Source organism: uncultured Maribacter sp. (assembly GCF_947500405.1).
Lineage (GTDB): Bacteria > Bacteroidota > Bacteroidia > Flavobacteriales > Flavobacteriaceae > Maribacter_B.
Genome location: NZ_CANMRY010000007.1, coordinates 115,343 through 173,013 on the forward strand (window position 1 = coordinate 115,343; position 57,671 = coordinate 173,013).

56 protein-coding genes and 1 tRNA gene are annotated in these 57,671 nt (G+C 31.5%); 35 read left to right on the forward strand and 22 right to left on the reverse strand.

The genetic code is table 11. The features are described from left to right. The first annotated feature begins 72 nt into the window (after window positions 1-72). From Q0945_RS11145 to Q0945_RS11165, 5 genes are all read left to right on the forward strand, one after another. A complete protein-coding gene (locus Q0945_RS11145; protein ID WP_299434523.1) occupies window positions 73-1,191 on the forward strand; it encodes a hypothetical protein in 1,119 nt (372 codons plus the stop codon). A gap of 369 nt (window positions 1,192-1,560) precedes the next feature. Then, window positions 1,561-2,388: a prephenate dehydratase gene (locus Q0945_RS11150; protein ID WP_299434525.1), complete on the forward strand. Its 828-nt coding sequence runs from the start codon at window positions 1,561-1,563 to the stop codon at window positions 2,386-2,388. Further along, on the forward strand, window positions 2,385-3,530 hold the full coding sequence (locus tag Q0945_RS11155) for an aminotransferase class I/II-fold pyridoxal phosphate-dependent enzyme (RefSeq protein WP_299434527.1): 1,146 nt from the start codon (window positions 2,385-2,387) through the stop codon (window positions 3,528-3,530). Before Q0945_RS11150 ends, Q0945_RS11155 begins: the two co-directional genes overlap by 4 nt. A 4-nt stretch (window positions 3,531-3,534) precedes the next feature. Next, window positions 3,535-4,401 carry a prephenate dehydrogenase gene (locus Q0945_RS11160; protein WP_299434529.1) on the forward strand — a complete coding sequence of 289 codons (867 nt, stop codon included), beginning with the start codon at window positions 3,535-3,537 and terminating at the stop codon, window positions 4,399-4,401. Window positions 4,402-4,406: 5 nt separating this feature from the next. Next, window positions 4,407-5,489 carry a bifunctional 3-deoxy-7-phosphoheptulonate synthase/chorismate mutase type II gene (locus Q0945_RS11165; protein ID WP_299434531.1) on the forward strand — a complete coding sequence of 361 codons (1,083 nt, stop codon included), beginning with the start codon at window positions 4,407-4,409 and terminating at the stop codon, window positions 5,487-5,489. Window positions 5,490-5,527: 38 nt separating this feature from the next. On the opposite strand, the gene Q0945_RS11170 is transcribed toward Q0945_RS11165, so the two are convergent. Further along, complete coding sequence (locus Q0945_RS11170; RefSeq protein WP_299434533.1) at window positions 5,528-5,968, reverse strand: hypothetical protein; 441 nt, start codon at window positions 5,966-5,968, stop codon at window positions 5,528-5,530. 229 nt (window positions 5,969-6,197) lie between these two features. On the opposite strand from Q0945_RS11170, the gene Q0945_RS11175 reads away from it, so the two are divergent. The 10 genes from Q0945_RS11175 to Q0945_RS11220 all read left to right on the forward strand — a co-directional run bounded on the left by Q0945_RS11175 (window position 6,198) and on the right by Q0945_RS11220 (window position 17,145). Beyond that, on the forward strand, window positions 6,198-6,542 hold the full coding sequence (locus tag Q0945_RS11175) for a hypothetical protein (RefSeq protein ID WP_299434535.1): 345 nt from the start codon (window positions 6,198-6,200) through the stop codon (window positions 6,540-6,542). 183 nt (window positions 6,543-6,725) lie between these two features. Then, window positions 6,726-7,679, forward strand: a complete 954-nt coding sequence (gene rsgA, locus Q0945_RS11180) for a ribosome small subunit-dependent GTPase A (protein ID WP_299434537.1) — start codon at window positions 6,726-6,728, stop codon at window positions 7,677-7,679. After that, complete coding sequence (dtd, locus tag Q0945_RS11185) at window positions 7,676-8,128, forward strand: D-aminoacyl-tRNA deacylase (protein ID WP_299434539.1); 453 nt, start codon at window positions 7,676-7,678, stop codon at window positions 8,126-8,128. Before rsgA ends, dtd begins: the two co-directional genes overlap by 4 nt. An 83-nt stretch (window positions 8,129-8,211) precedes the next feature. Beyond that, window positions 8,212-10,122, forward strand: a complete 1,911-nt coding sequence (locus tag Q0945_RS11190) for a DUF3857 domain-containing protein (protein ID WP_299434541.1) — start codon at window positions 8,212-8,214, stop codon at window positions 10,120-10,122. 23 nt (window positions 10,123-10,145) lie between these two features. After that, entirely contained in the window at window positions 10,146-12,173 is a 2,028-nt protein-coding gene (locus Q0945_RS11195; RefSeq protein ID WP_299434543.1) for a DUF3857 domain-containing protein, read from the forward strand. Between the two features lie 5 nt (window positions 12,174-12,178). Continuing rightward, entirely contained in the window at window positions 12,179-12,505 is a 327-nt protein-coding gene (locus Q0945_RS11200) for a nucleotide pyrophosphohydrolase (protein ID WP_299434545.1), read from the forward strand. 37 nt (window positions 12,506-12,542) lie between these two features. Further along, complete coding sequence (locus Q0945_RS11205) at window positions 12,543-13,772, forward strand: 3-phosphoshikimate 1-carboxyvinyltransferase (RefSeq protein WP_299434547.1); 1,230 nt, start codon at window positions 12,543-12,545, stop codon at window positions 13,770-13,772. Window positions 13,773-13,861: 89 nt separating this feature from the next. Beyond that, window positions 13,862-14,911 carry a tRNA preQ1(34) S-adenosylmethionine ribosyltransferase-isomerase QueA gene (queA, locus tag Q0945_RS11210; protein ID WP_298488757.1) on the forward strand — a complete coding sequence of 350 codons (1,050 nt, stop codon included), beginning with the start codon at window positions 13,862-13,864 and terminating at the stop codon, window positions 14,909-14,911. An 82-nt stretch (window positions 14,912-14,993) separates the two neighbouring features. Beyond that, the gene (gene rlmN, locus Q0945_RS11215) at window positions 14,994-16,031 is read left to right on the forward strand and encodes a 23S rRNA (adenine(2503)-C(2))-methyltransferase RlmN (RefSeq protein WP_299434549.1); all 1,038 of its coding nucleotides are present in this window, start codon (window positions 14,994-14,996) and stop codon (window positions 16,029-16,031) included. Window positions 16,032-16,167: 136 nt separating this feature from the next. Then, window positions 16,168-17,145 carry a polyprenyl synthetase family protein gene (locus Q0945_RS11220; RefSeq protein WP_299434551.1) on the forward strand — a complete coding sequence of 326 codons (978 nt, stop codon included), beginning with the start codon at window positions 16,168-16,170 and terminating at the stop codon, window positions 17,143-17,145. Window positions 17,146-17,265: 120 nt separating this feature from the next. Here Q0945_RS11220 and Q0945_RS11225 read toward each other — a convergent pair whose 3' ends face one another. Next, on the reverse strand, window positions 17,266-17,871 hold the full coding sequence (locus Q0945_RS11225) for an SIMPL domain-containing protein (protein ID WP_299434553.1): 606 nt from the start codon (window positions 17,869-17,871) through the stop codon (window positions 17,266-17,268). Window positions 17,872-17,891: 20 nt separating this feature from the next. Continuing rightward, window positions 17,892-18,317, reverse strand: a complete 426-nt coding sequence (locus tag Q0945_RS11230) for a hypothetical protein (protein WP_298488749.1) — start codon at window positions 18,315-18,317, stop codon at window positions 17,892-17,894. Window positions 18,318-18,499: 182 nt separating this feature from the next. On the opposite strand from Q0945_RS11230, the gene dnaG reads away from it, so the two are divergent. Continuing rightward, a complete protein-coding gene (gene dnaG, locus Q0945_RS11235) occupies window positions 18,500-20,479 on the forward strand; it encodes a DNA primase (RefSeq protein WP_299434556.1) in 1,980 nt (659 codons plus the stop codon). Between the two features lie 59 nt (window positions 20,480-20,538). Here dnaG and Q0945_RS11240 read toward each other — a convergent pair whose 3' ends face one another. Next, on the reverse strand, window positions 20,539-21,168 hold the full coding sequence (locus tag Q0945_RS11240) for a response regulator transcription factor (RefSeq protein ID WP_299434558.1): 630 nt from the start codon (window positions 21,166-21,168) through the stop codon (window positions 20,539-20,541). A 173-nt stretch (window positions 21,169-21,341) separates the two neighbouring features. Beyond that, window positions 21,342-22,130 carry an NAD(+) synthase gene (gene nadE / locus Q0945_RS11245; RefSeq protein WP_299434560.1) on the reverse strand — a complete coding sequence of 263 codons (789 nt, stop codon included), beginning with the start codon at window positions 22,128-22,130 and terminating at the stop codon, window positions 21,342-21,344. 93 nt (window positions 22,131-22,223) lie between these two features. On the opposite strand from nadE, the gene gldB reads away from it, so the two are divergent. From gldB to Q0945_RS11260, 3 genes are all read left to right on the forward strand, one after another. Further along, on the forward strand, window positions 22,224-23,180 hold the full coding sequence (gldB, locus tag Q0945_RS11250; RefSeq protein ID WP_299434562.1) for a gliding motility lipoprotein GldB: 957 nt from the start codon (window positions 22,224-22,226) through the stop codon (window positions 23,178-23,180). Continuing rightward, the gene (gldC, locus tag Q0945_RS11255; RefSeq protein WP_299434564.1) at window positions 23,180-23,515 is read left to right on the forward strand and encodes a gliding motility protein GldC; all 336 of its coding nucleotides are present in this window, start codon (window positions 23,180-23,182) and stop codon (window positions 23,513-23,515) included. The genes gldB and gldC overlap by 1 nt, the downstream gene beginning before the upstream one ends. Before the next feature lie 108 nt (window positions 23,516-23,623). Next, entirely contained in the window at window positions 23,624-23,980 is a 357-nt protein-coding gene (locus Q0945_RS11260) for a GTPase (RefSeq protein WP_299434566.1), read from the forward strand. Here Q0945_RS11260 and yihA read toward each other — a convergent pair. Beyond that, window positions 23,973-24,596, reverse strand: a complete 624-nt coding sequence (gene yihA / locus Q0945_RS11265) for a ribosome biogenesis GTP-binding protein YihA/YsxC (RefSeq protein ID WP_299434568.1) — start codon at window positions 24,594-24,596, stop codon at window positions 23,973-23,975. The two genes, Q0945_RS11260 and yihA, sit on opposite strands and share 8 nt — an antisense overlap. An 11-nt stretch (window positions 24,597-24,607) precedes the next feature. Then, window positions 24,608-25,372, reverse strand: a complete 765-nt coding sequence (locus Q0945_RS11270) for an alpha/beta hydrolase (RefSeq protein ID WP_299434570.1) — start codon at window positions 25,370-25,372, stop codon at window positions 24,608-24,610. A 261-nt stretch (window positions 25,373-25,633) separates the two neighbouring features. Between Q0945_RS11270 and Q0945_RS11275 the strand changes: the two genes are divergently transcribed. From Q0945_RS11275 to corA, 16 genes are all read left to right on the forward strand, one after another. Further along, the gene (locus Q0945_RS11275) at window positions 25,634-26,107 is read left to right on the forward strand and encodes a division/cell wall cluster transcriptional repressor MraZ (RefSeq protein WP_299434572.1); all 474 of its coding nucleotides are present in this window, start codon (window positions 25,634-25,636) and stop codon (window positions 26,105-26,107) included. Beyond that, entirely contained in the window at window positions 26,094-26,990 is an 897-nt protein-coding gene (rsmH, locus tag Q0945_RS11280) for a 16S rRNA (cytosine(1402)-N(4))-methyltransferase RsmH (RefSeq protein WP_299434574.1), read from the forward strand. The genes Q0945_RS11275 and rsmH overlap by 14 nt, the downstream gene beginning before the upstream one ends. Continuing rightward, window positions 26,987-27,322, forward strand: a complete 336-nt coding sequence (locus tag Q0945_RS11285; RefSeq protein ID WP_299434576.1) for an FtsL-like putative cell division protein — start codon at window positions 26,987-26,989, stop codon at window positions 27,320-27,322. The genes rsmH and Q0945_RS11285 overlap by 4 nt, the downstream gene beginning before the upstream one ends. Then, complete coding sequence (locus Q0945_RS11290; RefSeq protein ID WP_299434578.1) at window positions 27,322-29,331, forward strand: penicillin-binding protein; 2,010 nt, start codon at window positions 27,322-27,324, stop codon at window positions 29,329-29,331. The genes Q0945_RS11285 and Q0945_RS11290 overlap by 1 nt, the downstream gene beginning before the upstream one ends. Continuing rightward, on the forward strand, window positions 29,328-30,791 hold the full coding sequence (locus Q0945_RS11295; RefSeq protein WP_299434580.1) for a UDP-N-acetylmuramoyl-L-alanyl-D-glutamate--2,6-diaminopimelate ligase: 1,464 nt from the start codon (window positions 29,328-29,330) through the stop codon (window positions 30,789-30,791). Before Q0945_RS11290 ends, Q0945_RS11295 begins: the two co-directional genes overlap by 4 nt. A 15-nt stretch (window positions 30,792-30,806) precedes the next feature. Beyond that, window positions 30,807-32,027 (forward strand): phospho-N-acetylmuramoyl-pentapeptide-transferase, encoded by a 1,221-nt coding sequence (gene mraY / locus Q0945_RS11300; protein WP_299434582.1) that lies wholly within the window; start codon window positions 30,807-30,809, stop codon window positions 32,025-32,027. Between the two features lie 2 nt (window positions 32,028-32,029). Further along, entirely contained in the window at window positions 32,030-33,364 is a 1,335-nt protein-coding gene (gene murD / locus Q0945_RS11305; RefSeq protein ID WP_299434584.1) for a UDP-N-acetylmuramoyl-L-alanine--D-glutamate ligase, read from the forward strand. A gap of 2 nt (window positions 33,365-33,366) precedes the next feature. Further along, window positions 33,367-34,569, forward strand: a complete 1,203-nt coding sequence (locus Q0945_RS11310) for an FtsW/RodA/SpoVE family cell cycle protein (protein ID WP_299434586.1) — start codon at window positions 33,367-33,369, stop codon at window positions 34,567-34,569. Beyond that, entirely contained in the window at window positions 34,556-35,647 is a 1,092-nt protein-coding gene (gene murG, locus Q0945_RS11315; RefSeq protein ID WP_299434588.1) for an undecaprenyldiphospho-muramoylpentapeptide beta-N-acetylglucosaminyltransferase, read from the forward strand. Before Q0945_RS11310 ends, murG begins: the two co-directional genes overlap by 14 nt. Window position 35,648: 1 nt before the next feature. Continuing rightward, window positions 35,649-37,001 carry a UDP-N-acetylmuramate--L-alanine ligase gene (murC, locus tag Q0945_RS11320; protein WP_299434590.1) on the forward strand — a complete coding sequence of 451 codons (1,353 nt, stop codon included), beginning with the start codon at window positions 35,649-35,651 and terminating at the stop codon, window positions 36,999-37,001. After that, a complete protein-coding gene (locus Q0945_RS11325; protein ID WP_299434592.1) occupies window positions 36,991-37,710 on the forward strand; it encodes a cell division protein FtsQ/DivIB in 720 nt (239 codons plus the stop codon). The genes murC and Q0945_RS11325 overlap by 11 nt, the downstream gene beginning before the upstream one ends. A 5-nt stretch (window positions 37,711-37,715) precedes the next feature. Next, on the forward strand, window positions 37,716-39,068 hold the full coding sequence (gene ftsA / locus Q0945_RS11330) for a cell division protein FtsA (RefSeq protein ID WP_299434593.1): 1,353 nt from the start codon (window positions 37,716-37,718) through the stop codon (window positions 39,066-39,068). A gap of 44 nt (window positions 39,069-39,112) precedes the next feature. Next, window positions 39,113-41,011 carry a cell division protein FtsZ gene (ftsZ, locus tag Q0945_RS11335; RefSeq protein ID WP_299434595.1) on the forward strand — a complete coding sequence of 633 codons (1,899 nt, stop codon included), beginning with the start codon at window positions 39,113-39,115 and terminating at the stop codon, window positions 41,009-41,011. Between the two features lie 89 nt (window positions 41,012-41,100). Then, entirely contained in the window at window positions 41,101-41,550 is a 450-nt protein-coding gene (locus Q0945_RS11340; RefSeq protein WP_299434597.1) for a GatB/YqeY domain-containing protein, read from the forward strand. A 10-nt stretch (window positions 41,551-41,560) separates the two neighbouring features. Next, window positions 41,561-41,634 (forward strand) — tRNA-Arg (locus tag Q0945_RS11345). A gap of 130 nt (window positions 41,635-41,764) precedes the next feature. Next, window positions 41,765-42,820, forward strand: coding sequence for a magnesium/cobalt transporter CorA (corA, locus tag Q0945_RS11350; RefSeq protein ID WP_299434599.1), 1,056 nt, complete (start codon window positions 41,765-41,767; stop codon window positions 42,818-42,820). A gap of 7 nt (window positions 42,821-42,827) precedes the next feature. Here the strand turns inward: corA and Q0945_RS11355 are convergent, their stop codons facing one another. The 15 genes from Q0945_RS11355 to fbaA all read right to left on the reverse strand — a co-directional run bounded on the left by Q0945_RS11355 (window position 42,828) and on the right by fbaA (window position 57,586). Next, complete coding sequence (locus Q0945_RS11355) at window positions 42,828-43,433, reverse strand: hypothetical protein (protein WP_299434601.1); 606 nt, start codon at window positions 43,431-43,433, stop codon at window positions 42,828-42,830. A gap of 58 nt (window positions 43,434-43,491) precedes the next feature. Further along, a complete protein-coding gene (locus Q0945_RS11360; RefSeq protein ID WP_299434603.1) occupies window positions 43,492-43,866 on the reverse strand; it encodes a hypothetical protein in 375 nt (124 codons plus the stop codon). Window positions 43,867-43,982: 116 nt separating this feature from the next. After that, window positions 43,983-44,627: a response regulator transcription factor gene (locus Q0945_RS11365; RefSeq protein WP_299434605.1), complete on the reverse strand. Its 645-nt coding sequence runs from the start codon at window positions 44,625-44,627 to the stop codon at window positions 43,983-43,985. Beyond that, on the reverse strand, window positions 44,617-46,584 hold the full coding sequence (locus tag Q0945_RS11370) for an ATP-binding protein (protein ID WP_299434607.1): 1,968 nt from the start codon (window positions 46,582-46,584) through the stop codon (window positions 44,617-44,619). The genes Q0945_RS11365 and Q0945_RS11370 overlap by 11 nt, the downstream gene beginning before the upstream one ends. A gap of 141 nt (window positions 46,585-46,725) precedes the next feature. Next, on the reverse strand, window positions 46,726-47,685 hold the full coding sequence (locus Q0945_RS11375) for a YpdA family putative bacillithiol disulfide reductase (protein WP_299434609.1): 960 nt from the start codon (window positions 47,683-47,685) through the stop codon (window positions 46,726-46,728). After that, a complete protein-coding gene (rpe, locus tag Q0945_RS11380; RefSeq protein ID WP_299434611.1) occupies window positions 47,685-48,344 on the reverse strand; it encodes a ribulose-phosphate 3-epimerase in 660 nt (219 codons plus the stop codon). Before rpe ends, Q0945_RS11375 begins: the two co-directional genes overlap by 1 nt. A 76-nt stretch (window positions 48,345-48,420) precedes the next feature. Further along, window positions 48,421-48,873, reverse strand: a complete 453-nt coding sequence (locus Q0945_RS11385) for a tRNA (cytidine(34)-2'-O)-methyltransferase (protein WP_299434613.1) — start codon at window positions 48,871-48,873, stop codon at window positions 48,421-48,423. Between the two features lie 2 nt (window positions 48,874-48,875). After that, window positions 48,876-49,094 (reverse strand): VF530 family protein, encoded by a 219-nt coding sequence (locus Q0945_RS11390; RefSeq protein ID WP_299434615.1) that lies wholly within the window; start codon window positions 49,092-49,094, stop codon window positions 48,876-48,878. A 35-nt stretch (window positions 49,095-49,129) separates the two neighbouring features. After that, window positions 49,130-49,666 (reverse strand): hypothetical protein, encoded by a 537-nt coding sequence (locus Q0945_RS11395; RefSeq protein ID WP_299434617.1) that lies wholly within the window; start codon window positions 49,664-49,666, stop codon window positions 49,130-49,132. Between the two features lie 249 nt (window positions 49,667-49,915). Continuing rightward, the gene (locus Q0945_RS11400; protein WP_026811703.1) at window positions 49,916-50,779 is read right to left on the reverse strand and encodes a sigma-70 family RNA polymerase sigma factor; all 864 of its coding nucleotides are present in this window, start codon (window positions 50,777-50,779) and stop codon (window positions 49,916-49,918) included. 312 nt (window positions 50,780-51,091) lie between these two features. Further along, entirely contained in the window at window positions 51,092-52,462 is a 1,371-nt protein-coding gene (locus tag Q0945_RS11405; protein WP_299434619.1) for a glycosyltransferase family 2 protein, read from the reverse strand. Window positions 52,463-52,738: 276 nt separating this feature from the next. Next, on the reverse strand, window positions 52,739-54,985 hold the full coding sequence (locus Q0945_RS11410) for a polyribonucleotide nucleotidyltransferase (RefSeq protein ID WP_299434699.1): 2,247 nt from the start codon (window positions 54,983-54,985) through the stop codon (window positions 52,739-52,741). Between the two features lie 209 nt (window positions 54,986-55,194). Next, entirely contained in the window at window positions 55,195-55,464 is a 270-nt protein-coding gene (gene rpsO / locus Q0945_RS11415) for a 30S ribosomal protein S15 (RefSeq protein WP_298488683.1), read from the reverse strand. A gap of 154 nt (window positions 55,465-55,618) precedes the next feature. After that, a complete protein-coding gene (gene accD / locus Q0945_RS11420; protein WP_299434634.1) occupies window positions 55,619-56,482 on the reverse strand; it encodes an acetyl-CoA carboxylase, carboxyltransferase subunit beta in 864 nt (287 codons plus the stop codon). Between the two features lie 36 nt (window positions 56,483-56,518). Then, window positions 56,519-57,586 (reverse strand): class II fructose-bisphosphate aldolase, encoded by a 1,068-nt coding sequence (gene fbaA, locus Q0945_RS11425; RefSeq protein ID WP_299434636.1) that lies wholly within the window; start codon window positions 57,584-57,586, stop codon window positions 56,519-56,521. Window positions 57,587-57,671 lie beyond the last annotated feature (85 nt).

Consider the following 57,671-nt stretch of genomic DNA (forward strand, 5'->3'; position numbering starts at 1 on the left):
AAGTTATTGCAATAAAGTAAGAAGGTTCTTCGTTTTCGCTAAGGAATCAACCATAAAACAAAAATTAAAAGTATGAAAAAAGTAAACGTATTCTTAATGGGCTGTTTAGCAATTGCTGCATTATCATGTTCTAAAGATGATGAAAACAAATTGGATAGTAACCCAGATCCAGACGGAGTTAATAAGAAAGAAGAAGTTTTATTAGATGTAAATGCGGTAAGCAGTGGCGTAATCATAGAAGGAGCTACAAAGAAACAAGGAAGTCCAGTTCCTAGCGGAGATATAGAATTTAGTTTAGACTATGAAAAGCAAACTGCTTTTCAAACAAACGGTTTTGATATACAATTTAAAGCTCCACAAGGTTTCGCAGGTGCTTATGTACAATTGAAAGACGAAAACGGAATGGCGGATTCTTATTTTGATATTCCTGTAGGAGCTACTTCTGGAGTATATGATAAAGCAGCAAAAACCACTAAAAGAGGTTTTTTTGCAAATAAAAAATCGGCTAAAAGTAATATTGCAGGAAAAGGTGAAGACACATCTATAGATGTAAATTTTGAAACAGAAGTTACTGCAGGTACTTTTTGTTATGTAATTTGTGTATATGATGGTCAGGGAAATATTAGTGAGCCAGAAGAAGTTTGTGTAACTGTAGAGTCTTGGGGTGGTAATACTAATCTAGTAGCAGATTGGGGTTTTACAAAAGAAATAGATAATGGAGAAACAATAAATAAAGGAGAAGAGTATTGTGATGAAGATGGGTATACAACTACTTTAGATTGCGCAAGTGGAGAAACTAAAGAGATTACAATAGAATATTGTTATACTACAAATAGTTTGCTAATGACTTTTAATAGTGATGGTACCTACGAGTATACTTATAATGATACGGATAGAGATTTTGATTGGGATGCTTCAAAGGAATCTTGTGAAGCAGTTTATGAAGATGAAGAAGAAATATATGTATCTAAAGGAAACTGGGCTTATAATGAAGAGGAAAGTAAATTAACCATAGTAGAGTTTGAGTATACAGAAACGTATAATGGAGAAACAGAATCAGGAGTTGAAGAAGATGGTTATTTAGCTTTTGATGGAGAGATAACACTTACTGCGGATAAATTAGTTATTATAGAAAAAGATACTTACGAAGGAGAAGAAGAAGTATACGAGTATCATTTTAATAAAAAATAAGATAAAAACGTATCTATACTATAAAAACTCTCCAAACGGAGAGTTTTTTTGTTTCAATTATTCGTAACAATAATTGATAAATATAAAATTATTGTTATTATATGTTGTATATATTTAAAAATAAATAAAAATAAAGATTAAAGCTTTTGTTTTTGAATATAATGATTACATTAGCCCCAGTTTTATAAGAAAATGACAAATAAATATTTCTTTAACAGTTTTACATTCTATTTCTTTTTTAAAAGAAGTACGGGACTGTTCTAGCATATTTTAAAACATATATAGAGTAAAGTTCCGATACATATCGGAACTTTTTTTTTGAAGAAAAGTGAATAATAAACTACATAGAAGCGTAGTAATTTAGAGTAAATGAAATTAAATATAGCCATACAAGGAATAAAAGGGTCTAACCACCACCAGGTAGCAAAAGACTATTTTGGAGATAGTGTAGATTTGGTAGAATGTTTATCATTTGATTTTCTTGTAGATCAGTTATTACAAGGTAAAGCAGATAAAGGGGTTATGGCTATAGAAAATTCTATTGCAGGATCTATTATTCCTAATTATGCATTAGTATATCATAATAATTTGCATATAATAGGAGAGCATTATCTTAATATTCACCATAATCTTATGGTGTTAAAGGGGCAAAAAATTGAGGATATAGAAGAAGTTAGATCGCACCCTATGGCACTATTGCAATGTAAGGAGTTTTTTAGAGCGTATCCGCACATTAAAATGGTAGAAGATGTAGATACAGCAGAAACCGCAAAACAAATACAAGAAAAGAAGTTAAAGAATATTGCGGCTATAGCTCCTAATGTTGCAGCAGAGTTATATAATTTAGATATAATAGCACCAGAAATACAAACTATAAAAAATAATTCTACCAGATTTATTATAGTAAAAACAACCAATAAAGAATTACCTAAAGAAGAAATTAACAAAGCGTCTATACGTTTTGTAACAGACCATAAAAGAGGAAGCTTAGCAGCTGTTTTAAATGTAATGAGCGATTGTAGTTTAAACTTAACTAAAATACAATCCCTTCCAATTATAGAAACACCATGGAAGTATGCTTTTTTTGTAGATATTACTTTTGATAATTATAGTAATTTTGACAAAGCAAAATCGCTCTTAGAGATTATGGCAGAAGATTTTAAAGTATTAGGAGAATATAAAAATGCAAGAGCATGATTACTACTGCGGAAAGATTAAAAACAGTTGAAGAATACTACTTTTCTAAAAAATTAAGAGAAGTACGCGGATTAATATCTGAGGGTAAACCTATTATTAATATGGGTATAGGTAGTCCAGATTTGGCACCTTCAGAAGCAGTTATAAAAGCAGTAGCTAGTTCTTTAAATGATAACGGTGCACACCAATACCAAAGTTACCAGGGGTTACCAGAATTAAGAGAGGCTATAGTGGCTTTTTATAAAAATAAATTTGAAGTAACGGTCAATCCAACTAATGAGGTGCTACCATTAATGGGTTCTAAGGAAGGTATCATGCATATTAGTATGGCTTTTTTAAATCCAGGAGATCAAGCTTTAATTCCAAATCCAGGATACCCAACCTATACATCTGTTACTAAATTAGTAGGGGCTATACCTAAGCAGTATAATCTTACGGCAGAAAATAATTGGTTTCCAGATTTAGAAGAATTAAGAAAACAAGATTTATCTAAAGTAAAAATTATGTGGGTTAGTTATCCACATATGCCAACAGGAGCAACAGCATCAAAAGAAAAATTACAAGAGCTAGTAAATTTTGCAAAGGATAATTCTATTTTATTGGTTAATGATAATCCATATAGTTTTGTTTTAAGCAAAAACCCAACAAGTATATTAGCTTTAGAGAATGCTAAAGATGTAGTTTTAGAATTAAATTCTTTAAGTAAAACCTTTAACATGGCAGGTTGGCGAGTAGGTATGGTTTTGGGGAGTGCCTCTCATATAAATGCTATTTTAAAAGTAAAAAGTAATATGGATTCTGGTATGTTTTATGGCATACAAAAAGGAGCAATTGCGGCATTACAAAGTGGGCAAGAGTGGTTTAATGCTTTAGATGAGGTATATACTTCAAGAAGAGACTTAATGTTTCAATTAGCAGATAAACTAAACTGTAAATATGATAAAAATGCAGTAGGTATGTTTGTTTGGGCAAAATTACCAGAAGGAGCTAAAACCTCTGAAGAATTTGTGGATGAGGTATTATATGATAAAAACATATTTATAGCTCCAGGAACCATTTTTGGGAGCAATGGGGAAGGGTATATACGTTTTTCATTATGTGTAAAAGAAGAAAAAATAAAAGAAGCAATAGCAAGATTTTAATAAAATGAATGTATTTGTAATTGGTGTAGGATTAATAGGAGGTTCCATGGTAAAAGACATTAAGCGCTTAATACCTAATGTTACTATTTATGGGATTGATGCAAAACAGGAGCATATAGATGAGGCACTGTCTTTAGGAATAATAGAAGAGCAAGCAGACTATAGTCAATTACCAATTGCAGATGTAGTAATTGTAAGTATTCCCGTAGATGCAATGATTTTAGAATTGCCTAAAATATTAGATTTGGTTAATGACGATTGCGTAGTTTTTGATGCAGGTTCAACTAAATTACAAATATGTAAAGTATTAGAGGAGCACCCAAAAAGGAGAAACTTTTTAGCTTGCCACCCTATTTCTGGAACAGAATTTTCTGGACCATCTGCTGCAATTAATAGCTTGTATGAAGGTAAAACTAATATAATATGCGAAGTAGAAAAAACAGCATTTAAATTGCAAGAAAAAGCATTAACAATTTTTCAGGCTTTAGGAATGCGTATTAGGTACATGAATCCAGAAGCGCATGATAAGCATATAGCGTACGTATCACATTTGTCACACATAAGTTCTTTTATGTTAGGAAAGACGGTTATTGAGAAAGAAAAAAATGAACGTGATATTTTTGACATGGCGGGGAGTGGATTTGAAAGCACAGTACGTTTAGCAAAAAGCTCACCAGCTATGTGGACACCTATCTTTAAGCAAAATAAAGATAATGTAGTAGAAACTTTAGAAGGGTATATAAGCAACCTTACAGCCTTTAAGAAAATGCTGCTTGCAGACGATTATGAAGGCATTTATAATGAAATGAATAGTACTAATAAAATTAAAGAAATATTAAACGGAATACCACAAACAAAGAATAAAGTATAAGTAAAATGAAGAATTCAAAAGAAATGAGAACATGGTTGGATGACATGCAGCTAGATCATCCACTAGTAATAGCAGGGCCATGTAGTGCTGAAACAGAAGAGCAAGTGTTAAAAATTGCTCATGAATTAAAAGATACCGATGTAAGTTATTACAGAGCAGGTATCTGGAAGCCAAGAACTCGTCCAGGGAATTTTGAAGGCGTAGGTATTTTAGGGCTTAAATGGCTACAAAAAGTAAAAGCAGAAACAGGTATGAAAACCTGTACGGAAGTTGCAAATAGAGCTCACGTAGAACTAGCTTTAGAACATGATATAGATTTATTATGGATTGGTGCTCGTACTTCTGTAAGTCCATTTATTATGCAAGAAATTGCAGATGCATTAGCAGGTACAGATAAAATAGTTCTAGTAAAAAACCCAATTAACCCAGATTTATCTTTATGGTTAGGTGGTATAGAGCGTTTACATACAGCTGGTATTAAAAACTTAGGAGCAATACATAGAGGTTTTTCTACGTATGAGAAAACTAAATATAGAAACATTCCAGAGTGGCAATTAGCTATTGAGTTTAAAAACAAATTTCCAGATTTACCATTAATAAACGATCCATCACATATTACAGGTAATAGAGAAATGATTTTTGATGTTTCGCAGACTGCATTGGACCTTAATTTTGATGGTTTAATGATTGAAACTCATTTTGATCCAGATAATGCTTGGAGTGATGCTGCGCAGCAAGTAACACCTGCAAAATTGGTTCAGATAATGAAAGATTTAAAAATTAGAAAAGAGTCTGATCCAGAAGCAGAGTATAATAAAGAATTAACAAACTTACGTGCGCAGATTGATGTTATTGATAATCAATTAATAGAATCTTTAGGGAAGCGTATGAAAATTTCTGATAGTATTGGAAAACTTAAAAAAGAGAAAAACGTTGCCGTATTACAAAGCAATCGTTGGAACCAAATTTTAGGTGCTATGATTTTAGAAGGAGAATCTAAAGGATTAAGTGAAGAGTTTGTTTTAAGAATGTTTAAGGCAATTCACCAAGAGTCTATTAATCATCAAGAAAAGATTGTAAATAACTAAATAATTAAAAGTCCCGACTTAATTAAGTCGGGACTTTTTTACTTCTTAAAAATGTAACGGGTAATAAAAATGCCTTGCCCATCTTTATCTCCAGCATCACTCTCAACTGCACTAACTACATGTATTAGTTGCCAACCTTCTTCAGACATTTTGTTAAGTTTAGAAGATATAACAGCATCATTAGCAGCAATGTTCTGAAAACGTATTCCGGTAATATTGTAAAAGTTTAGCAATTTTGTTTCTTCAAAATTCTTTACTCTAATATCCTTTCTTTTAGATTTATTCCGAGTATTATCTTCCTCTGTTTGGGTAGAAGTATATTCTTCATAATCTTTTTCTTCTTTTGCTTCAATAATCCTAGAACGCCCCATACCACTTGGAACAATAGATTCTACACTTGTAATTACTTTAAACTCCTGCGCATTAGCTTCTATAAAACATGTTAAGCCTAATGCAATACCTAATATTATTTTTTTCATTGTATTGTTTATTTTAAAGACAAATAAAATGCTAAGGGGTTGCATCTTTAGAATAATTTTTTATTTGCGATTAAATAAAGTGGAGTATACTTTGAGTAATATAAACTTAAAAAATAGTCAATTATGTAATAAAACATACAAGTTATACAATACTAAGAATTTAAATACTTTATAATAAATATTTTCGTTGGCTATAAACAACATGGCGTAGGCCAATAAAAAACCAAAAATGAAACCACAAAACAACCAAACTATGAGTAAATTAATTTTTAAATCAATCTTAGGCATGCTTTTTTTAATGCTATTTGTTAATTGTTCTAAGAACCCAATAAAATGTTTAAACGGGAGCTGGGCACAAGACGTAGCTTCAGATTTAGAAGCTTGGACAGATGCATCAAACAAATATGCAGAAAACCCTACAGTAGAAAATTGTAATAGTTATAAAGGAGCTCTTAATAATTATATAAATGCATTAGAAGATGTGGAAGATTGCTATGGTGGTCTTGCTGATTTTGATGGAGACTTTGATGATGCTAAAGAGGAGCTAAATGATATTGATTGTACGGAAAATTAAAACGCTAACAAAGTGTACTAATTTTCTTTTTTAATATAAGAAATAATAGGACGACCAATTATAATCTAAACGATTATTGGTCGTTTTTTTGTTTAAGTTATTATAGTTTAAGAAATAGAAAAATTAGGAATGTAAAACAATTTAAAAACTAATATTGTTTCTTTGCAGCTCTAATTACTGTTAATGAAAGGAATTGTTTATAAATCTACAGGGAGCTGGTTTACTGTTAAAGCAGCAGATGGTGCATTCTATGACTGTAGAATAAAAGGAAAATTCCGAATTAAAGGTATAAAAAGTACCAATCCTGTTGCTGTTGGCGATTCTGTGGAATTTTCAATAGAAAATATAGGGGATGAAACCATTGGCATAATTTCTGAAATAGAAGAACGTAAAAACTATATAATCAGAAAATCTGTTAATTTGTCTAAGCAAACCCATATAATTGCAGCAAATTTAGATCAGGTTTTTTTAATGATTACGTTAAATAATCCACCAACGCATACAGCATTTATAGACCGTTTTTTAGTAACAGCAGAAGCTTATGATGTTCCTACGGTACTATTATTTAATAAGATAGATACGTATAATGACGAGGAGCTTCTAGAAATAAAATATTTAGCAGCCTTATACCGTAAAATAGGATACACTTGTATTGGCATATCGGCAAAAACGGGAAAAAATATTGATAAAGTAAAGGCATTAATGCAAGGAAAAATATCTATGTTTTCTGGGCATTCTGGTGTGGGTAAATCTACACTGGTAAATGTTATAGAACCAAACCTTGCTATAAAAACTACCGAAATATCTAAACAACATTTACAAGGGCAGCATACAACAACATTTGCAGAAATGTTTGATCTAAGTTTTGATGCGCGGATAATAGATACTCCCGGTATTAAAGGTTTTGGAATTGTAGATATGGAGAAAGAAGAAATAGGAGACTATTTTCCAGAAATTTTTGAGAATAAAGGGAATTGTAAATTTAATAATTGCTTACATATAGATGAGCCTAAATGTGCTATAAAAGACGCTTTAGAAGAAGATGAAATTGCTTGGAGTAGGTATAGGAGTTATGTGCAAATGGTTTCTGGAGAAGATGAGAATTATAGAGTAGATATACATTCTGTAAAAAAATGAGAGCAGTAGTACAAAGAGTTTCTAGGGCTAGTGTAACAGTAGAGGAAAAAATAATTTCATCTATAGATAAAGGAATATTAGTCCTTTTAGGAATAGAGAATTCCGATACCCAAGAGGATATAGATTGGTTATCTAGAAAAATAGCAAATCTTAGAATTTTTAATGATAGTGAAGGAGTAATGAATAATTCTGTACTAGATATATCTGGCGATGTAATTGTAGTTAGTCAGTTCACTTTGTACGCTGCAACAAAAAAAGGAAATAGACCATCGTATATAAAAGCAGCAAAACCAGATGTAGCAGTGCCTATATATGAGTCTTTTATAAGTAGTATAGAATTACATTTAGGTAAAAAAGTAGGTACAGGCGTTTTTGGCGCAGATATGAAAGTAGACTTGCTAAATGATGGTCCAATTACTATAATTATAGATACAAAAAATAAAGAATAAAAATTTATTTTTTCCTTCAAATTAGTAAGAAAAGTAGTATTTTGACGTTAATTAGAGAACCAAACTAATTATACTTAATTTAAATGCGCTTTTTTTTATTCACATTACTGTTTTTATACAGTATATTTTCTTTTTCTCAATATTTTGAATACCAATCTCACTTAATAGATGATAACTTAAAAAAAAATGCAGACGCTGTTGTACGTCTAGATGAAATGGTTGTGGATGTTTCTGCACAGGATTATATGGTATTAAAATCTAAAAGGGTAGTAACTGTTTTAAACAAAAAAGGAAGGAAACATGTCCATGCTTATGGGGGTTATAGTAATTCTAGGAAATTAAAATTTATTAAGGCTGTAATTTACGATGCGTTTGGTAATGAATTAAAAAAAATAAGGGAAAAAGATTTTATTGATGTTAGCGCTGTTTCAGGAGGCACTTTGTATTCAGATTATAGAATTAAGTATTTAAAATACACACCAACCCAATATCCTTATACAGTTATTTTTGAAAAAGAAATACAAACAAAAAATACAGCTTTTATACCCAGTTGGTATTTTATGGATGGTTTTATGTCTAGTGTAGAGAAAAATAGGTTTTTAATAAATTATAGTTCTAGTGATTTAAAACCAGTGATTAAGGAAAAAAATCTAGAATCTTTAAATGTTAAAATTAAGAATAATGAAAATTCAATTTCGTATTCAGTAGCTAATATTCCGGCAGTAAGATATGAAAATTTAGGCCCTCCTTCTAATGAGCTTGCTCCAAAAATAATGGTTAGGTTAAACGATTTTCATTACGAGGGGTATAATGCACATGTTGAAAATTGGGAGCAATTAGGATCTTGGATGTATAACAATATACTAAAAGGAAGAGATGAACTTCCTGAGTCTGTGAAGCAACATGTTAATGAACTTGTGAAAGATGCTGATACTAATTTAGAGAAAGCTAAAATAGTCTATGAATATATGCAAAGCGTTACTAGGTATATAAGTGTGCAAGTTGGAATAGGAGGTATACAACCAATTTTAGCTTCGCAAGTTGATAGGGTTAAATATGGAGATTGTAAAGGGCTTTCTAATTATACACATTCATTATTAGATGCTGTTGGTGTAGAAAGTTACTATGTGCATGTTGAAGCAGGTAGAGATAAAGTCGACTTTGATGAAGAATTTCCATCATTAGAGCAAGGGAATCATGCAATTTTAGCAATTCCAAATGGCGATGATTATACCTGGATAGATTGTACTTCGCAAACTCATCCCTTTGGTTTTGTAGGAGACTTTACAGATGATAGAATGGTTTTAGTAATGAAGCCAGAGGGAGGAGTAATAGTTAGAACTCCTGTTTATATAGAAGAAACAAATTCTCAAAAAATTGAAGGAAAAATAGAGTTGTTAAGTAATGGAACTTTAAAAGCAAAGGCGATTATAGAAACTACGGGTATTAAATATGATAATAGGTTTAATATAGAAAATGAGGATAAAGAAGAAGTTTTAGAGCATTATCAAAATCAATGGTCTACTATAAATAATCTTGTTTTAAAAGATTATAAATTTTCTAATAATAAATCAGAAGTAAAATTTTTAGAAGAAGTGTCTATTAGCGCAGAAAATTTTTCAAAACCTTCTGGAGGGAGAATCCTTTTCTGCGCAAATATTTTGAATAGGAATAATTTTGTTCCTAAAAGGTATCGCTCTAGAAAAATGCCTTTTAAAATTTCTCGTGGATTTTTAGATATAGACTCGTATAAAATAAAAATTCCAGATGGTTATACTGTAGAGTCTTTACCTAATAAAAAAGAAATCTCATCTGAATTTGGAGATTATGTTGCCGAAGTGGTTATGTTAGAAGATGGTTCTTTAAAATATGAGCACCGATTTTTATTAAAATCAGGAAATTATCCTAAAGAAAAATATAATGATTATAGAAATTTTAGGAAAGAAGTTTCTAAAAGTGATAATGCGCAAGTAGTACTAATTAAAAAAGAATAAAACATAATATTTAAATATAATACATGAGCAATTTTATAAAAGTAGTAGCCCTTTTATTTGTTTATACAACCAGTTCCTTTGCACAAGATGTTAAGTTTGGTAAAGTCTCAAAAGAAGAATTAAGTGAAAAAATATATAAGAAAGACTCAACAGCAGATGCTGCAGTTTTATACCGGAAGATAAAAGTTTTTTTTAGCTATAGAGAAAACAATGGTTTTGTGATAGAAAGAGAAGTGCATGAGCGTATTAAAATTTATAATAATGGAGGTTTTAAATATGCTACTGTTATAGAAAACTTGTACGATAGAGGTGGCTCTAGAGAAAGTATTTATAATTTAAAAGCATATACTTTTAATTTAGTAGGAAATGAAATAGAGAAGACAAAATTAAAAAGTTCAGATACTTTTACAGAAGAATCTTCAAAATATTATACAAAAGAAAAGTTTACAATGCCTAATTTAAAAGAAGGTAGTGTAATAGAATATAAATATACTGTTAATTCCCCTTTTTATTCTTCTTTCAATGAAATTATATTGCAATATGATATACCTATTCTTGAACAAGAAATAAATGTTGCTATTCCAGAGTATTTTACGTTTAAGAATATAACAAAAGGTTATTTAGCTTATAATATTGAAAAAAGTAGTAAACCGGGAAGTATAACTTTTACCGATAAGAATAGAACTTCTGCTGGAGGAGGGATTGGAGGAGGAGCTATTAAAACAAATTTTACAACATCTAAATTAGACTATAATATAAATATATCTAAAGTTCATATGGTAAACGTCCCATCTCTTAAGAAAGAGTTGTATGTTAATAGTATGAATAATTATAGATCTGCTATTAAATATGAATTGCAATATGTTAAGTTCCCAAATTCAAGTCTTGAAAATTATAGCAGTAGTTGGGAAGATGTAGTCAAAAAGATTTATAAAAATGAAGAATTTGGAAACCAGTTAAATTTTAAAAAATACTATAAAAGTGATTTAGAAAAAGTAGTATTGGGTAAAGCATCTGAAAAAGAAAAAACAAATGCAGTGTATAGTTATGTACAATCTAGGATGAATTGGAACGGAATTAATGGGTATTATACAGATGAAGGAGTTAAAAAAGCATATGATTTAAAGGTAGGCAACGTGGCAGATATTAATTTAATGTTAGTAAGTATGTTACGTAGTGCAGGATTAAATGCAAACCCCGTATTAGTTAGTACAAGAAGTAACGGTGTACCATTATTTCCTACTAGGTATGGTTTTAACTATGTTGTTGCTTTAGTTAAGATTGAAGGAAAAAATATTTTCTTAGATGCGACAAGTAAATATAGTAAACCAAATATGCTTCCTGTAAGAGCTCTTAATTGGGCTGGAAGGATTGTTAAAGAAGGAGGTTTATCAGCATCTATTTCATTGATGCCAGATTATACATCTTCGGAGAATATTATGATGCTGGCTTCCATTTCAAATACTGGTGATGCTGAAGGAAAAGTCAGAAGAGTATGTAAAGATTATATAGCTTATAATTTTAGAGCAATTAATTCAGACTTAAGTGAAGAGGATTATCTAGAAAAACTAGAAGAAAATTATAATGGAATTGAAATATCGGAGTATTCTATAAAAAATAAAGAAAAAGTTGGAAAACCTATTTTAGAAAGTTTTAGTTTTAATGCGGAAGATGCTACAGAAATAATTGGCGATAAAATGTATTTGTCACCATTATTTTGGTTGTCGCAAACGGAAAATCCATTTAAAAAGGAGAATAGAGAGTATCCTATAGATTATGGGTATCCATGGGAAGATACATATTCTATAACTATTAAAATCCCAAAAGGATATAAGATAGAGTCAGTTCCAGAATCATGCAATATTGTTATTGGAGATGATATAGGGCAATATATATTACTAATAGCTAAAACATCTGATGGTCTCCAAATAAAATCAGAGTTAAAAGTTAATCAAGCTATAATTTTTGCTACACATTATAAAGGATTAAAAGATTTTTATAATGCAATGGTAGAAAAACAAACAGAAAAAGTAGTTTTGTCTAAAATATAAGACAAATGAGTATTACTGTAGCGCAAGAACAAGTAGACACTTGGATAAAAGAACACGGTGTTCGTTATTTTAATGAGCTTACAAATATGGCACAACTTACAGAAGAAGTTGGTGAGGTTGCGCGTATTATAGCTCGTAGATATGGCGAACAAAGTGAAAAGGACTCGGACAAAAGTAAAGACTTAGGAGAAGAGCTGGCAGATGTTATGTTTGTAGTACTCTGTTTAGCAAACCAAACAGGTGTAGATTTACAACAAGCTTTTGATAAAAAGTTAGAATTAAAAACAAAGCGCGATCATGATCGTCATCACAACAATAAAAAGCTGAAATAGTACTATATTTGAAGTTCGTTTTTAATATACTATAGTTTTGAAATTACATATCTCCAAGCCAGTATCCAATTTAATAAAAGCAAATGTAAAAATTACGGGTTCTAAGAGTGAATCTAATCGTTCACTTTTATTACAAGCTTTATATTCCACTATAAATATTAGTAATTTATCTAATTCAGATGATGCCGTTGTAATGGAAAAAGGACTACAAATAACCTCTGGAAAGGTAGATATTCATCATGCAGGTACAGCAATGCGTTTTTTAACCAGTTATTTTGCTACGCAAGAAGGTAAAGAAGTTACTTTAACAGGTTCGCAACGTATGACAGAGCGCCCTATAAAGGTTTTAGTAGAAGCATTACAAAGCTTGGGAGCAGATATTTCTTATGTTAAAAATGAAGGTTACCCTCCAATACATATCAAAGGAAAAAAAATAACCAATAATAAGGTTAGTTTACCAGCAGACATTAGTAGCCAGTATATCTCTTCTTTATTGCTTACGGCGCCTAGTTTAGAAAACGGTATAGAGCTGGAGTTAGTTGGAAAAATAACTTCTGTTCCTTATATAAAAATGACATTAGCGCTTTTAAGTCAAATAGGAGTAGAAAGTAGTTTTGTAGGGAATACAATTACAGTTTCAACTAAAAAAGAAGTAGCGCCAACAAATTTGGTAGTGGAATCGGATTGGAGCTCAGCATCATACTATTATGGTTTAATTGCTTTAAGTGATGTAGGTTCGCAAATAACCTTATCGGCCTACAAAGAAAATAGTCTGCAAGGAGACAGTGTGTTAGCAAAAATATATACAGATTTTGGTGTACAAACTACATTTAAGGAAAATCATATTGTATTAGAAAAAATACAAAAAGAACAATTACCAAAAGTTACTATAGATTTAGCAAATGCTCCAGATATAGCGCAAACTATAGCAGTAACGTGTTTTGGATTAGGAATTGCATGCCATTTAACAGGTTTACATACCTTAAAAATTAAAGAAACAGACCGTTTAGAAGCTTTAAACACAGAGTTATCTAAGCTTGGAGCAAATATTACGGTTACAAATGAAACATTATCTCTAGAACCTTCAGAAAGTATAATTCCAAATGTAGCTATAGATACTTATAATGACCATAGAATGGCAATGGCATTTGGTCCTTTAGCATTAAAAACCAGCTTGTTTGTAAATGATGCGGAAGTGGTTTCTAAGTCTTACCCAGGCTATTGGGAAGATTTTAAAAACCTTGGGATAATAGTAAAAGAAGCATAATTACCATTTAATTACGGTTTTACTTGACAACCCCTCCCTTGAGGTTGTATATTTGCCGTCTTGAAAAAACACAACTAAAAATTTTATAAATGAAATTATCAAACTTCAATTTTGAATTACCAGAGGAGTTATTAGCAGAATACCCTGCGGAACATAGAGACGAATCTAAGCTAATGGTAGTACATAGAGAAACCGGTAAAATTGAGCATAAAATGTTTAAGGACCTTATTAATTATTTTGATGAGGGAGATGTAATGGTGCTTAATAATACAAAAGTTTTTCCTGCTAGATTATACGGTAATAAAGAAAAAACTGGAGCAAGAATAGAAGTGTTTTTATTGCGTGAACTTAATGAAGAGCAGCGCTTGTGGGATGTTTTAGTAGATCCTGCACGTAAAATACGTATTGGTAATAAGTTGTATTTTGGAGATGATGAAACTCTAGTAGCAGAAGTTATAGATAATACTACTTCTAGAGGAAGAACATTACGTTTTTTATATGATGGTTCTTATTTAGATTTTAGAAGAAAACTTAGAGATTTAGGAGAAACACCACTTCCTAAATATATTAAAAGAGAAGTAGAAGAGAATGATGAAGAAAGATACCAAACCATATATGCAAAGCACGAAGGTGCTGTTGCAGCTCCAACGGCTGGTTTGCATTTCTCTAAACACTTATTAAAACGTTTAGAAATAAAAGGAGTAGACTTTGCAGAATTAACATTACACGTTGGTTTAGGAACTTTTAACCCAGTAGAGGTAGAAGACTTGTCTAAGCATAAAATGGATAGCGAAGAGTTAATTATAGATGAAAAAGCTACAGAAGTAGTTAATAATGCTAAGACTAATAAGCGAAAAGTTTGTGCAGTAGGAACAACTGCAATGCGTGGTTTAGAAAGTGCAGTATCATCGAACCAAACATTAAATACTTATGAAGGTTGGACAAATAAGTTTATTTTTCCTCCTTATGATTTTAGTATTGCAAACTGTATGATTACTAATTTTCATTTGCCAAAATCTACCTTAATGATGATGGTATCTGCATTTGCAGGTCATGATTTAATGAAAAAAGCATATAAAGAAGCAATTTTAGAAAGCTATAAGTTTTATTCTTATGGTGATGCTATGCTTATACTATAATTATATTCCTATTAAAAAGGAATAATTAGAATCCCTCTTTACATTGTAATATATTTAAAGAGGGATTTTTTATCTAGTAAAGTTGGAAAAGAAAAAAGACATACGAGCACTTACAAAAGAACAACTAAGAGAATTCTTTGTTAAAAACGGAGATAAAGCTTTTAGAGGTAACCAAGTCTATGAGTGGTTGTGGCAAAAATCTGCACATTCTTTTGAAGTAATGACTAATATATCTAAACAAACGAGAGATATGTTAGAAGCAAACTTTGTAATAAATCATATTAAGGTAGACCAAATGCAACGTAGTAGCGATGGTACTATAAAAAATGCAGTACGCTTGCATGATGATTTAATAGTAGAGTCTGTTCTTATTCCAACAAAAACAAGAACAACAGCATGTGTGTCTAGCCAAGTAGGTTGTAGTTTAGATTGTAAATTTTGTGCAACAGCTAGGTTAAAGCGTATGCGAAATTTAAATCCAGATGAGATTTACGACCAAGTTGTTGCAATAGATAATGAGAGTAGGTTATACTTTGACAAGCCTTTAAGTAATATCGTATTTATGGGTATGGGAGAGCCTTTAATGAACTATAATAATGTTCTTAAAGCAATTCAGAAAATAACATCTCCAGAAGGCTTAGGAATGTCTCCTAAGAGAATTACGGTATCTACATCTGGTGTTCCTAAGATGATTAAAAAAATGGCAGACGAGGAAGTTAAATTTAAACTTGCTGTTTCTTTACACTCTGCTATAGATGAAATTAGAACCTCTATAATGCCATTTAATGCCACTTTTACGTTAGCAGATTTACGAGAAGCACTACAATATTGGTATGCTAAAACAAATAGTAGAATTACCTATGAATATGTAGTCTGGCAAGGTATAAATGACACAAAGAAGGATGTTGATGCTCTTGTTTCTTTTTGCAAATTTGCACCATCTAAAGTGAACTTAATAGAGTATAATCCTATTGACGATGGTATTTTTCAGCAAGCAGAAAATAAAGCTATAGAAATGTATGTATCTACTTTAGAAAAAAATGGGATTGTAGTAACAGTTCGTAGGTCTAGAGGAAAAGATATAGATGCTGCTTGTGGGCAATTAGCAAATAAATCATAAATAAACAGCTGTATTTGTAGCTAATATCTTATAGACTTTTTTTTGTCTCGTTGTAATTCTAATTATCCCGTTATTAGACATATATTTTTCCTTAATTTAGAGGCGTATTATTTAATATATAAGAAAACCGCAGTACTTGAAAATAGTAGCACAAATTAAAGAGCCTATAAATAAAGAAATGGAACTTTTTGAAAAAAAGTTTCGGGACTCTATGACCTCTAAGGTTGCGTTGCTAAATAGAATAACATACTACATAGTTAATAGAAAAGGAAAACAAATGCGACCAATGTTTGTTTTTTTAACTGCAAAATTATTAAATAACGGTACTGTTAATGAACGTACCTACCGTGGCGCATCTGTAATAGAGCTTATACATACAGCCACTTTGGTACATGATGATGTGGTGGATGAGAGCGATAAAAGACGTGATTTTTTTTCTATAAATGCACTATGGAAAAATAAAATTGCAGTTTTGGTAGGCGATTATTTACTTTCTAAAGGACTTTTACTTTCTATAGATAATGATGATTTTGATTTACTTAAAATTATTTCTGTAGCCGTTCGCGAAATGAGCGAAGGAGAACTGCTCCAAATAGAAAAAGCAAGAAGATTAGATATAACAGAAGATGTCTATTATGATATTATAAGAAAAAAAACAGCAACACTTATTGCCGCTTGTTGTAGTTTAGGAGCTTGCGCAGTACAACCAAATACAGAACATGTAGAAATTTTTAGAAAATTTGGAGAGTTATGCGGAATGGCATTTCAAATAAAAGACGACCTTTTTGATTATGGTAGTACAGCAATAGGGAAACCTACAGGAATAGATATTAAAGAGCAAAAAATGACACTTCCATTAATTTATGCTTTAAATAATTGTTCTAAAGCCGAAAAAAAATGGGTAATTAATTCTGTTAAAAACCATAATAAGGATAAAAAAAGAGTAAAAGAAGTAATTGCATTTGTGAAAAGTAAAGGGGGACTAGAATATGCTGTTACTAAAATGTTGGCATTTAAAGAAGAAGCTTTAGAATTATTAGATTGTTACCCAGAATCTGAATATAAAAGTGCGCTAGAACTTATGGTAAATTATGTTGTAGATAGAAAAAAATAAAACCCTAAAGTGTAAATTTTAGGGTTTTATTAAAGAAACGCCTTGCGTTTTCTTAGAAATAGGCACACTATTACCAAGTATACAAGGCGCTCTTACAATTAACCAACCAAAGTAATTGTATTATAAAAGTTCAAAAGTTACTGTAATGTGGTATTCTAAAGAATTTGTAGGAATAGTATAATACCATGTTGTATTTCTTTTTAAGGTATTGTTGTCACTAATATAAGTTACACCCCCTAATTTTTTACCAATTTTAGATGCAATCTTTTTTGCTTTTTCTTTAGCATTATCAAAAGCTTTTTTTGTATACTCAGCAGCTTGTTCTTCTGTAAATTCTGTTTTATAGGTGTATTCTAGTTTAGACACACCAAGAGAACGTACATTTAAGAATTCTTGCATAGCTTCTTCAGATGTTGTGGTAAATTCTAAAATAGTACCATCTTTTTCATACCCCATTAAATCGTAATGCAAATGGTTTTCTTTTAGGTTTGTTTTAGAAATACCGGCTTTTGTTAATTTGGCAAAGTAGCCAGATTTTATTTCATCTAACGTCATAGTTTGCGAATCGTAATAAACATTATTAAGACTAACCATCATCCTTGCATGGAAAACAGGTTTTGTTGGTACGGTATGTAAACCATTTACGTTAATAGTATTTCTTTTTTCTTGTGAATAACCTTTTATGGTTGCCATAATTACGAGTAATGCTATAAATAATCTTTTCATTTTGTATTAGTTTTATGTTCTTAAACAACGGAAAATAAGAAAGAGGCTGCAATCATCCATCCACCAACAATTAGCCCTAGAATACCTAATTTACCTTGTTTAGGAGCAATTTTTTGACGTAGTTCTTCTGCTTTTGCCTGTGCTGCTTCATTTTTACCTAAGAATAGTTTGTTTATTAAACCAGAGCCAAGCATAAATCCTAGTGCTGCAGAAACTATGTTTCCTGCTAGTAAAGTAATCCACCATATTGGTGCACTTGTAAGCCAGCCTAAGTTTAAAATGGCGGTAATAATTCCCCAAACTCCCCAAAAGCAAAATACTAAACCAATCCATCCTTGGTATGGCTCTACTTTTGCTAGTAATTCTTTTGCATTTGGTTTTTTTGCAAGTATTAAAGAAGGTACTGCAATAAGGCTTAGTAAAATAAGTGTAATTCCCCAGATCATAATTTTTTGTTTTTAAAAGGTTATTAATTGTATTATTTTGTCTGGTACAAAGATCTAGAGATTAAGAAGTTTATTTTTACCTTGTTCTAGCTAAAATGTGCTCCCTGTAAACAGGTATAGTTGTTACTTTTGTTATTTAAATTATCTTTACATAATATCAAAAAATAAAACCTTTTTTAAGATTGATTTCTAAAATAACCATAGATAAAGTATATGAGACTGCTCGTTTAGAGGAGGTTATTGGTGATTTTGTACAATTGAAAAAATCAGGAACTAACTTTAAAGGCCTTAGTCCATTTAGTGATGAGCGTACGCCAAGTTTTATGGTATCTCCTGTAAAGCAAATTTGGAAAGACTTTAGTAGTGGTAAAGGAGGTAATGTCGTTGCTTTTTTAATGGAGCATGAACATTTTACATATCCAGAGGCAATAAAATACTTAGCCAAAAAGTATAATATTGAAATTGAAGAAACCGAACGTACAGACGAGCAAAAAGAAGAAGCCAGTGAGAGAGAAAGTATGTATTTGGTTTCAGAATTTGCGCAAAAACATTTTTCAGAAATGGCTTGGGATACAGAGTTAGGGAAAGCTATTGGATTATCTTATTTTAAAGAAAGAGGTTTTACAGAGGAAATTATAAAAAAGTTTAAACTAGGTTATTGTTTAGATAAATGGGATGGTTTTACACTTGCAGCACTAGATAAAGGGTATAAACTTAAGTATTTAGAGAAAACAGGACTAACTATAGTAAAAGAAGACACGCAGAACCCTGGAACTTCTAAAAAGTTTGATAGGTTTAAAGGTAGAGTTATGTTTCCTATCCATTCTATGAGTGGTAGAGTGTTAGGATTTGGTGGCCGTATTCTCGGTAACGATAAAAAAGCAGCCAAATATTTAAATTCTCCGGAGAGCGACATTTATCATAAAAGTAAAGTGCTCTATGGTATTTATTATGCAAAGCAAGCCATTGCTAAAGAAGATAATTGTTATTTGGTAGAGGGGTATACAGATGTTATTCAATTTTACCAAAGAGGGATACATAATGTAGTAGCATCTAGCGGTACAGCTTTAACTCCAGAACAAATACGTTTAGTAAATAGATTAACTAAAAATATTACAGTTTTGTTTGATGGAGATGCGGCAGGATTAAGAGCATCACTTAGAGGTATAGATTTAATTTTAGAACAGGGGATGAATGTAAAAGTATGTACATTCCCAGAAGGAGAAGACCCTGATAGTTTTTCTAAAAACAATTCTTATGAGAAAGTTGTTGCTTATTTAAAAGATAACTCTCAAGACTTTATACAATTTAAAGCCTCTCATTTAATGAAAGAGGCAGATAATGACCCTATAAAAAGAGCAGATACGGTAAGAGATATTATAAATAGTATTGCTAAAATTCCAGACCGTATTAAAAAGGAAATTTATATTCAAGAATGTGCACAAATCATGAATGTTTCCGAAGCAGTACTTTTTAATACGCTTGCTCAAATTGGAAAAAAAGACCAGAAAGAAGCGGTAAATAAACAAAAGGAGGAACAAAAAGCTTTTTCTGTTGTTAAGAATACCGAGGTACAAGAAAAAGTAGATGTGCAATATGTACTTGAAAAAAAAATTATTGAACAATTGTTATTATATGGTAATGAAGTACATTCTTTTGAAGATTTGGTGTTAAAAGAAAATGAAGCAGGAGATTTAGAGTTAGAGCCAGAATTATCAGAAATTAAAGTCTACGAGAAAATTTATTTAGACCTGCAGGATGATGAAATAGAATTAGCAAATGAAGGCTTTAGGGCTATTTATTATAAATTAATAGAGGAACTTAATGAGAAGGAAGATTTTGCTGTAAATACTTTTATAGCAAATTTAGAACAAGATACAGTTTCAGAAATTTCTTCTATTTTAATGGAAGAGGAGAAGTATACGCTACATAATTGGGAACGAAAAGATATTTATCCGAAAGATAAAAAAACAGAAATAGCGCAATTAGTAAGTGAAACTATTTTAACCTTACGTTGTTATTTAATAAAGAAAAGAATGGAAGCTTTGCAGGGTAAAACTGCGGATCATACAGAGGATAATAGCGAGATTTTAGAAGAAATCCTAAACTATCTTAATTTAAATAAGTTATTAAGTAGAAAATTAAATAGAGTTTTTTCTTAAAAAAATAGCATAAAAAAAGCCTGATAGAACATCAGGCTTTTTTAGGAGTAAAAAATATTTTAATACAACTCTAGCGCTTTGGCCTGTTGTAGTAAATCTACCATATTATCTACGTTTAATTTTTTCATTAAACGAGCTTTATAGGTGCTCACAGTTTTTTCATTAAGATTTAAACCAATTGCAACATCTTTATTTCTTTTTCCACTAGCTAAAAGTTTAAGAACTTCTATTTCTCTTGTGGATAATTTTCTAAAGAACCTTCTTGGTTTTTGTGTACCTTCATCAAAAGCTAAACGTTGTGCAAGTTCATTGGTAATAAACATACTACCTTCACTAACTTTACGTACTGCAGTGACTATATAATCTACATCAGAAGATTTAGATAAATATCCAAATGCGCCAGCTCTAATAGAGCTTAATGCATAAACATCTTCAGATTGTCCACTGTACATTAATACTTTAACTTCAGGGTATTCTTTTTTAATTTTTCTTAACGTAGCTATACCATTTATTTCAGGTATATCCATTTCTAACATAATTACATCTGGAGTAACTTCTTCTAATTTTTGAAAAAGCTCAGCTGTAGTTGATGCATCAGCAATAACTTCAAATTCTGAAGTAGAATCTAATACATTTTTAACGCCCATGCGGATAATGGGGTGGTTGTCCGCGATAAGTACTTTAATCATTTCTTTTTTTTTCTAAATTAAGCTATATCAAGGCATTATCTGGCTCAATAAGTCTGACATGCAATGTAAGGCATAAAAATTTAATTATGAAGTTAAAGGTTAAATATTTTTATTAACTAACGTAATTTTTGTAGGAATATTCGATTTATTTGTGTTTTAATCAGTTAAACTACTTATTTTAACACATCTGGAATTATACAAATTGGTATTGGGTTCATTTTGTGTTGGTTAGCAGTATTTAGTTTTTTAAATATTTTAAACACTTCTTTTTCTCTGCCTGAAAAATCAGATTCTTTTTTCTCATCATCATTCATTTTCATAGCCCATTCTAGTTCAGGGTAAGAAGCCCCAATTTGATCTTCATCGGTTCTATCATCACCCCATAAACCATCAGTTGGCGCAGCTATTTGTATGTCATTATTTATATTTAAAACTTTTGCAATAGCGTAAACTTCAGTCTTAAGTAAATCTGCAATAGGGCTTAAATCTACTCCTCCATCGCCATATTTTGTGTAAAATCCAACACCAAAATCTTCTACTTTATTACCTGTTCCTGCAACTAAATAGCCATGTAATGCAGCAAAATAGTATAAAGTTGTCATGCGTAACCTAGCTCTTGTATTAGCTAAAGACATAAAGCGTTCTTCTTCACTTTCTACAGCAGGAAGTACCTCTAGTAAATTATCAAAAACAGGGGTTAGGTTAACAGGTTGGCGACTAACATTAGGAAAATTACTTTGTAACCATTCTATATGCTTAGAGGCTCTATCTTCTTGGCTTTCTGCTTGGTGTATTGGCATTTCTACACATAAAAGCTTTAGTCCAGTTTTGGCGCATAGAGTAGAAGTTACAGCGGAATCTATACCGCCAGAAATACCTATTACAAAACCTTTTAAATTTGCTTTTGTTGCGTAGTCTTTTAACCAGCCTACAATGTGGTCTATTACTTTTTCTGTTTGCATAGAAATATTATTATTTGATTTAAAACTACTAACTTTGCCTCTAAAATTAAGACCTAGTTCTTAAATATTAAAATGTATCTTAAATTACTTTGTATGCAAAAACACATTTTTGCCTTATTGTCATTAATTATCCTATTTTTTGGCTGTAAAGAAGAAGATAAAACTGAAAAAGAGATTGCTAAACTAGAAGTGAACGTATCTATCTCTCGTTTTGATAAAGAGTTTTCAGAGGCAAATCCTAATGATTTACCTAAATTAAGAGCTAAATACCCTTATTTATTTCCTGCTCCAGATAGTGTTTGGGTAAAAAAAATGCAAGATACTATTCAGCAAGAATTAATGCAAGAGGTAAGTTCTGAGTTTTCAGATTTTAGTAAAGAAACCTTGCAATTAAAAGATTTTTACAAACACGTAAAATATTACTTTCCAAAATATAAAGTCCCACACATTATTACAGTAACAAATGATGTGGATTATAACAATAGAATTATTTTGGCAGATAGTTTGTTGTTCATTGGTTTGGATAATTATTTAGGACAAGATCATAGGTTTTATAGTAGTATTCAACGCTATATTTCTCAGGGAATGGATAGGGAGTATATTGTTAGTAACATAGCAAGTGCTTTTGCAAATAAAGCAGTTCCAAAGCCTAGAGATCGTACTTTTTTAGCGCAAATAATATATTATGGTAAAGAATTATATTTAAAAAATAAGTTATTGCCTAATGCTACAGATGCAATAAAAATAGGATATACAGAAGAACAGTTAAATTGGGCTATAGCAAATGAAGAACCTATATGGCGAAATTTTGTAGAGCAAGAATATTTGTATAGTACAAATAATAATTTAAGGAAGCGTTTTTTAGACCCAGCTCCATTTTCAAAATTTGGATTAGAGTTAGATAAAGAATCTCCAGGGCGTATAGGACGTTATATAGGTTGGCAGATTGTAAAATCTTTTATGGAGAAAAATGATTTATCTCTTGTGCAATTAATGCCAGTATCGGCAGAAGAAATTTTCAAAAAATCGAATTACAAACCAAAAAAATAATGGCAGAATTACATACATCAGAAATTACACTTAAAGTTGGGTTAGATGAAAATCGTGTACCTGAAAAATTAAACTGGTCGGCAGAGGATGGCGGAGTAGAAAACCAAGAAATAAAAGCAATGTTACTTTCTGTATGGGATAGTAAAAATCAAGAATCTTTAAAAATAGATTTATGGACTAAAGATATGCCTGTTGATGAGATGAAAGTCTTTTTTCATCAAACCTTAGTTGCTATGTCTGATACGTTTATGAAGGCAACACAAGATGAAAAAATGACAGCTACCATGAAAGATTTTTGTGAATATTTTGCGGAGAAATTAGAACTGAAAAAATAAATAGTAGCTAATAGTTATTGTTTCTTAAAAACCGCTTATCGCGGTTTTTTGTTTTCATGTAAGTATTAACTTTGTTACTAAGACAAATTAGAAATTAAAATTAAAAGAATGAAGCAATTAATTTTAGTTTATAATGCGAACTCTGGTTGGCATAATAGTGTAATAGATAGTTTGCATAAGATTGTGAGTCCAAAAACATATGATTGTAATTTGTGTGATATTACTTTTGGTGTTTTTTCTGAAAAGGAAGTTTGGAAAAAATTTAGAACAGAAACAAATATAGAGATGCAATTTCTACATAAAAATGAGTTTCTAGAAGTGTATAAACCTAAAGAAAAATATAATTTTCCAATTATTTTTAAAAGTAAGGATAATAAAATAGAGGTGTTTTTAAAATCAGAAGAAGTAAATGCTTTAAAAAAACCTCAGGATTTAATAAACGTAATTAAAAGTAGTTTTAAATAGAATCTTTTTGCCTTTTAAAATAATCAAGGTTTATGTTTTCTATAAAATTTAAAACCTCATCCCTTCCTAATCTTTTGCTAGAAGAGGTAACAAAATGCAGAGGAGCTTCTTCCCAAATATCTGCAAGTAATACATCTATATAGCTTTGTACTTGTTTTTCAATAGCTTTAGGTTTAAGCTTGTCTGCTTTGGTAAAAATGATACAAAAAGGTATTCCGTTTTCGCCCATCCATTCCATAAATTCCATATCAATTTTTTGTGGTGTATGGCGAACATCCACTAAAACAAAGGAACAAACAAGTTGTTCTCTTTGCGTAAAATAATTAGTAATATATTTTTGAAAAGTGTTTTTATCTTTTTTAGATACTCTAGCATAGCCATAGCCTGGTAAATCTACCAAAAACCAATTTTCATTTATTTTAAAATGATTAATTAGTTGCGTCTTTCCTGGTCTTCCAGATGTTTTTGCTAAACTTCTACGCTCTGTAAGCATATTTATTAAAGAAGATTTTCCAACATTAGACCTTCCAATAAATGCGTACTCAGGCAAAGGTTCTTTAGGGCATCTAGAAACCTCGGTATTGCTTATCACAAAGTCGGCCGACTTTATTTTCATTAAAATAGGTGTTAGAAATTACGTTTCTCTAGCCAAGAATCTAAAATTGTATTAAATTCTTCTGGATGCTCCATCATTGGTGCATGACCACATTTTTCTATCCAAAATAAATCGGAATCTGGTAACAATTCATGAAATTCATTTGCAACATTCGGGGGTGTTACGTTGTCGTTTTCTCCCCAAATTATACAAGTAGGTGTAGGCATTTTGGCTAGATCTTTAGACATATTGTGTCTAATAGCACTTTTTGCAATTGCTAACGTCTTTACAAGTTTCATACGGTCGTTTACCGTTTCAAAAACTTCATCAACTATTTCTTTAGTAGCTACAGCTGGGTCATAGAAAACGCCTTCGGCTTTTTTCTTTATAAACTCATAATCTCCTCTTCTTGGATAACCGTCGCCCATAGCACTTTCATAGAGCCCAGAGCTGCCTGTTATTACAAGCGCTTTAACATTTTGTGGGTATAGTTTTGTATATAATAGTCCTATGTGGCCTCCTAAGGAATTGCCTAAAAGAATAACGTTGTTAAGTTTTTTGAATTTTATAAAACTATCTAGATATTTAGCAAAGTTTTTTACAGTGGTTTTAATCATAGGCATATCATAGATAGGCAATTCTGGGATCAAAACTTTATATCCTTTCTTAGGAAAATGTTCTGTTACGCCATGAAAATTGCTTAAACCGCCCATTAGACCATGTAGTATAATTATAGCAGTACCTTCTCCTTTCTCTATATACTTAAATTTTCCTTCCGTTATTATTTCTTCTTCCATTCAAGGATGCTTGTGGTCTTAGTCGGCAAATATAGGGAATTATATAGAATAGTTTTTTACCCTTTTTTAGTTACGGAATAGAATCTGTAATCTAATTGGTCTTCAAAACATTAGCTCTAAATTTTTAAAAACAACTCTTTTTTTACTTTTTGAGCCCTGTTTTTCTCAAAAAAGCTAAAATTTATTAACAAAGTGGTATTTTGTGGTAAATTGTGGTAATAAAATATATATATTTGAGTTGTAAAAAGTAAATACCGCGCTTTGGATATATTTTTCTTTGGGGTTTTTAATTGTAAAGCTGATGCTAAGGGTCGGGTAATGTTGCCTGTGAGTCTTAGAAATCAAATCGCGCCTGTATTGAATAATGGGTTTGTAGTTAAGCGCTCTTATTATGAAGATTGTTTGGAATTGTATCCTATGAATGAGTGGAATACGGTAATGCGAGAGCTTAATGAATTAAGTAGGTACGAGGAAGAAAATATAGATTTTATTAGAAAATATACTGCCAGTTTAAGACAAGTAGAGATTGATGCTAATGGTAGGTTGTTAATTCCTAAAGATGTTATAACAGCAGTAGGTATTACAAAAAACGTTGTGTTAGCGCCAATAGGAAAACGTATTGAAATTTGGGATAAAGACCTTTATGATGCTAGGATATCTGCATCTAAAGAAGAGAAGGTTAGTCTAGCAAGAAAAGTAAGAAACACTGGAAAACCTAATAATGAGTTATCATAATCCTGTTTTGTTAAAGGAGTCTGTAGATGGGCTAGATATTAAAGAAGATGGTGTTTATGTAGATGTGACTTTTGGAGGAGGAGGACATTCTAGAGAAATATTAAAAAGTCTAGGAAGTAACGGTAAGTTGTTTGCTTTTGATCAGGATGAAGATGCTCTGGTAAATGTAATTGAGGATGATAGGTTTACACTTATTAATGAGAATTTTAGATATATAAAACAGTTTTTAAAGTTCTATGGCATTCGAAAGGTAGATGGAATTTTGGCAGATTTTGGAGTTTCGTCACATCAATTTGATAAAGCAGAAAGAGGTTTTTCTACTCGGTTTAACGCAGATTTAGATATGCGTATGAGTAAAAAAAATATGGTTTCTGCATACAGTGTAGTAAATGAGTATTCTTTTGATGATTTAAGAAAGGTTTTGTTTCAATATGGCGATTTGCGTAACGCAAATGCAATGGCAAATAAGATTATAGAAAAAAGAGAAGAGGCTAAAATAAAGACAACCGAAGGTTTAAAAGAGGTTTTAAAACAATTTTTGCCGCAACATAAAGAGCATAAAATATTAGCGCAAATATACCAGGCAATTAGAATAGAGGTAAATCAAGAGGTGCAAGTAATAGAAGAATTTTTGTTGCAAACACCAGATTTGTTAGATGCAGGAGGTAGGTTAAGTGCAATAAGTTATCATTCTCTAGAAGATAGATTGGTAAAAAGATTTATAAGAGCAGGGCAATTTGAGGGGGAGCCAGAGAAAGATTTTTACGGTAATGTAGATGTTCCATTTAAAAAAGTAGGAGGACTTATAGTTCCTTCTAGAGAAGAGATAAAAGAAAATAATAGGGCAAGGAGTGCTAAGCTTAGAATAGGGGTAAAACTATGAAAGTAAAGAAAGGCATATTAGATATTTTAAAGGGTAAGTTTTTAGTGAGTGGTGATGCTCCAAAAAATTGGCTCTTTATCATTTTTGCCTCTTTTTTGGCAACAATAATGATTGGTAGTTCGCACAGCGCAGATACTAAGGTGCATAAAATTGCGGCATTAAATGAGCAAGTACGTGAGCTAAGAAGTGAGTTTGTAGATGTGCGTTCTGATGTGCAAAGACTAAAGTTAGAATCAAAAATAACTGAGGTGTTAGCAGAAGCAAATTTGTATCCTTCAGAAACACCTCCAAAAAAAATAATGGTTAAATCTTTAAACACAGAAATACAATAATGCCAGTAACAGATAAAAGTATATTAACAAGATTATACTTTGTAGCAGGAGGGCTTTTCCTTTTTGCTGTCGCTGTTATGTTTAAACTGGTGAGTATACAAATGGTGCATGGAGATAAGTATAAGAACTTGGCAGACAAGCGTACTTCTAAAATGTTTACTATAGCGCCTAATCGTGGTAATTTGTACTCTGATGATGGTAGTTTATTGGCTACATCAGTTTCTAGGTATACTATTCGTTTTGATGCGGTTACTGTAAAGGATAAAACATTTAATGAAAATGTAAAACCTTTATCTAATGCATTGGCAAAACTTTTAGGGAATACACCTTCCTATTATCAGCAACTATTACGTAAGGCAAAGGCTAATAAAAACCGTTATACGTTATTAGCTAGAAATCTGGATTACTCAGATTATATGGCAATAAAGGAATTTCCTTTATTAAAAATGGGGCCTTATAAAGGAGGTTTAATTGTGGAGCAAAAAACAGTTAGAGAGCATCCTTTGGGTAAAATAGCAGAACGTAGTGTAGGTTATGAGCGCGTAGATGAAAATGGGTATTACACAAGAGTAGGTTTAGAAGGAGCTTTTGGACAGTATTTAGGAGGGGTAGAAGGGAAACGTTTAAAACAGAAAATAGCAAAAGGACAATGGAAGCCTATTGGTACAGATAATATTGTAGAGCCACAAGATGGGTACGATGTTATTTCTACTATAGATGTAAACATACAAGATATAGCGCATCATGCTTTATTAAAGCAGCTAGATTATTATAAAGCGGATCACGGTTGTGTAATTGTAATGGAAACTAAAACAGGCGAGGTAAAAGCAATATCTAATTTAGGAAGAACTAAAGAGGGTAAATATTACGAGCGTCTTAATTATGCAATAGGAGAATCTCATGAACCTGGTTCTACTTTTAAGTTAATGAATATTGTTGCTGCTTTAGAAGATGGTATAATAGATACCAGCACTGTAAAAGATACAGAAAAAGGATATTGGAAAATTTATAAGCATAGAGTAAGAGATTCTAAGCATGGCGGCTATGGTAAAATTACTATGTCTAAAGCTTTTGAAGTTTCTTCTAATACGGCATTTGCTAAAATGATTCATAACGGGTATAAAGAAAACCCAGAACGCTATGTAAATAGGTTAATGAATATGGGATTGCATAAAACATTAGGTATGCCTATAAAAGGAGAGGGGAAACCAGTTATTCGTTATCCAGGAGATAAAGGTTGGTCTGGTCTTTCTTTGGCACAAATGGCTTATGGTTATGAAGTTGCGCTAACTCCAATGCAAACCTTAGCGTTTTATAATGCTATTGCTAATGATGGCGAAATGGTAAAGCCAAGACTGATTAAAGAAGTAAAAGAATGGAATAGAACTATAGAGGTTTTTGATAAAGAAGTTCTTAACCCGTCAATATGCTCTAAAGAGACCATATCTAAAGTAAAGCGGTTATTAAAAAATACAGTAGAAAAGAAACATGGAACAGGGCACGGGTTGTATTCTCCTAATTTTTCTATGGCAGGAAAAACAGGGACTTGTCAAAAAGACTATGTTTCTAAAGACCCAGATAAACTAAAGTATATATCCACTTTTGCAGGTTACTTTCCTGCAGATAACCCTAAGTATTCTTGTATAGTAGTTATTCATGAACCAGATAAGAGTGTTGGGTATTATGGTGCAGATGTTTCTGGACCAGTATTTAAGTCTGTCGCACAAAAAGTTTACGCTACATCTCCTTTAGTAGATGAGATTAATATGAAAGATGTTAAGAATAAAAATTTAGATTCTTCGTATCAAAAATATTATGAGCAAGTGCAAAAACAACAGACTACAGTGCCAAATGTAAAAGGTATGTGTGGTATGGATGCCATTGCTATACTCGAGAACCTAGGGCTTAATGTAGAGGTAAAAGGAAACGGAAAAGTAAAAAAACAGTCGATATCTAAAGGAACAGAAATAAGTAAAGTAAAAAACAAAATAGTACTAGTACTTTCATGAAACTACTTAAAGACATATTATTTGGGGTAAGCCTATCGGCAGTTAGTGGAGACACTAATTGTTTGGTTAATGCTGTATGTTTTGATTCTAGAAGTGTAAGTTTAGATGATGTATTTGTGGCTATTAAAGGAACAATTACGGACGGTCATAAGTATATAGAAACTGCTATTAATTCTGGTGCTAAAGCTATAGTTTGTGAAACATTGCCAGAAGTTTTGGTTAATGGAGTAACCTATGTAGAAGTAGGTAGCGGAAATAGTGCTTTAGCAATTATGGCTTCTAATTTTTATGATACGCCATCAAAAAACTTAAAATTAGTAGGTATTACAGGAACAAATGGTAAAACAACTATTAGCAGTTTATTATATCAATTATTTATAAAAGCAGGGTTTAAGGTAGGTTTAATATCTACTATAAAAATAGTTGTAGATAATAAAGAGTTTCCTGCTACGCATACAACGCCAGATGCTTTAACTATTAATAAGTATTTAAATTTAATGAACATTGCTGGGGTGGAGTATTGTTTTATGGAAGTTAGTTCGCACGGTATTCATCAAAAAAGAACAGAAGGTTTGTTTTTTGAAGGAGCAATTTTCACCAATCTTTCTCATGATCACTTAGATTATCATAAAACTTTTGTAGAGTACAGAGATACTAAAAAAGTATTGTTTGATAATTTAAGTAAAAAGGCATTTGCACTTACCAATGTAGATGATAAGAATGGGGAGGTAATGCTCCAGAATACTAAAGCAAAAAAATATACGTATGCTTTAAAATCTTATGCAGATTATAGAGCGCAAATATTAGAAAATAGATTTGATGGTCAATTACTAAAAGTAAATGAACAAGAGCTGTGGACTAAATTAATAGGTCATTTTAATGCCTATAATATGCTTGCAATATTTGCTACAGCGGAATTGTTAGGATTAGAGAATCTGGAGACCTTACGCTTATTAAGTGAGTTAGATAATGTAGATGGTAGGTTTCAATATTATATATCTAAAGAAAAAATTACGGCAATAGTTGATTATGCCCATACGCCGGACGCCTTGAAAAATGTACTTGAGACAATCAATACATTGAGGACTGGAAATGAAAACGTCATCACCGTTGTGGGGTGTGGTGGCGATAGAGACAAGTCTAAGCGTCCGGTAATGGGTAATATTGCTTCCGAGATGAGTAATAAAGCCATTTTTACATCCGATAATCCTAGAACAGAAGTAGCTAGTATTATAATTGAAGAAATGGAAGCAGGTGTGGAACCTCAAAATTTCAGAAAAATCCTTTCAATAGAAAATCGTAAGCAAGCTATAAAAACAGCTTGCCAATTTGCGCAGGCTAATGATATTATTTTGGTGGCAGGCAAAGGGCACGAAACATATCAAGAAACCAATGGAGAAAGGGTGTATTTTGATGATTTTAAAATAGTTAAAGAGCTTTTAGCAGACCTAAACAAATAAGATAAAAAGAGAGTAATGCTGTATTATTTATTTGAATATTTAGAGAAACAATACCAATTTCCTGGAGCAAGTTTGTTCCAGTTTACCACGTTTCGTGCTGCAATGGCTATTCTTTTTTCTTTAATTATTGCTACTGTTTACGGGAAACGCGTAATAGTGTTTTTGCAAAAACAGCAAATAGGAGAAACGGTTAGAGATTTAGGTTTAGATGGGCAAAAGCAAAAAGCAGGAACACCAACAATGGGTGGCCTTATAATAATTATGGCTACTCTTATTCCTGTATTGTTATTTGCAAAATTAAATAACATCTATATTATTTTATTACTAGTAACCACAGTTTGGATGGGTATTATTGGTTTTATAGATGATTATATAAAGATTTTTAAAAAGGATAAAGAAGGTTTAAAAGGTCGTTTTAAAATTTTAGGACAAGTTGGTTTGGGTTTAATAGTAGGTGCAACTCTTTATTTTCATCCAGAAGTAACTATGCGTGAGCATAATAAAACGATGATTACCGAAAATTTTACGGTAGAGGAAGTTCGTGGGCAAGACATAAAATCTACCATGACAACAGTTCCTTTTTTTAAGAATAATGAAATGGACTATAGTAGTTTTATTTCTTGGATGGGAGATGGAGCTAAAGAATATGCATGGTTACTGTTCATTCCTATTGTAATCTTAATTGTTACAGCAGTTTCTAATGGCGCTAACCTTACAGATGGTATAGATGGTTTAGCGGCAGGAACTTCTGCTATAATAGTGTTTGCATTGGGCGTATTTACATGGGTTTCTGGTAATTATATTTTTTCAGAATACCTAGACATAATGTTTATCCCAAGGGCAGGAGAGTTGTTGGTTTTTGTAACCGCTTTTATGGGTGCTTTAATAGGGTTTTTATGGTATAATACATTTCCTGCTCAGGTATTTATGGGAGACACTGGGAGTTTAACTATAGGAGGTGTAATTGCGGTAATAGCTATTGTAATACGTAAAGAATTATTAATACCAGTGTTGTGTGGAATTTTCTTTGCAGAGAATATTTCAGTCATATTACAAGTAGGATATTTTAAATATACAAAGAAGAAAACAGGAGAGGGTAAACGTATTTTTTTAATGGCTCCTTTGCATCATCATTATCAAAAGAAGGGCTATCATGAGAGTAAAATAGTAACTCGTTTTTGGATTATAGGAATCTTGCTAGCTATTATAACTATAGTTACGCTTAAAGTAAGATAATAATGCAAAGGTTAGTAATACTAGGAGGAGGAGAAAGTGGTGTTGGAACTGCAATTCTAGGAAAAAAAGAAGGATATGAAGTTTTTGTATCTGATAGAGGAAAAATAAAAGAGGAATATAAAAACGTTCTTAAACATTTTGAGATTAATTGGGAAGAAGAGGTTCATACAGAATCTAAAATATTAAATGCCAATGTAGTAATGAAAAGCCCTGGTATACCAGACAAAGTTGCTTTAATACAAAAACTACATGCAAAAGGTATTCCTGTTATTTCGGAAATAGAGTTTGCATCAAAATATACCAATGCAACCATAATTGGTATTACGGGTAGTAATGGAAAAACTACAACTACAATGCTTACAAACTATATTTTTAAAGAGGCAGGTTTACATGTTGGTATGGCAGGTAATATTGGAGATAGTTACGCTAAAATGGTTTCTGAAAATTCCTATGATTACTATGTTTTAGAGATTAGTAGTTTTCAGCTAGACGGTATTGTGGATTTTAAACCACACATAGCTATTTTAACGAATATAACACCAGACCATTTAGATAGGTATGATTATAAGTTTGAAAACTATATAGCTTCTAAATTTAGGATTGCAAAAAATCAAGAACCAGAAGACTATTTAATTTATGATGCAGATGATGAAGTAATAGTACAATGGTTACAGAATAACCCAGTTAAGTCTCAATTAATTCCTTTTTCTATAAAAGAACAATTAGAAGAAGGAGCATTTATTCAGGACGAAAAAATAATTATAAAGACACAAAATAACACTATAGAAATGACGACAGAGACCTTGGCCTTAGAAGGAAAACACAATCTTAAAAACACAATGGCAGCATCTACTGCTGCAAAATTGGTGAGCATAAGAAAAGAAACTATACGTAATAGTATTGCTGCTTTTCAGGGTGCAGAACACCGTTTAGAGAAGGTGTTAAAAATTAATCATGTACAGTATGTAAATGATTCTAAGGCTACCAATGTAAATGCAACTTACTATGCTTTAGATAGTATGAAAACGGCTACGGTTTGGATAGTTGGTGGTGTAGATAAAGGAAACAATTATAAAGAGCTAATGTCTTTAGTAAGAGAAAAAGTAAAGGCAATTATTTGTTTAGGAGAGGACAACTCTAAAATTATAGATGCCTTTGGTAATGTTGTGGATTTGTTGGTAGAAACATATGCTATGGAAGAAGCGGTGAAAGTGGCATATAAAATAGCTGGTCGTGGAGAAACGGTATTATTGTCTCCTGCATGTGCAAGCTTCGATTTGTTTAAGAATTACGAAGACAGAGGAAATCAATTTAAAGCAGCAATTAAAAATTTATAAAAGTGCTTAATTTATTTAAAAATATTGGTGGAGATAAAGCTATTTGGGCAGTTGTTGCTCTTTTGGCCTTATTCTCATTTTTACCAGTATATAGCTCTAGTAGTAACTTGGTTTATGTTGTTGGTAATGGCACTACTATGGGGCATTTAGTAAAACATGCTTTGCTTTTATTTTTAGGTTTCGGAATTATTTATGGAGTCCATAAAATACCGACGCATTTTTTTAAAGGGCTCTCCTTAATTGCAATGCCTGTAGTGTTAATTTTATTGGTATTTACGTTAGCACAAGGAACAACTAGCGGAGGAACAAATGCAAGCAGATGGATTCGTTTACCATTGGTAGGTTTAGGGTTTCAACCATCTAATTTGGCGGCTGTGGTTTTAATGATTTATGTAGCTCGTTACCTTACTAAAATAAAAGATAAAGTAGTCACTTTTACAGAGAGTATACTCCCTTTATGGGTTCCAGTTTTTTTAACGGTTATATTAATTTTACCGGCAAACTTTTCTACTGCAGCAATAATTTTTTCTATGGTCTTAATGCTTTGTTTTTTAGGAGGGTATCCTATTAAATATTTGTTAGGAATTATAGGTACAGGAATAGCCTTTTTAGCAATTTTTATTCTTATAGCGAAGGCAGCGCCAGATTTGTTTCCAAATAGAGTAGATACTTGGATGAGTAGGGTAGATAATTTTGCAAACCCGGAAGATACGGAGGCAGATTATCAAATAGAAAAAGCTAAAATAGCTATAGCAACAGGAGGTATAGTTGGTAAAGGAGCAGGAAAGAGTGTGCAGAAAAATTTCTTACCGCAAAGTTCTTCAGATTTCATTTTTGCCATTATAGTAGAGGAATATGGTTTAATAGGAGGTTTTGTGTTGATGTTTTTTTATTTATTACTGCTTTTTAGAATAATAGTAGTAGCAAATGGAAGTACAACAATATTTGGAAAATTACTGGTTTTAGGAGTGGGTTTGCCAATTGTTTTTCAGGCATTAATTAACATGGCTGTCGCGGTAGAATTATTCCCTGTTACTGGACAAAATTTACCATTAGTTAGTATGGGAGGAACCTCTAGTTGGATGATATGTTTGGCTATAGGAATAATATTAAGTGTTAGTAATAAAGAAACCGAAATAGAAGAGAGTATAAGTGCAGATATAGATGAAGCTAACCCTTTAGAAATATTAAGTGGACAATTATAAATTTATTCTTTCTGGAGGAGGTACAGGTGGGCATATTTATCCGGCTATTGCCATAGCAAACGAGTTAAAGAAAAGATACCCGAATGCAGAGTTTCTTTTTGTTGGGGCAAAAGATAGGATGGAGATGGAGAAAGTGCCACAAGCAGGATATAAAATTGAAGGTTTGTGGATTACAGGATTACAACGAAAGTTGACTATAAAGAATTTAATGTTTCCTTTTAAACTAATAAGCAGTTTGTTAAGAGCAAGAAAAATAGTATCGCAGTTTAAACCTAACGCCGTAATTGGTACTGGGGGCTTTGCTAGTGGACCGTTACTTAAAATTGCATCAGGGAGAAAAGTGCCTTGTTTATTACAGGAGCAAAATTCTTATGCAGGGGTTACAAATAAACTTTTAAAAGATGCTGTAGCTAAAATTTGTGTTGCTTATGATGGTATGGATAAATTTTTTCCAGCGCATAAAATTGTAAAAACGGGAAACCCTGTTCGTGAAGATTTAATTGCGCTTACTACGGATAAGAAAGAGGCTTTAAGTTTTTTTGAGTTACAGGAAAGTAAGCAAACATTAGTTGTTTTAGGAGGAAGTTTAGGAGCTCGTAGAATAAATCAATTAATAGAAAAAAAACTAGATTTTTTTAAAGAAGCTGGTTTACAAATTATATGGCAGTGTGGTAAGCTATATTACGAGGAGTATAAAAAATACAATTCAGGCACTATAAAAGTAATGGCTTTTATAAATAAAATGAATTATGCTTACACTAGTGCAGATATTATTATCTCAAGAGCAGGTGCAGGTTCTGTATCTGAGTTAAGTATTGTTGGTAAACCTGTGATTTTTATACCATCACCAAATGTGGCAGAAGACCATCAAACAAAAAATGCAATGGCTTTAGTGGATAAAAATGCTGCTATACTAGTAAAGGAGAAGGATTTAGAGGCTGATTTTGATACTATTTTTTCAGATTTAATTACATCAAAAGAAAAGCAAGAAGAAATTGCTAAAAACATAAAGAATATGGCATTACCAAATGCTACAAAAGATATAGTAGACCAAATAGAAATATTGTTCCAAAAATAAAATGAATTTAAAACAAATACATAACGTTTACTTTATAGGCATAGGAGGCATAGGAATGTCTGCTTTAGCACGTTATTTTAAATTCATAAATAAAAATGTGGCAGGGTATGATAAAACAGAGACCCCATTAACACAAGAGCTTCAGGGAATTGGAATAGCAATACATTATGAAGATGCTATAAATACTATTGCTGCAGAATACCTAGATGTAGAAAAAACACTTATAGTTTATACTCCTGCTGTACCAACTTCGCATGGGGAGTATCAATACTTTTTAAATAATGGTTTTACAATAAAAAAACGTTCAGAGGTATTAGGAATTATTACTAAGGATACTTTTTGTTTTGCAGTTGCAGGTACCCATGGAAAAACTACGACATCGAGTATTTTGGCTCATTTGTTAAAAGAAACGGGAACGCCCATTACTGCTTTTTTAGGAGGTATATCAGAAGATTTTAATAGTAATTTTCTTTTAGAAGGAACAGAATATTCCGTTGTGGAGGCCGATGAGTTTGATCGTTCTTTTTTACAATTATCTCCGAGTATGGCATGCATAACCTCTATGGATGCAGATCATTTAGATATTTATGGAACAGAAGAAGAATTGAAAAATTCTTTTAAAGAATTTACAAAACGTATAAAACCAAATGGGAAGCTGTTTGTGCGTAATGGTTTACCTATAGATGGTATAACCTATGGAATAGAAGATGATTCGGATTTTTGTATTCGAAATTTAAAAATAGAACATGGTGCCTACATTTTTGATTTGGGAACTCCTAATGAAGTTATAAAGGGAGTTACTTTTAATAAGCCAGGAAGACATAATTTGTTAAATGGCTTAGTTGCTTTTGCAATGGCGATACAGGCTGGTTCCCCTGCCAATCGCCTTGCTAATGCGCTTGCTACATTTAAGGGCGTACAGCGTAGGTTTTCTTATCAAATTAAAACCAAGAATTTAGTTTATGTGGATGATTATGCGCATCATCCTACAGAAATTAATGCCGTTTGCAATGCAATTTATGAAATGCATCCAAAGAAAAAAGTGTTAGCTATTTTTCAACCACATTTATTTTCAAGGACTAAAGATTTTATTAAAGAATTTGCAGAAAGTCTGTCAAAGTTTGATAGTATTTTATTGTTAGATATATATCCGGCAAGAGAAAAACCTATAGAAGGAGTTACTTCGGAATGGTTATTAGAAAAAATAAAAAACCCTAATAAAAAATTAATTAATAAAGCAAATATTATTTCAGAAATTAAACAACAAAACCCTGAAATAATAATTACAATGGGAGCAGGAGATATTGGTTTAGAAGTAGAAAAAATAAAAAAAGAATTACACTATGAAAATTAATTGGAGTTATATTAAGATTTTTGGTTTAAGCCTTGTTTTATTAGGTTTGTACGCGTTTTCTAATCATAGAAATGGAGAAAAAAATATTAAAAAAGTAAACATAGAATTTGTTGGAAATGACAATTTATACCTTACGCAAGGCATGGTTAATAAATTGTTAATACAAAATTACGGGAACCTTGAAAACGTCTCAAAAGAAAAATTAGCTTTGAATACTGTGGAGAAGGCTATTGAAGCTAATGACATGGTGAAAAAAGCCCAAGTGTATCTTACTGTAGATGGGGAGCTTACGTCTAGAATTGTTCAACGAAAGCCAATCGCAAGAATTACGGGGAATACAAATTGTTATCTAGATGACGAAGGAAAACGCATGCCGTTATCCAGAAATCACTCGGCTAGGGTACCAATTATTACGGGTAAAATATCGGGAGATAGTTTAGAAGATGTATATGAAATTTTAAAATACATAAATGAGGATGAGTTTCTAAGAAAAAATGTAATAGGAATTCATATTAAAGATGTAAATAACTATCAACTAAAATTTAGAATGGAACAATTTGTTGTTAGTCTGGGTGGGGTAGATAATTTGGAAGAAAAATTTAACAATTTTAAAGCCTTTTATACCAAGGCTAATAAGGACAAAACTTTGGAGAATTTTACAATGGTTAGTCTAGAGTTTAATAATCAAGTAGTGTGCACCAAAATATAGAAACAATGGAACAAGGTAATTATTCAGTAGGTTTAGACATAGGAACTACCAAAATTGTAGCAATTATTGGTAAGGAGAATGAATATGGTAAAATCGAAATTCTTGGCATTGGTAAATCTAAGAGTTTGGGAGTACATAGAGGTGTAGTAAATAATATTACACAAACTATAAAATCTATACAACAAGCTGTAGAGGAAGCAGAAGCAAATTCTGGTTTACGAATAGGCTCTGTTGTTGTTGGTATAGCGGGGCAACACATACGTAGCTTACAGCACAGTGATTATATTTCTAGGGACGACTCCGAAAAAGTTATTAATGATAATGATTTGGATACACTTTGTAACCAAGTATATAAATTAATAATGCTACCTGGAGAAGAAATTATTCATGTGTTACCGCAAGAGTATAAAGTAGATGGGCAGGCAGAAATTAAAGAGCCTATTGGAATGTACGGTGGCAGGTTAGAGGCCAATTTTCACGTAGTAGTTGGTCAAGTAACTTCTATAAAAAATATTGGCAGATGCATTAAAAGTGCAGGTTTAGACCTAGGAAATATAACTTTAGAGCCATTAGCATCATCTAATGCAGTATTAAGTCAAGAAGAGAAAGAAGCTGGTGTAGCATTAATAGATATAGGAGGTGGTACTACAGATTTAGCCATTTTTAAAGATGGTATTATAAGACATACTGCTGTTATTCCTTTTGGAGGTGGTGTAATTACAGAAGATATAAAAGAAGGTTGTTCTATTATAGAAAAACAAGCAGAGCTTCTTAAAATAAAATTTGGTTCTGCATGGCCAGGAGAAAATAAGGATAATGAAATAGTATCTATACCTGGTTTAAGAGGTAGAGAGCCTAAAGAAATATCTCTTAAAAATCTTTCTAAAATTATTCATGCAAGAGTAGTAGAAATTATTGAGCAGGTATATGTAGAGATAAAAAACTACGGTCATGAAGAACAAAAGAAAAAATTAATTGCAGGTATAGTTTTAACAGGAGGCGGTAGCCAATTAAAGCATTTAAAGCAATTAGTAGAATATATTACAGGAATGGATACTAGAATAGGGTATCCTAATGAGCATTTAGCAGGAGATTCAGATAAAGAAGTAGTAAGCCCATTATATGCAACTAGTGTTGGTTTATTAATGAATGCTATAGAGAATGACGCTAGAATTAAAAGAATAGAAGAGTTAAATAATTTAGAGCAAGAAGAGAATAATACGGTAACTGAAGAAGAACCTGTTTTAGTAGAAAATGGTAATTTAGAAGCACCGCAAGAACAAAGTAAAGCCCCTAGAAAATCTGTTTTAGATAAATGGTCTGATAAGCTGAAAGACTTTTTAGATAACGCAGAATAGAACATTAGAATTAAGAACACATATTAACCAGTAATTTAAATAGCATGAGTAACAACACGGAATTTGAAAATATTTCTTTTGATTTACCTAAGAATCAAAGTAACGTTATTAAGGTAGTTGGAGTAGGTGGGGGCGGTAGTAATGCCATTAATCACATGTTCCAAGCCGGTATTAACGGTGTAGATTTTATTATTTGTAACACAGATTCGCAAGCTTTAGATAATAGCCCTGTACCAAATAAAATTCAATTAGGTGTTTCTCTTACAGAAGGATTGGGGGCTGGTGCTAACCCAGAAGTAGGAGAGCAAGCTGCCATTGAAAGTATGGAAGACATAAAAGCTATGTTGGGTACTACTACAAAAATGATTTTTATTACTGCGGGTATGGGTGGTGGAACAGGAACTGGTGCTGCTCCAATTATAGCCAAGATCGCAAAAGAAATGGATGTTCTTACAGTAGGGATTGTTACTATGCCTTTTCAATTTGAAGGTAAAATGCGAGGACAACAATCGCAATTAGGAATTGAAAAATTACGTGCCAATGTAGATTCTTTAATTGTAATAAATAATAATAAACTAAGAGAAGTATACGGTAACTTAGGGTTTAAAGCTGGTTTCTCTAAAGCAGATGAAGTGTTGGCAACCGCTGCTCGTGGTATTGCAGAAGTAATTACACATCACTACACTCAGAATATTGACCTTAGAGATGCTAAAACAGTACTTTCTAATAGTGGAACAGCAATTATGGGTTCTGCAGTTGCTTCTGGATCTTCAAGAGCCAATGAAGCAATAATGAAAGCATTAGACTCTCCATTATTAAATGATAATAAAATTAATGGTGCAAAAAATGTATTATTACTTATAGTATCTGGTTCACAAGAAATTACTATTGACGAGATAGGAGAAATTAATGACCATATACAAGTAGAGGCAGGTTACGGAGCAAACATAATAATGGGTGTTGGTGAAGATGAAGATTTAGGAGAAGCAATTGCTGTAACGGTTATTGCTACGGGTTTTAATGTAGACCAGCAAGATGATATTGTGAATACAGAATCTAAAAAAATTATTCACACACTTGAAGATGGTCAAAAAGCCGAAAAAGATTTAACGCAAAACAATATAGTACACCAATTAATAGATGATTCTGAAGATAAAGTTACTAATACTGTAGCGCATACTTTAGAAGATGATAGTGATTTAGATTTAATCCCTACAACAAACTACATTAAAAACTTTAATGTGTTTTATGATGAAGTAGTAGCAGAAAATGTAAGTGAAGATGATTTTATTATTATAGACTCTTCAAATACTATTAAGAATATGAATGTGGTAGATGCAGAAGAAGTTAAACCAAAGCAAGAAGACGATATGTTTGCTATGAGTTTTGATATGCCATTAAAAGAAACTAAAGAAGAACAAGAGAATGTAATTACGTTTAGTTTAGATGATGATATTAAAGATGTAGACGTAAACGAGCATATAGAAGTGATTCCTGTTTTAGAATACAATAAAGATGGAGAAAAAAGATATAGTTTAGATGACTATATGGAGCTGGAGAATAAACTCACAGGAGCAAAATCTAAAGCAGAAGAATTTGAGCCAAAGATTGTAGAAGATGAGTTGGTGTTTCAAAAAAGAACAGTAAGCCCTTCTCCTGAAGCTATACAAGAAGAAGTAGACCCATTAGAAAAGCCAATAGAAGAGCTTTTAAAAGAAAGAGCAGACGAACGCAGAAGAAAATTAAAAGATTACAATTATAAGTTTCAAGGAAACTCTAGTGTAGATGAGATAGAAAAAGAACCTGCATATAAAAGAAAGGGAATTGATTTAAATAATAATGCGGCTGAAAAAAAAATTTCTAGAACCACTTTAGGTTCCGATAGTAATGATGAAATTCAGTTACGATCTAATAATTCTTTTTTACATGATAATGTAGATTAAGCAATGTATTACCAAGTTTATTAAACCCGAAAATAGAAATTATTTTCGGGTTTATTTTTTTATCTTCGCACTACTAAAAATTTATAGTTATGAGCTTACAATCTAAGGTTATGGAGCAGATGAAAGCTGCTATGAAAGCAAAAGATTCTGTTGCATTACAATCATTAAGAGCAATAAAATCTGCATTATTATTAGCGCAAACAGAAAGTGGTTCTAAAAAAGAATTATCTGAAGAGGAAGAAGTTAAACTAGTGCAAAAACTTGTTAAGCAAAGGAAAGATAGTGCCGCTATTTTTACAGAACAAGGTAGGGCAGATTTAGCAGAACCAGAATTAGCAGAAGTTGCTGTAATAGAACAATTTTTACCAGAACAATTAACCGAGGAAGAAGTAGAAAAAGTAGTGGTACAAACTATAGAGGCTACTGGAGCTTCAGGAATGAAAGATATGGGCAAAGTTATGGGTATGGTATCTAAAGAATTATCTGGACAAGCAGATGGAAAAACTATTTCTACTGTTGTAAAAAAATTACTTTCCTAAAAATACATAAGGCCGCGTGGCGCAACTGAATAGCGCATCAGATTTCGGCTCTGAGGGTTGGGGGTTTGAATCCCTTCGCGGTCACTAGTAAGGCAAGTATGTAATTGCTTGCCTTTTTTTAGTATACTTTTTATCTAAAAAAGTAAATCTTTTTAAAAATCATTGCTTTTTAAAATATTATATGTAATCTAGTAATAGAGTTATATATTTATATATGCGAAAACACAATAAGAAAATTGGGCTACCTCCTGGTTCTGTAGTATTTACAGGGAATAAAAAAGTAGATAATGTACATACGCATTACTTGGCTTATAATGAAACTTATTGTAATGATCAAATAATAGAAAGCCATTCTAAAACAATACTAAAAAAACCTTCTAGTGAAAAAATAGATTGGTATGACATTCGCGGAATGCATGATACGGATTTAATTACACAAGTAGGACAAATATTTGAAATACATCCATTAATACAGGAAGCAATAGTAGATATTCATCAAAGACCAAAGTTTGAAGAGTATGAAAATGGGATTTTTATTACCCTTTCTTCTATTAGCTTTAACAGTACGCTTTTAGAAATAAAAAAAGAACACGTAGCCGTATATTTTAATAGTGGCTTTATGTTAACTGTACAAGAAACAGATAGTGATTTATTTGCGTATGTTAGAAAAAGAATAAATACAGGTAAAGGCAAAATTAGGCAACGAGGAGCAGATTATCTTGCCTATGCTTTAATAGATAGTATAGTAGATAACTATTATATAGTTCTAGATGAAATAGAAGAAGTAATAGAAGATTTAGAAAAAAGGATTATAGAGAACCAACAAGTTCAGGATAAGAATAAAATTCATCAGCTTAAAAAAGAGCTAATGTCTATGCGAAAATCTGTTTCTCCATTAAGAGAGGCTATAAGTAAGTTTTCTAAAACAGACAATGCTTTTATAGAACATTCTAGCCAATTGTATGTTAGAGATTTATATGAGCATACTATTCAAGTAATGGATACCGTAGACGCTACTAGAGAGATATTAAATGGCCTTCATGATTTATTTATTTCAGAGATGAGCCTTAAAATGAACCAAGTAATGCAACTACTAACACTAATTTCTGTAATATTTATTCCGCTTACATTCTTGGCGGGTATTTATGGGATGAATTTTGTAAATATTCCAGAACTTAAGTATGAAAATGGATATTTTGTATTGCTAACTGTAATGGTAGTTATTTTTATAGGGATGCTACTATATTTTAAAAGAAAAAAGTGGCTTTAAAGTATTTTTAATTTCTATCAATATCTATAATTATTCTTTCATCATACATGCTCTTTATTTCATCTATAGAGTACCCGTATATAGCATCTGCATAATTTTTCTCCTTGTCTATTTTATAAATTTTACTGCTTCGGCTTATTTCATAATCATTTAATTGAACAAAAACGGAGTCAGTAGTTACTTTAGCTACTTTCATAGTAGAGTATTGGTCTGTATTTGTTTTGTAATCATAAATATCTCCTACTAAAGGCTTTATTAAATATTCAGCTTCATTTTTCTTATCGTTTTTACTTGCAAAACCGGCAAGAACTATTAGTGCACCAATTATAAACAAGCCAGAAAATTGCCAAATAGGAGCTTTCATTTCTTTTTTTACGGCATTACATTCCTTTTGCATTTGTGCAGGCATTTCTCTTACTCTAAGTGTTTTTTTACAATGTTGACACTCAGAAACCCCAGTCTTTCCCATTGGGAATACTGGTATCCAAAAAACATGGGCGTGGCTACTAAAAACGCTGTAACGAATTTTTCCTTGGGTTTGGCAATTACTGCAAATTGCATTTGTAGATATTTTTGAACCAATGTATGCTGATCTGCTTCCGAATATTATCATGGTGGTTATATATTAATGATTATAGTATTAACGAATAAAAAGTAGTATTAGTGCAATTTTAAAGGTTTGCTATAGAGTCGTTTTCGTCCTTGGTAAAGAAGGTTTTAACAACGTCTCTTAGGTGTTGTTCTTGTAAGGTAGAATTTGCCATTTTATATTCTTGATGTATTAACTTTTTTGCTGGGAAAGATGCACAAGATAATTCTTCTCCTTTTGTATTTGTTACTTTTAAAGTAGCGGTTCCTTCTAAAATATTTTTCCCAGAAATAAATAGCGTATGGTGTTCCTTATGAAGCTTTGCGTTCATACTATTTTCTAGAAGAATATTAGATTTTAAGCTAGAAAATTGTTTGGTAGTTTCGGTAGCTTTTTTATCATTGCTACAAGAAATAAATAATGAGGTAATAGTAATAAATAATATTTGATATTTCATAATTGTAATGTTTTAGAACACTACAAAGATCAAGCTATAAAGCACTGTAAAACACACCTTAAAAGGCTAAAAATGCCTCCCTGTTTTCAGGGTGTTACTATATTTGATTTATAGAGTTATTCGTCTAAAAGCCCCATTTTAATGGCGTTTTTGGTTAGGCCAGCCAAGTTTTTTACATTTAATTTAGATATTAAATTTTTTCTATAACTTTCTATAGTATGTTTACTTAGAAATAAAATATCGGCAATTTCTTGAGTGGTATTTTCTTCCGCAATTAATTTTAAAACTTCTTTTTCTCTTGTTGTAAGTTTAATTTCTTTCGCTTTTTCATTTTTAAACATGGCATCTGTATATGCTCTTTTAATTTCGGGAGAAAAATATTTTTCTCCTTTAATAATAGATTTTATTGCAGTAAGTAATTCTTCTTTTTCTGCATTTTTTGGAACATAACCATCTGCATTATTGCGTATTAATTTATCTATCATTACGCCATCAATATGCATACTAACAATTAGGGTTTTTAGCTTTGGATATTTTTCTTTCACCAATTGGTTAAGAGCAATACCATCCATTTCTGGCATTGTTAAATCTGTTATTAATAAATCTAAATCGTCTACACCGTTAATATCTAAATATTTAGCAACCTGTGCTCCGTTTTTAGCAGTAAGAGTTACCTTAAATTCTGGTGCATCTTTAAGAATACTTAAAAGACCATCAATAAACATTTTATGGTCATCTGCAATTATAAGATTATAGTTCATGATTGTTAGTATTAGGAATTTCTATAGCTATTATGGAGCCTCTTTTTGGTGTAGAATCTATATGTATACTACCCGAAAGCTCTGTTATTCTATTTTTTATATTTTTAAAACCAATTCCTTCTGAAGGTTTTGTTGTGTTAAACCCTTGTCCGTTATCTTCAAAAAGTAAGGATAATTTATCTTCAATATAATTTAAGTGAATATCAACTTTATCTGCTTTTGCATGTTTTAAAGTATTAGTCATTAACTCTTGTATTATTTTAAATAATTCGGATTGAATTTTATCAGGAATTGTATTTATTAATTCTTCTGGGTGCGGGTAAAAGCCTACCTGTATTTTCCCTGTATTAGTTATAGTTTTGGCATATTCTTCAATTAAAGATGTGAATACATTTTGTCTAAACTTTTTAGGAATTAATGTGTGCGATATGTCTCTTACTAACTGATATGTTTCATCTAATTGATTTGTAATAGTGTTTAATTCTTTAGGTTTATTATTTATACTAGAAAGCTGTAGTTTTATACCTGCTAAATTACCCCCAATAGTATCATGTAATTCTTGCGCAATACGTTTGCGTTCCTCATCTTGCCCTTCCATAGTCGCTTTAATGAGATTTAATTCTTGCTCTTGCTTTAGTGTTGTTACTTTTTGTTGGTTTATTTCTTCTTGTTTTTTTGATAGTAGACTTTGGGTTTGTATTTTTTGGTAATACGTATAAAGTAGTGCAGTTACGGGAATTAATATAATTAAGAACCCTATTAAAAAAGCATATTTAATGGTTTTTTGCCTTTCTAACTCTGCCTCTCTTTTAATTTGCCTTTCTTCTAGTTTAGATATCTCTTTTTCTTTTTCTAAAGTTTCGTACTGTATCTCAAGTTCTTTTATTATTTCGCGTTGTTGCTTGGAGTTTATTTTTCTAATTACTCTAAATAACTGTGTAATAGCTGCATAAGCGTTACTATAGTCTTTTTGTTTGGAAAAGATTCTTGCTTGTATTTGTAATAACTCTTTCTGAAACTCTAGGTTTTTACTATCTATCGCATTTATATAAGCTGTAGATAAACCTATAAGAGCAACATCATAATGCTCATTTTTGTAATAATATTTTGCCAGTAATAAAGAACCTTCATAATAGATAGCGTCTAGATTATTAGCCTTAGCTTTATTTCTTGTATTTTCATATGCATTAAAAGCTTTTTCAAAATTGCCTCTTGCTTCTAAAAGTTTGGCTATGTCTAACTTAATAGTTAGTTGCATTTCTAAATCGTTTAATGAATTAGCAATCTCTAATCCTTCTTTATAATAGGATTCTGCTTTATCATAGTCTTTTTTTAATCTAAAGGCTTTTCCTAGTAAAAGAGAATTTCTAATTTCTAACGAAGGAAATTCTGGTGAAAATTCTTTTAAAGATTTGTGAAGTATTTTTATGGCTTTATCTAGTTTTAATTGGTAAATGTAACTTTTAGATAAGCCCAATTTATTTTTGTAATTATATTCTTTAAAATTAGATTCTTCAGATTCTTGTAAGCCTTGAATGTGCCATTTTATAGCGTTATCTATAAGACCGTTCATAAGGCTTCCGGTACCTAAGTAGTAATGTGCTTTAGCGTAGTGTCTTAATTTTATATGCTCTGTTTCATTCCAATTTCCAATTTCTTTTATATATAAGTTTCCATAATGTAAAATGGAATCTGTGTTACTCTTTTTTGTATGATGCTCTATTAATTGTTCTATAACAGAAAAACGTTGTACGCCATATTCTGTACTTTTTAGTAATTCATAAAAAGGTTGTAAAGATTTTTCAGGACCTCTTTTAGACCAAGAAAAATTAACCATTTGGTTTTTATTAGCGGTACTATCTTGGCTACTTAAAGTAATAAAAAACAGGTATATACATATGAAAAGCAGTCTTTTTATATATATACGTTTTCCTATTTTAAGTTTTATATTCCTCATTTTTTATTCTATAGACCTTTTTAAGTTTTATTTTCTAAAACAATAAGGTTTTTGGCAATTACAAAATTGAGATATTATTTATTTAAAAAATAGGCTTTAAGTAGTAAAAAATATATCCCTGTTTTTAGGGATGTATATTTACTATTTATTTTGTAATATATTGCTTATTATTTGTTTGGCGTGTATTCTAGAGTTTTCTATAAACCATTTATGTGTTTCCATACCACCGCAAACTACACCAGCAAGATAGACTCCAGTTATATTAGTTTCCATGGTTTCTGGGTTATATTGCGGTATTTTCTTTTCGTCATTAGATAAGTTTACTCCTAAAAGCTCTAATAACTTAAAGTTGGGTCTGTATCCTGTTAATGCAATTACAAAATCATTTTTTAGATATTGTAGTTTTCCATTAGTATTAATTTCTATATCGTTTTCCGTTATTTTAGTAATATTGGTATTATAATAGGTTTTAATACTGCCTTCTTCAATACGGTTAAGTATATCTGGGCGTACCCAATATTTAACCCTAGAACCAATTTCACTTCCTCTAATAATTAAAGTAACCTCTGCACCACTACGCCAACATTCTAAAGCAGCATCTACAGAAGAATTACTTGCGCCAATAACGGCAACTTTTTGTCTGGAGTAATAATGAGGTTCTTTATAATAGTGTGTTACTTTTGGTAGGTTTTCTCCAGGAATATGTAATAAATTAGGAACGTCATAAAAACCTGTAGCAATTACAATTTTACTAGAAGTATAGCTGTTTTTTGTAGTTTTAATAGAGAAATTTTCTTCTTTTTCTATGTTAAGTACTTCTTCAAATAAATGTATGTTAAGAGAATTACTTGTAACTATTCTTCTATAATATTCTAATGCTTCGTTCCTTTTTGGTTTTACTTCTGTAGATATAAAAGGAATGTTATCAATTTCTAATCTTTCTGATGAAGAAAAAAATTGCATTTTGGTTGGGTAATTAAAAATAGAATTAACTACGGGTCCTTTCTCTAGAATAAGATAGGTAAGCCCTTTTTTTTGGGCTTCTAATCCGCAAGCTATCCCTATAGGTCCACCACCAATTATGATAACATCAAAATGCATTACCCGGCTATATTTTTTAGTTCTTCAATTGTTTGTGTAGGATTTTCGCTTTTAAAAACAAAACTACCAGCAACTAATACATCGGCACCAGCATTTGTAAGAGCAGCAGCATTTTTTGATGTAACTCCACCATCAATCTCTATTAAGGTTTTTGCATTCTTTTTAGTGATTAATTCTTTTAGTGCTTTTACTTTATTGTATGTGTTTTCTATAAAAGATTGCCCGCCAAAACCAGGATTAACACTCATTAAACAAACTACATCAATATCTTGTATAAGATTTTCTAAAAGCGAAACATTTGTATGCGGGTTTAATGCCACTCCGGCTAACATACCTTCTGCTTTAATTGCTTGCAAAGAACGGTGTAAATGTGTGCAAGCTTCGTAGTGTACGGTTAATACAGCGGCACCTAATTCAGCAAAAGTTTTAATATACCTATCTGGATCCACTATCATTAAATGAACATCTAATGGTTTTGTTGCGTGTTTTTGAATAGCTTTTAAAACAGGCATGCCATAAGAGATGTTAGGAACAAAAACACCATCCATAACATCTATATGATGCCAATCTGCATTACTGTTATTAACCATTTCAACATCTTGTTGTAAGTTGCCAAAATCGGCAGCCAATAGGGATGGGGCAATTTTTGTTTTGCTCATTAGAAAATACCTTTGTTAGTTTAATAACAAAAATACGGAAATGTATACTTTTTAGTAGTGTGTTTAAGAATAGTATTTACTGTAAATGCCGTAAACCTTCATAAACTACAATACTAACTGCATTGGCAATATTTAAACTTCGTATATGTTCACTATATAATGGTATCTTGTAAAGGTGCTCTTTGTTGCTTTCTAAAATTTGTTTTGATAACCCTACAGATTCTTTTCCAAAAACAAGAAACATATTTTTTTTAAAAGGAATATTCCAATGTTTTTTTTCTCCATGGCTAGATAAAAAAGCCATTTCTTTATCTTTATGTTGCAAAAAAAAGTCTTCTACGCTTTCGTAAATAATTACATTTAAGTGCTGCCAATAATCTAAACCTGCGCGTTTAACTCTTTTATCACTGAGTTCAAAGCCAAATGGTTTTACAAGGTGTAATGTAGATCCTGTTCCTAAACTTAACCTACCAATATTACCCGTATTGTTTGGTATTTCTGGTTCTATAAGAACAATATTAAATGCCATATTTATTTTTTAAGACTATGAAGGTATAATTTTTCTACTTTCTCTCTAGCCCATGGTGTTTTTCTTAAAAATTTTAGGCTAGATTTTATAGATGGGTTGCTCTTAAAGCAGTTTATATTTATTTGGTTAGCTAATTCTTCCCAACTGTATTTGTTTGTTAGTTCTTCTAGAATGGTTTTGAGTTTAATGCCGTGTAATGGATTGTTAGGTTGGTTTTCCATGTTGTTATTGATGAAAAAATGTTGGCGTTTTTAAATTACTTATAAGATTGTATTTTATTTAGTATTAGTCCGAAATGTTCTTTAATTAGATTTTCTTTCTTTTCTTTTATTGTTAAATCTATATATCCGTCTGTTGCGTAAATTCTTATTTTGGATATTATTTTTTCAGATAATATAGCTAAATCTTCTAGTGATAAAAAGTACTGAATTACTATTCTTTGATTACAATCTATTTTAGATACTTGCTTTAATTCAACTTTGGTTTTGTCTTTTAATAATATGATGGATTTTCCATCTGTATTTGTTGCGCAAATAGTTGATCCAATAGTAATATCAAAATTTAGGTTTGTTAAGTATTCTTTATTTGTTCTTTCGTGCTTTGTAGAAATAAAAAGGCTTTTCATTAACCCTTCGGCTACATCATCAGACATTTTCCATTTTTTTCCAGATGATGCATTTACTTTAATGATTCTATTTTCTGTAAACTCATCAATTTTATCAATAGCTAAATGTTGAGCATTTATATAAGTAATTGAGAAAAGAAGGAAGTAAAATAATATTTTTTTAATCATTTTAAAATACTGACTTTATTTTTTAGTAAAATAAGATGTTTGATGATTGGAAATTAAAATATAAAAGAGATACTTTTAATTATATAAAAATACTAAAATTAAAAAACTCCGGTAATCAGCCGGAGTTTATTCATCAATCAAAAAACGAACAGTCATGATAAACTGTTGTTACGTTTCACAAATTACAATTAATATGCCAAATTTCCAATATGTTAAAATTTTGCAATATAATTTTAATAAGTGTCTTGTTTAACCAAGATACGTTTTTAATATTTTGCTTCTAGATGTATGTTTTAATCTACGAATAGCTTTTTCTTTAATTTGACGAACTCTTTCTCTTGTAAGGTCAAAAGTTTCACCAATTTCTTCTAAGGTCATAGAATGTTGACCTGCTAAGCCAAAATATAAACGGATAACATCTGCTTCTCTTGGAGTTAATGTTTCCAAAGCACGTTCTATTTCCGTACGTAATGACTCATGCAACAATTCTTTATCTGGATTTGGAGATTCTCCACTACGAAGTACATCATAAAGGTTAGAATCTTCTCCATCGATTAATGGAGCATCCATAGATACATGACGACCAGAATTTTTAAGAGACTGCTTTACATCATCAACTGTCATGTCTAATTCTTTTGCAATTTCTTCTGGTGAAGGCTGGCGCTCATGCGCTTGCTCTAAAAATGCAAAAGTTTTATTTATTTTATTTATTGAACCAATTTTGTTCAATGGTAAACGAACAATACGAGATTGTTCTGCTAATGCTTGTAGGATAGATTGACGAATCCACCAAACTGCATAAGAGATAAATTTGAATCCACGAGTTTCATCAAAACGTTGTGCCGCTTTTATCAATCCTAAGTTTCCTTCATTGATTAAGTCTGGCAGAGTAAGGCCTTGGTTTTGGTACTGCTTAGCAACCGATACTACGAATCTTAGATTGGCTTTTGTAAGTTTTTCAAGAGCGATCTGGTCGCCTGCCTTGATGCGTTGTGCCAATTCTACTTCTTCATCTGCAGTAATAAGGTCTACTTTTCCAATTTCTTGTAAGTACTTATCCAAAGATGCGGTTTCCCTATTGGTAACCTGTTTTGTAATCTTAAGCTGTCTCATTTAATAAAATTAAGTTCATTTGCATAGACTGCATATACTTATACGTAAAAAAGCTACGAATGTTACAAAAGCATTAAAAAAAATCCATTTTTTAGTTAAACGGTAAGAAAAAAAGGTTTTTTCTTTGTTTTGCTTCCTATAAATATTAGTCGGTAAAAGTGTATTTAGCTTTCAAAAAAGGAATAATTAGGGAGATTTTATTTTGTAAAGTAAATAACCTTGAAGCATTAAAATATTAATTATAAAGTAAAATTGCTAGCCTTTAATACCTCATAGAGATAAAAAAACTAGCAATTTTATGTTGAAAAAATATTATTTTTTTTCTGGTAATCCTCTTGTTAACCAACCTCTTCTGCTTGCAGTTGCAATAGCATAAGGTGTAATCCAGAATAATCCAAAAGCATATAAAATACTATAAGAATATGCCCAGAAAGATTCTTTAAAGTCATATTTGTTTGCATAGAATATAACAGGAAAAGAGGATAGTATAAGTATACTTAATAAGGTAGAGCTTATATAGAGTAATGGGTGTGATAGTATAAAGAATAACATGAATATTAAAAAAGGGTAACTCATAATTATTTTTAAAGATTGATTTATAAATAATATTCTAGTTCCAATTTTAGTTTCTTCTCTAAAGTTTTTAAATACATATTTAGACATTTGAATGTTTTCACGAACATTACTTCTTCCCCATCTAATAAACATTTTATATAAACCAGTATATTCTTCTGGAACATTAGTATAAGCAACTGCATTTTTTTGAAATAAAACATGAAACCCTTGTTTTAATATCATATTTGTCATTGCTCTATCTTCTCCAATATCTGATGGTTGCCCCATAAAAGTTTGGTTAATCCATTCTGGTAAACAAGCAAAAACCGCAGTACTACGGTAAGCAGCTAAAGCACCAGGGGTACATAATACAGAATTTAAACTACTTTCTGCAGAGCGAACAAATTCAAAACTTAAAACAAAACTTACATCTAACATTTTTGGTAATAATGCTTTTGCTTTATTTAACACTCTAATGTTGCCTGCAACGGCTCCACATTTTTCATTATTTACAAATGGGCTAACTAAATTTCTAAGAGTTTCTGGTTCTACGATAGAATCACTATCTACGGTAACAAAAACTTCTCCAGTTCCAAGGTTAAACCCACGGTATAATGCATGGCGTTTCCCTTTGTTTTCTGGTTGTTGGTATATTTCTAAACGGTCTCCTAAGATGTTTTTGGCTTTTTTCATCCATTCCCATGTATCATCTGCGCTACCATCATCTATAGAGATAATTTGTAATTTTTGGTCTGGAAAATCACTATTATCTAAACTTATTAAAGTGTCATATACTTGTTTACCTTCATTATAAGCAGGTACTATTACCGTACAAGTTGGTAATTCTTCATTAGTTACAGAGGCAACAGGTTTGTATTTAAAATATCTAAATAAAATATATGCAAAATAAACTGCTTTTAGTGCAAATAACACACCAGCTATTGTCATAAATGTTAGCCCTATGATGGAGCTTGATCTTTCTTTATTAAATTGGTCAAAATCACTTTGAAATACATAAACTAGATAAATAGCACCAATCATTAATAAGAATGTACTAGCCAATACTGTAATTCCCCAAGGATCGGTAGTGTTTTTGGATTGTAATGGTAAAGTGTTTTTAGTTTTCATAAATATTTTTATATATTTTGTTCTACTACTTTTACGAAGACTTTGGTCTTTTAGATTTTTTAATTTTTCGTTTTATGAATACTTTATGAATATTCTAACATTTGAGTTTTATAATCTAAAAAGTTGTTAAAAAAGAGAGAATTCAATATTGAATAATTAAGGAGTTTTCTTGATATTTTTTGGGCTAAGAACTAGATGTTTTTTTGTTGAATTTTAAAAAAAAGAAAGCCCAGTTAGTAAACTAACTGAGCTTTTATAATTTAAGAAAATTAAGAATTAATCTTCTTTTTTACTTTCTCTTGGTTTTCTATCGTCTCTACGATTGTCACGTCCACGATTATCGCGTCCACGATTGTCTCTACCTCTGTTGTTATCTCTTGGAGGTCTTTCTACATACCCTTCTGGTTTTGGTAAAAGAGCTTTACGAGAAACTTTTTCTTTACGAGTTCTTGGGTCTACTCCAAAGTACTTAACATCAAAAACATCTCCCATGTTTACAACATCGGTTACGTTTTCTGTACGTTCCCAAGCTAGTTCAGATACGTGTAATAAAACTTCATTTCCTGGAGCATCTGTATATTCTACAACAGCACCAAAATCTAACATTTTAATTACTTTAACTTCGTAAACACTGCCTTTTTCGGGCTTAAATAGTAAAGAATCTATTTTAGCTTCTACAGCAGTAATACCTTCAGAACCAGTTCCTAATATTTCAACAATACCTTCTTCTGTAACAGGGTCTTCATTTATAACAATTGTACATCCTGTTTCTTTTTGTAATTCTTGAATTACTTTTCCACCAGGACCAATTAATGCCCCAATAAAATCATTAGGAATACGTCTTGTAATCATTGTAGGAGCATGCTCCTTAACACCTGAGTTAGGAGAAGAAATAGTATCGGTAATTTTTCCTAAGATATGTAAACGTCCGTCACGAGCTTGTTTTAAAGCATTTACAAGAATTTCATAAGACAGTCCTTTTACTTTAATATCCATTTGGCAAGCTGTAATACCATCTTCTGTACCTGTTACTTTAAAATCCATATCTCCTAAGTGATCTTCATCTCCTAAAATATCAGATAATACAGCATATTTTCCAGAATCTGCATCAGAGATAAGTCCCATTGCAATACCAGAAACAGGTTTCTTTAATTGAACACCAGCATCCATCATTGCCATTGTACCCGCGCATACTGTAGCCATAGAAGAAGAACCGTTGGATTCTAATATCTCAGAAACTACACGTACTGTATAAGGGCAATCTGCAGGTACCATTCCTTTTAATGCTCTTTGTGCTAAGTTACCATGACCTACTTCTCTACGAGAGGTACCTCTAATTGGTCTAGCTTCTCCAGTAGAAAAAGGAGGGAAATTATAGTGTAAATAGAAGGTTTCTTCACCTTCGTACGATGGCATATCTATTTGGTTAGCTTCTCTACTAGTACCTAAAGTTACTGTAGCTAAAGCTTGTGTTTCTCCACGTGTAAATATGGAAGAACCGTGAGTAGATGGTAAATAATCTACCTCACACCAAATTGGTCTAATCTCGTCAGTCTTACGACCATCTAAACGTAAACCTTCGTTTAAGGTTAAATCACGTACGGCAGCTTTTTCAGCTTTGCTATAGTATTTAGAAATTAATCCACCAAAATCTTCTCTTTCTTCTTCAGAAAAAGAAGCGATTATTTCTTCTTTAATTTCACCAAAAGCAGCGCTACGCTCATGTTTAGCAGAACCTGCTTGGGCAACAGCATATACTTTATCGTACGCCATGTCATGAATTTTCTTTGCTAAATCAGCATCTTCTCTTTCTGGCTCGTATTCACGCGTTTCTTTTTTACCAAAAGCTTCGGCTAATTTAAGTTGAGCAGCACATTGTACTTTAATAGCTTCGTGCGCAAACTTAATAGCTTCGGTCATTTCTTCTTCAGAAATTTCATCCATCTCACCTTCCACCATCATTACAGAATCAGCAGATGCTCCGATCATCATATCAATGTCAGACTCTTCTAATTGCGCTCTAGTTGGGTTAATGATGAATTCTCCATTTACACGACCTACTCTAGCTTCAGAGATAGCACATTCAAACGGAAAATCTGATAACTGAATAGCAGCAGAAGCAGCTAAACCTGCCATAGCATCTGGCATAACATCTGGGTCATGAGACATTAACTGAATCATTACCTGAGTTTCAGAATGGTAATCTTTTGGGAATAATGGGCGTAATACACGATCCACTAAACGCATTGTTAATACTTCACCGTCACTAGGTCTAGCTTCTCTTTTGAAGAAACCACCAGGGTAACGGCCAGCAGCAGCAAATTTTTCTCTGTAATCTACCGTTAATGGTAAAAAGTCAACATCTGCTTGTTTGTAGTTGGAAACAACTGTACATAATAACATACATTTTCCAGATTGAACAACAACAGAACCGTGTGCCTGTTTCGCCAATTTTCCGGTTTCGATAGAAATTTCTCTACCGTCCCCAAGGTCTATGACCTCTTTAAATACTTTTGGAATCATAAATTCGATTTTACTCATGTCTATTTTTTACATGAGTGTTAAACAATGGTCTTTTGTCTTGTTAGACAAATTGTGTGTTGTGTTGTTGTGTGGACCAATGAAAAACTATACGTAGCTTTTTGTGTTTGTTCTTCCTAAAATATTTTAGGTTTTACCTCTTGAACAGTAGAGTATATTAAAAAGGGGAAGCAATGCTTCCCCTTTTAAAATTATTTTCTAATACCTAATTCTACAATTAGTTCACGATATTTTACAATATCTTTTTTCTTTAAATAATCTAAAAGACTTCTTCTTTTACCTACTAATTTTACAAGAGAACGCTCTGTGTTAAAATCTTTATGATTTTTTTTAAGGTGTCCTGTTAGGTGGTTTATACGGTGTGTGAACAACGCAATTTGACCTTCAGTAGAACCTGTGTTCTCTGCTTTTCCGCCGTGTTTTGCAAAAATTTCGGCTTTTATTTCTTTTGTTAAATACATTCCAATATTATTTTAAATGATTTTTATGTACAAGATTGATTTTCAATCTGGGCGCAAATATAACTTTTTTTAAATTAAAATTATACTAAGTATAAAAAAAGTGCTACACTAGTATAAACTTGCGTAGCACTTTTACTTGTAAGACTTAATTTATCTAATTAAGTCTTACTTTATTATTCTGAATTAAATCTATATATAGATTTATGTTCTTTTTTAAATCTCTTCTATGTGAAATAAAATCTAAAAAGCCGTGTTCCAGTAAAAATTCTGAGGTTTGAAAACCTTCTGGAAGGTCTTTTCCTGTAAAATCTTTTACAATTCTAGGGCCTGCAAAGCCAATTAATGCACCAGGTTCAGAAATATTAATATCTCCAAGCATTGCATAAGAAGCTGTTGTGCCACCAGTAGTTGGATCTGTACATAAAGAAATGTACGGTATGCCTGCTTCCGCCAATTGTGCTAGTTTAGCAGATGTTTTTGCTAATTGCATTAAAGAAAGAGCGGCTTCCATCATACGAGCACCTCCAGATTTTGATATCATTAAAAATGGTATCTTGTTTTTTATGGAATAATCTATGCCTCTTGCTATTTTTTCTCCTACAACACTACCCATGGAGCCACCAATAAAGCCAAAATCCATACAGCAGATAACAAGTTTTTTGCCAGAAGAAAGACCTACGGCTGTACGCACAGCATCTTTTAATCCTGTTTTCTTTTGAGCGTCTTTTAAACGATCAGAATATTTTTTAGTATCCTCAAATTTAAGTGGGTCTTTTGAACTTAATTTTGCATCAAGCTCTTCAAATATATTTTCATCAAAAAGAATTTCAAAGTACTCTTTGCTACCAATTCTTACATGGTAATCATCTTCTGGACTTACGTAAAAGTTTTTGGCTAACTCATCAGATTCTACAATTTTACCTGTTGGGGACTTATACCACAGTCCTTTAGGAGTGTCTTTCTTTTCTTCTGTAGAGGTCTGTATTCCTTTTTCTGTTCTTTTAAACCAAGCCGTCATATTTTCAAATTAGGTGTTGTTAGATTTACTTTGGGGCTACAATGTATTAACATTGTTTAAATCTTCAAAGGCTTTTTTCAATCTTTCTACAAAAGATTTTTCTCCTTCACGTAACCAAACTCTTGGGTCATAGAATTTTTTATTAGGCTCATCTGCCCCTTTAGGGTTTCCTATTTGTCCTTGTAAGTAATCTTTTTTATCTTGAATATAATCTCTTACCCCTGCTAAGAATGCATATTGTAAATCTGTATCTATATTCATTTTTATTACTCCGTAGCTAATACCTTCACGAATTTCTTCTACAGTTGATCCTGATCCACCATGGAATACAAAATCTATGTGATTATGCTCTACATTGTATTTTTTAGATATATACTCTTGAGAGTTTAAAAGAATTTTTGGAGTTAATTTTACATTTCCAGGCTTATAAACACCGTGAACATTACCAAAAGCGGCAGCAATTGTAAATCTAGGGCTTACTTTAGAAAGTTCCTCATAAGCATAAGCAACTTCTTCTGGTTGTGTATACAATTTAGAATCATCTACATCAGAATTGTCTACACCATCTTCTTCGCCACCTGTAATTCCTAATTCTATTTCTAAAGTCATATCCATTTTGCTCATGCGCTCAAGATATCCTTTACATATTTCTATATTTTCTTCTAAAGGTTCTTCAGAAAGATCTATCATATGAGAACTAAAAAGAGATTTTCCAGTTTCTGCATAATGCTTTTCACTAGCGTCTAAAAGACCATCTATCCATGGTAATAATTTTTTAGCACAGTGATCTGTATGTAAAATAACTGTTGCTCCATAAGCTTCAGCTAATTGGTGAACATGTTTTGCTCCTGCAATAGCTCCTTGTATAGCAGCATTTTGACCTTCATTAGAAAGACCTTTACCTGCATTAAATTGAGCTCCCCCATTGGAGAATTGAATAATTACTGGAGCATTTAAACTTGCAGCAGTTTCTAATACACCATTAATAGTGTCTGATCCAATAACGTTTACAGCTGGTAGAGCAAATCTTTTTTCTTTTGCGTAATTAAAAATTTCTTGAACTTGATCTCCAGTTGCAACTCCTGGTTTTATGTTGTGAGCCATTTTTTATTTGTTAAAAGTTTAAAAAAAAATTGAGTAACAAAAGTATTAAAAATTATTCATAGGTAATTGTCTTTTTGTTTGTAAA

Excerpts from the sequence above, each read along its gene's own strand:
- queA (WP_298488757.1), top strand. The coding sequence starts at position 13,862 with ATGAAATTATCAAACTTCAATTTTGAATTACCAGAGGAGTTATTAGCA.
- dtd (WP_299434539.1), top strand. The coding sequence starts at position 7,676 with ATGAGAGCAGTAGTACAAAGAGTTTCTAGGGCTAGTGTAACAGTAGAG.
- Q0945_RS11195 (WP_299434543.1), top strand. The coding sequence starts at position 10,146 with ATGAGCAATTTTATAAAAGTAGTAGCCCTTTTATTTGTTTATACAACC.
- Q0945_RS11190 (WP_299434541.1), top strand. The coding sequence starts at position 8,212 with ATGCGCTTTTTTTTATTCACATTACTGTTTTTATACAGTATATTTTCT.
- rpsO (WP_298488683.1), bottom strand. The coding sequence starts at position 55,464 with ATGTATTTAACAAAAGAAATAAAAGCCGAAATTTTTGCAAAACACGGC.
- Q0945_RS11390 (WP_299434615.1), bottom strand. The coding sequence starts at position 49,094 with ATGGAAAACCAACCTAACAATCCATTACACGGCATTAAACTCAAAACC.
- Q0945_RS11230 (WP_298488749.1), bottom strand. The coding sequence starts at position 18,317 with ATGATCTGGGGAATTACACTTATTTTACTAAGCCTTATTGCAGTACCT.
- rsgA (WP_299434537.1), top strand. The coding sequence starts at position 6,726 with ATGAAAGGAATTGTTTATAAATCTACAGGGAGCTGGTTTACTGTTAAA.
- ftsA (WP_299434593.1), top strand. The coding sequence starts at position 37,716 with ATGGAACAAGGTAATTATTCAGTAGGTTTAGACATAGGAACTACCAAA.
- Q0945_RS11385 (WP_299434613.1), bottom strand. The coding sequence starts at position 48,873 with ATGGCATTTAATATTGTTCTTATAGAACCAGAAATACCAAACAATACG.
- Q0945_RS11360 (WP_299434603.1), bottom strand. The coding sequence starts at position 43,866 with ATGAAATATCAAATATTATTTATTACTATTACCTCATTATTTATTTCT.
- Q0945_RS11225 (WP_299434553.1), bottom strand. The coding sequence starts at position 17,871 with ATGAAAAGATTATTTATAGCATTACTCGTAATTATGGCAACCATAAAA.
- rpe (WP_299434611.1), bottom strand. The coding sequence starts at position 48,344 with ATGAGCAAAACAAAAATTGCCCCATCCCTATTGGCTGCCGATTTTGGC.
- Q0945_RS11290 (WP_299434578.1), top strand. The coding sequence starts at position 27,322 with ATGCCAGTAACAGATAAAAGTATATTAACAAGATTATACTTTGTAGCA.
- Q0945_RS11165 (WP_299434531.1), top strand. The coding sequence starts at position 4,407 with ATGAAGAATTCAAAAGAAATGAGAACATGGTTGGATGACATGCAGCTA.
- Q0945_RS11410 (WP_299434699.1), bottom strand. The coding sequence starts at position 54,985 with ATGATTCCAAAAGTATTTAAAGAGGTCATAGACCTTGGGGACGGTAGA.
- gldB (WP_299434562.1), top strand. The coding sequence starts at position 22,224 with ATGCAAAAACACATTTTTGCCTTATTGTCATTAATTATCCTATTTTTT.
- Q0945_RS11175 (WP_299434535.1), top strand. The coding sequence starts at position 6,198 with ATGAAACCACAAAACAACCAAACTATGAGTAAATTAATTTTTAAATCA.
- Q0945_RS11260 (WP_299434566.1), top strand. The coding sequence starts at position 23,624 with ATGAAGCAATTAATTTTAGTTTATAATGCGAACTCTGGTTGGCATAAT.
- gldC (WP_299434564.1), top strand. The coding sequence starts at position 23,180 with ATGGCAGAATTACATACATCAGAAATTACACTTAAAGTTGGGTTAGAT.
- Q0945_RS11325 (WP_299434592.1), top strand. The coding sequence starts at position 36,991 with ATGAAAATTAATTGGAGTTATATTAAGATTTTTGGTTTAAGCCTTGTT.
- murD (WP_299434584.1), top strand. The coding sequence starts at position 32,030 with ATGCAAAGGTTAGTAATACTAGGAGGAGGAGAAAGTGGTGTTGGAACT.
- Q0945_RS11145 (WP_299434523.1), top strand. The coding sequence starts at position 73 with ATGAAAAAAGTAAACGTATTCTTAATGGGCTGTTTAGCAATTGCTGCA.
- Q0945_RS11170 (WP_299434533.1), bottom strand. The coding sequence starts at position 5,968 with ATGAAAAAAATAATATTAGGTATTGCATTAGGCTTAACATGTTTTATA.
- Q0945_RS11160 (WP_299434529.1), top strand. The coding sequence starts at position 3,535 with ATGAATGTATTTGTAATTGGTGTAGGATTAATAGGAGGTTCCATGGTA.
- yihA (WP_299434568.1), bottom strand. The coding sequence starts at position 24,596 with ATGAAAATAAAGTCGGCCGACTTTGTGATAAGCAATACCGAGGTTTCT.
- corA (WP_299434599.1), top strand. The coding sequence starts at position 41,765 with ATGCGAAAACACAATAAGAAAATTGGGCTACCTCCTGGTTCTGTAGTA.
- Q0945_RS11240 (WP_299434558.1), bottom strand. The coding sequence starts at position 21,168 with ATGATTAAAGTACTTATCGCGGACAACCACCCCATTATCCGCATGGGC.
- mraY (WP_299434582.1), top strand. The coding sequence starts at position 30,807 with ATGCTGTATTATTTATTTGAATATTTAGAGAAACAATACCAATTTCCT.
- Q0945_RS11370 (WP_299434607.1), bottom strand. The coding sequence starts at position 46,584 with ATGAGGAATATAAAACTTAAAATAGGAAAACGTATATATATAAAAAGA.
- Q0945_RS11270 (WP_299434570.1), bottom strand. The coding sequence starts at position 25,372 with ATGGAAGAAGAAATAATAACGGAAGGAAAATTTAAGTATATAGAGAAA.
- Q0945_RS11155 (WP_299434527.1), top strand. The coding sequence starts at position 2,385 with ATGATTACTACTGCGGAAAGATTAAAAACAGTTGAAGAATACTACTTT.
- Q0945_RS11150 (WP_299434525.1), top strand. The coding sequence starts at position 1,561 with ATGAAATTAAATATAGCCATACAAGGAATAAAAGGGTCTAACCACCAC.
- nadE (WP_299434560.1), bottom strand. The coding sequence starts at position 22,130 with ATGCAAACAGAAAAAGTAATAGACCACATTGTAGGCTGGTTAAAAGAC.
- Q0945_RS11340 (WP_299434597.1), top strand. The coding sequence starts at position 41,101 with ATGAGCTTACAATCTAAGGTTATGGAGCAGATGAAAGCTGCTATGAAA.
- Q0945_RS11405 (WP_299434619.1), bottom strand. The coding sequence starts at position 52,462 with ATGAAAACTAAAAACACTTTACCATTACAATCCAAAAACACTACCGAT.
- fbaA (WP_299434636.1), bottom strand. The coding sequence starts at position 57,586 with ATGGCTCACAACATAAAACCAGGAGTTGCAACTGGAGATCAAGTTCAA.
- Q0945_RS11295 (WP_299434580.1), top strand. The coding sequence starts at position 29,328 with ATGAAACTACTTAAAGACATATTATTTGGGGTAAGCCTATCGGCAGTT.
- Q0945_RS11285 (WP_299434576.1), top strand. The coding sequence starts at position 26,987 with ATGAAAGTAAAGAAAGGCATATTAGATATTTTAAAGGGTAAGTTTTTA.
- Q0945_RS11375 (WP_299434609.1), bottom strand. The coding sequence starts at position 47,685 with ATGCATTTTGATGTTATCATAATTGGTGGTGGACCTATAGGGATAGCT.
- accD (WP_299434634.1), bottom strand. The coding sequence starts at position 56,482 with ATGACGGCTTGGTTTAAAAGAACAGAAAAAGGAATACAGACCTCTACA.
- ftsZ (WP_299434595.1), top strand. The coding sequence starts at position 39,113 with ATGAGTAACAACACGGAATTTGAAAATATTTCTTTTGATTTACCTAAG.
- Q0945_RS11365 (WP_299434605.1), bottom strand. The coding sequence starts at position 44,627 with ATGAACTATAATCTTATAATTGCAGATGACCATAAAATGTTTATTGAT.
- rsmH (WP_299434574.1), top strand. The coding sequence starts at position 26,094 with ATGAGTTATCATAATCCTGTTTTGTTAAAGGAGTCTGTAGATGGGCTA.
- murC (WP_299434590.1), top strand. The coding sequence starts at position 35,649 with ATGAATTTAAAACAAATACATAACGTTTACTTTATAGGCATAGGAGGC.
- Q0945_RS11200 (WP_299434545.1), top strand. The coding sequence starts at position 12,179 with ATGAGTATTACTGTAGCGCAAGAACAAGTAGACACTTGGATAAAAGAA.
- Q0945_RS11400 (WP_026811703.1), bottom strand. The coding sequence starts at position 50,779 with ATGAGACAGCTTAAGATTACAAAACAGGTTACCAATAGGGAAACCGCA.
- Q0945_RS11395 (WP_299434617.1), bottom strand. The coding sequence starts at position 49,666 with ATGATTAAAAAAATATTATTTTACTTCCTTCTTTTCTCAATTACTTAT.
- Q0945_RS11355 (WP_299434601.1), bottom strand. The coding sequence starts at position 43,433 with ATGATAATATTCGGAAGCAGATCAGCATACATTGGTTCAAAAATATCT.